This is a genomic window from Nocardia lijiangensis NBRC 108240 (assembly GCF_001613045.1).
Lineage (GTDB): Bacteria > Actinomycetota > Actinomycetes > Mycobacteriales > Mycobacteriaceae > Nocardia > Nocardia lijiangensis.
The window spans coordinates 1-57,401 of record NZ_BDBP01000050.1 but is presented as its reverse complement, the minus strand read 5'-3'; the positions used below and the strand labels follow the sequence as shown (position 1 = coordinate 57,401).

54 protein-coding genes (1 of these 54 running past the window's edge) are annotated in these 57,401 nt (G+C 69.2%); 18 read left to right on the top strand and 36 right to left on the bottom strand.

The window, feature by feature from the left end; translation table 11 throughout:
* The 5 genes from NL1_RS39605 to NL1_RS19665 all read right to left on the bottom strand — a co-directional run.
* A protein-coding gene (locus NL1_RS39605) for a non-ribosomal peptide synthetase (RefSeq protein WP_245673398.1) crosses the window boundary here: on the bottom strand, positions 1-9,896 show its 5' portion. Its footprint begins 3,949 nt before the window's first position; the window shows 9,896 of its 13,845 coding nt (coding positions 1-9,896); its start codon is at positions 9,894-9,896; the stop codon falls past the left edge of the window.
* Positions 9,897-10,143: 247 nt separating this feature from the next.
* Positions 10,144-10,611: an AMP-binding protein gene (locus tag NL1_RS19680; protein ID WP_067841406.1), complete on the bottom strand. Its 468-nt coding sequence runs from the start codon at positions 10,609-10,611 to the stop codon at positions 10,144-10,146.
* A 193-nt stretch (positions 10,612-10,804) separates the two neighbouring features.
* A complete protein-coding gene (locus NL1_RS19675; RefSeq protein WP_067841404.1) occupies positions 10,805-12,010 on the bottom strand; it encodes an FAD-dependent oxidoreductase in 1,206 nt (401 codons plus the stop codon).
* A 211-nt stretch (positions 12,011-12,221) separates the two neighbouring features.
* A complete protein-coding gene (locus NL1_RS19670; RefSeq protein WP_067841402.1) occupies positions 12,222-12,872 on the bottom strand; it encodes a PadR family transcriptional regulator in 651 nt (216 codons plus the stop codon).
* A 127-nt stretch (positions 12,873-12,999) separates the two neighbouring features.
* Positions 13,000-13,635 carry a TetR/AcrR family transcriptional regulator gene (locus NL1_RS19665; RefSeq protein WP_067841439.1) on the bottom strand — a complete coding sequence of 212 codons (636 nt, stop codon included), beginning with the start codon at positions 13,633-13,635 and terminating at the stop codon, positions 13,000-13,002.
* 144 nt (positions 13,636-13,779) lie between these two features.
* Between NL1_RS19665 and NL1_RS19660 the strand changes: the two genes are divergently transcribed.
* A complete protein-coding gene (locus tag NL1_RS19660; RefSeq protein ID WP_245673396.1) occupies positions 13,780-14,730 on the top strand; it encodes a sigma-70 family RNA polymerase sigma factor in 951 nt (316 codons plus the stop codon).
* A gap of 43 nt (positions 14,731-14,773) precedes the next feature.
* Here the strand turns inward: NL1_RS19660 and NL1_RS19655 are convergent, their stop codons facing one another.
* Positions 14,774-15,406: a TetR/AcrR family transcriptional regulator gene (locus NL1_RS19655; protein ID WP_067841400.1), complete on the bottom strand. Its 633-nt coding sequence runs from the start codon at positions 15,404-15,406 to the stop codon at positions 14,774-14,776.
* A 143-nt stretch (positions 15,407-15,549) separates the two neighbouring features.
* Between NL1_RS19655 and NL1_RS19650 the strand changes: the two genes are divergently transcribed.
* The 3 genes from NL1_RS19650 (at position 15,550) to NL1_RS19640 (ending at position 17,339) form a co-directional block, all read left to right on the top strand.
* Positions 15,550-16,425, top strand: a complete 876-nt coding sequence (locus tag NL1_RS19650; RefSeq protein ID WP_067841398.1) for an oxidoreductase — start codon at positions 15,550-15,552, stop codon at positions 16,423-16,425.
* Between the two features lie 75 nt (positions 16,426-16,500).
* Positions 16,501-16,959 (top strand): transcriptional regulator, encoded by a 459-nt coding sequence (locus NL1_RS19645; RefSeq protein WP_067841396.1) that lies wholly within the window; start codon positions 16,501-16,503, stop codon positions 16,957-16,959.
* Positions 16,956-17,339: a DUF3817 domain-containing protein gene (locus tag NL1_RS19640; RefSeq protein ID WP_067841395.1), complete on the top strand. Its 384-nt coding sequence runs from the start codon at positions 16,956-16,958 to the stop codon at positions 17,337-17,339. Before NL1_RS19645 ends, NL1_RS19640 begins: the two co-directional genes overlap by 4 nt.
* Positions 17,340-17,351: 12 nt before the next feature.
* On the opposite strand, the gene rdgB is transcribed toward NL1_RS19640, so the two are convergent.
* From rdgB to clpS, 10 genes are all read right to left on the bottom strand, one after another.
* The gene (rdgB, locus tag NL1_RS19635) at positions 17,352-17,960 is read right to left on the bottom strand and encodes an RdgB/HAM1 family non-canonical purine NTP pyrophosphatase (RefSeq protein ID WP_067841393.1); all 609 of its coding nucleotides are present in this window, start codon (positions 17,958-17,960) and stop codon (positions 17,352-17,354) included.
* Positions 17,960-18,733: a ribonuclease PH gene (gene rph, locus NL1_RS19630; RefSeq protein ID WP_067841392.1), complete on the bottom strand. Its 774-nt coding sequence runs from the start codon at positions 18,731-18,733 to the stop codon at positions 17,960-17,962. The genes rdgB and rph overlap by 1 nt, the downstream gene beginning before the upstream one ends.
* Before the next feature lie 55 nt (positions 18,734-18,788).
* Positions 18,789-19,553 (bottom strand): cyclic nucleotide-degrading phosphodiesterase, encoded by a 765-nt coding sequence (locus NL1_RS19625; protein ID WP_084510771.1) that lies wholly within the window; start codon positions 19,551-19,553, stop codon positions 18,789-18,791.
* A gap of 204 nt (positions 19,554-19,757) precedes the next feature.
* Positions 19,758-20,477: a rhomboid family intramembrane serine protease gene (locus NL1_RS19620; RefSeq protein WP_084510764.1), complete on the bottom strand. Its 720-nt coding sequence runs from the start codon at positions 20,475-20,477 to the stop codon at positions 19,758-19,760.
* 102 nt (positions 20,478-20,579) lie between these two features.
* Positions 20,580-21,542: a PLP-dependent cysteine synthase family protein gene (locus NL1_RS19615; protein ID WP_067841390.1), complete on the bottom strand. Its 963-nt coding sequence runs from the start codon at positions 21,540-21,542 to the stop codon at positions 20,580-20,582.
* A gap of 4 nt (positions 21,543-21,546) precedes the next feature.
* The gene (locus NL1_RS19610) at positions 21,547-21,846 is read right to left on the bottom strand and encodes a MoaD/ThiS family protein (protein ID WP_067841388.1); all 300 of its coding nucleotides are present in this window, start codon (positions 21,844-21,846) and stop codon (positions 21,547-21,549) included.
* Between the two features lie 37 nt (positions 21,847-21,883).
* Positions 21,884-22,306: a M67 family metallopeptidase gene (locus NL1_RS19605; RefSeq protein WP_067841386.1), complete on the bottom strand. Its 423-nt coding sequence runs from the start codon at positions 22,304-22,306 to the stop codon at positions 21,884-21,886.
* A gap of 185 nt (positions 22,307-22,491) precedes the next feature.
* Positions 22,492-23,550: a P1 family peptidase gene (locus NL1_RS19600; protein WP_067841384.1), complete on the bottom strand. Its 1,059-nt coding sequence runs from the start codon at positions 23,548-23,550 to the stop codon at positions 22,492-22,494.
* A 151-nt stretch (positions 23,551-23,701) separates the two neighbouring features.
* Positions 23,702-24,271: an oxidative stress transcriptional regulator AosR gene (aosR, locus tag NL1_RS19595; RefSeq protein WP_067841431.1), complete on the bottom strand. Its 570-nt coding sequence runs from the start codon at positions 24,269-24,271 to the stop codon at positions 23,702-23,704.
* 45 nt (positions 24,272-24,316) lie between these two features.
* A complete protein-coding gene (clpS, locus tag NL1_RS19590) occupies positions 24,317-24,637 on the bottom strand; it encodes an ATP-dependent Clp protease adapter ClpS (protein WP_067841382.1) in 321 nt (106 codons plus the stop codon).
* A gap of 84 nt (positions 24,638-24,721) precedes the next feature.
* Here clpS and NL1_RS19585 point away from each other — a divergent pair, with 84 nt between their 5' ends.
* Positions 24,722-26,035 carry a nicotinate phosphoribosyltransferase gene (locus NL1_RS19585; protein WP_067841429.1) on the top strand — a complete coding sequence of 438 codons (1,314 nt, stop codon included), beginning with the start codon at positions 24,722-24,724 and terminating at the stop codon, positions 26,033-26,035.
* Between the two features lie 6 nt (positions 26,036-26,041).
* Here NL1_RS19585 and NL1_RS19580 read toward each other — a convergent pair whose 3' ends face one another.
* Positions 26,042-26,275: a hypothetical protein gene (locus NL1_RS19580; RefSeq protein ID WP_156094953.1), complete on the bottom strand. Its 234-nt coding sequence runs from the start codon at positions 26,273-26,275 to the stop codon at positions 26,042-26,044.
* Positions 26,276-26,377: 102 nt separating this feature from the next.
* Between NL1_RS19580 and NL1_RS19575 the strand changes: the two genes are divergently transcribed.
* The 4 genes from NL1_RS19575 (at position 26,378) to NL1_RS19560 (ending at position 30,704) form a co-directional block, all read left to right on the top strand.
* Entirely contained in the window at positions 26,378-26,947 is a 570-nt protein-coding gene (locus NL1_RS19575) for a nicotinamidase (RefSeq protein ID WP_067841379.1), read from the top strand.
* Positions 26,948-27,102: 155 nt separating this feature from the next.
* Positions 27,103-27,648, top strand: a complete 546-nt coding sequence (locus NL1_RS19570; protein ID WP_067841377.1) for a DMP19 family protein — start codon at positions 27,103-27,105, stop codon at positions 27,646-27,648.
* 32 nt (positions 27,649-27,680) lie between these two features.
* The gene (locus NL1_RS19565) at positions 27,681-29,729 is read left to right on the top strand and encodes an ATP-dependent DNA helicase (RefSeq protein WP_067841376.1); all 2,049 of its coding nucleotides are present in this window, start codon (positions 27,681-27,683) and stop codon (positions 29,727-29,729) included.
* Positions 29,730-29,981: 252 nt separating this feature from the next.
* Positions 29,982-30,704 (top strand): methyltransferase domain-containing protein, encoded by a 723-nt coding sequence (locus tag NL1_RS19560; RefSeq protein WP_067841374.1) that lies wholly within the window; start codon positions 29,982-29,984, stop codon positions 30,702-30,704.
* 21 nt (positions 30,705-30,725) lie between these two features.
* On the opposite strand, the gene NL1_RS19555 is transcribed toward NL1_RS19560, so the two are convergent.
* The 5 genes from NL1_RS19555 to NL1_RS37735 all read right to left on the bottom strand — a co-directional run bounded on the left by NL1_RS19555 (position 30,726) and on the right by NL1_RS37735 (position 34,197).
* Positions 30,726-31,490, bottom strand: a complete 765-nt coding sequence (locus tag NL1_RS19555; RefSeq protein WP_067841373.1) for an ESX secretion-associated protein EspG — start codon at positions 31,488-31,490, stop codon at positions 30,726-30,728.
* Entirely contained in the window at positions 31,487-32,767 is a 1,281-nt protein-coding gene (locus NL1_RS19550) for a PPE domain-containing protein (RefSeq protein ID WP_067841427.1), read from the bottom strand. Before NL1_RS19550 ends, NL1_RS19555 begins: the two co-directional genes overlap by 4 nt.
* Positions 32,768-32,770: 3 nt before the next feature.
* The gene (locus NL1_RS19545) at positions 32,771-33,169 is read right to left on the bottom strand and encodes a hypothetical protein (protein WP_067841371.1); all 399 of its coding nucleotides are present in this window, start codon (positions 33,167-33,169) and stop codon (positions 32,771-32,773) included.
* A gap of 36 nt (positions 33,170-33,205) precedes the next feature.
* Positions 33,206-33,784: a DUF3558 domain-containing protein gene (locus NL1_RS36710; protein WP_084510762.1), complete on the bottom strand. Its 579-nt coding sequence runs from the start codon at positions 33,782-33,784 to the stop codon at positions 33,206-33,208.
* A 143-nt stretch (positions 33,785-33,927) separates the two neighbouring features.
* The gene (locus NL1_RS37735; protein WP_156094952.1) at positions 33,928-34,197 is read right to left on the bottom strand and encodes a hypothetical protein; all 270 of its coding nucleotides are present in this window, start codon (positions 34,195-34,197) and stop codon (positions 33,928-33,930) included.
* 945 nt (positions 34,198-35,142) lie between these two features.
* On the opposite strand from NL1_RS37735, the gene NL1_RS19535 reads away from it, so the two are divergent.
* Both NL1_RS19535 and NL1_RS19530 read left to right on the top strand, forming a co-directional pair.
* Positions 35,143-35,322 carry a hypothetical protein gene (locus NL1_RS19535; protein WP_067841367.1) on the top strand — a complete coding sequence of 60 codons (180 nt, stop codon included), beginning with the start codon at positions 35,143-35,145 and terminating at the stop codon, positions 35,320-35,322.
* Positions 35,323-35,445: 123 nt separating this feature from the next.
* Positions 35,446-35,934, top strand: coding sequence for a hypothetical protein (locus tag NL1_RS19530; protein WP_067841365.1), 489 nt, complete (start codon positions 35,446-35,448; stop codon positions 35,932-35,934).
* Between the two features lie 45 nt (positions 35,935-35,979).
* On the opposite strand, the gene NL1_RS19525 is transcribed toward NL1_RS19530, so the two are convergent.
* The 6 genes from NL1_RS19525 to glgP all read right to left on the bottom strand — a co-directional run bounded on the left by NL1_RS19525 (position 35,980) and on the right by glgP (position 43,801).
* Positions 35,980-37,614 (bottom strand): serine/threonine-protein kinase, encoded by a 1,635-nt coding sequence (locus NL1_RS19525; protein WP_067841363.1) that lies wholly within the window; start codon positions 37,612-37,614, stop codon positions 35,980-35,982.
* 66 nt (positions 37,615-37,680) lie between these two features.
* Complete coding sequence (locus NL1_RS19520; protein ID WP_218024456.1) at positions 37,681-38,319, bottom strand: formylglycine-generating enzyme family protein; 639 nt, start codon at positions 38,317-38,319, stop codon at positions 37,681-37,683.
* A 181-nt stretch (positions 38,320-38,500) separates the two neighbouring features.
* Positions 38,501-38,896: a RidA family protein gene (locus NL1_RS19515; RefSeq protein ID WP_067841360.1), complete on the bottom strand. Its 396-nt coding sequence runs from the start codon at positions 38,894-38,896 to the stop codon at positions 38,501-38,503.
* Positions 38,897-39,017: 121 nt separating this feature from the next.
* Entirely contained in the window at positions 39,018-39,560 is a 543-nt protein-coding gene (locus NL1_RS19510; protein WP_067841358.1) for a DoxX family protein, read from the bottom strand.
* A gap of 121 nt (positions 39,561-39,681) precedes the next feature.
* Positions 39,682-41,043, bottom strand: a complete 1,362-nt coding sequence (locus NL1_RS19505) for an NCS2 family permease (protein ID WP_067841356.1) — start codon at positions 41,041-41,043, stop codon at positions 39,682-39,684.
* Between the two features lie 142 nt (positions 41,044-41,185).
* Entirely contained in the window at positions 41,186-43,801 is a 2,616-nt protein-coding gene (gene glgP, locus NL1_RS19500) for an alpha-glucan family phosphorylase (protein ID WP_067841354.1), read from the bottom strand.
* Between glgP and NL1_RS37730 the strand changes: the two genes are divergently transcribed.
* Positions 43,792-44,025, top strand: a complete 234-nt coding sequence (locus NL1_RS37730; RefSeq protein WP_156094951.1) for a hypothetical protein — start codon at positions 43,792-43,794, stop codon at positions 44,023-44,025. The two genes, glgP and NL1_RS37730, sit on opposite strands and share 10 nt — an antisense overlap.
* Positions 44,026-44,092: 67 nt before the next feature.
* Here the strand turns inward: NL1_RS37730 and NL1_RS19490 are convergent, their stop codons facing one another.
* On the bottom strand, positions 44,093-44,560 hold the full coding sequence (locus tag NL1_RS19490; protein WP_307623222.1) for a VOC family protein: 468 nt from the start codon (positions 44,558-44,560) through the stop codon (positions 44,093-44,095).
* A 64-nt stretch (positions 44,561-44,624) separates the two neighbouring features.
* Between NL1_RS19490 and NL1_RS19485 the strand changes: the two genes are divergently transcribed.
* Genes NL1_RS19485 through glgB form a run of 4 tightly spaced genes read left to right on the top strand, consistent with a single transcriptional unit; the run spans position 44,625 to position 50,137 of the window.
* Positions 44,625-45,224: a TetR/AcrR family transcriptional regulator gene (locus tag NL1_RS19485; protein WP_067841349.1), complete on the top strand. Its 600-nt coding sequence runs from the start codon at positions 44,625-44,627 to the stop codon at positions 45,222-45,224.
* 54 nt (positions 45,225-45,278) lie between these two features.
* Entirely contained in the window at positions 45,279-45,920 is a 642-nt protein-coding gene (locus NL1_RS19480) for a LysE family translocator (RefSeq protein WP_067841348.1), read from the top strand.
* Positions 45,921-45,959: 39 nt separating this feature from the next.
* Positions 45,960-47,963 carry an alpha-1,4-glucan--maltose-1-phosphate maltosyltransferase gene (locus NL1_RS19475; protein ID WP_067841426.1) on the top strand — a complete coding sequence of 668 codons (2,004 nt, stop codon included), beginning with the start codon at positions 45,960-45,962 and terminating at the stop codon, positions 47,961-47,963.
* Complete coding sequence (glgB, locus tag NL1_RS19470; protein WP_067841346.1) at positions 47,960-50,137, top strand: 1,4-alpha-glucan branching protein GlgB; 2,178 nt, start codon at positions 47,960-47,962, stop codon at positions 50,135-50,137. Before NL1_RS19475 ends, glgB begins: the two co-directional genes overlap by 4 nt.
* Positions 50,138-50,363: 226 nt before the next feature.
* Here glgB and NL1_RS19465 read toward each other — a convergent pair whose 3' ends face one another.
* The 3 genes from NL1_RS19465 to NL1_RS19455 form a co-directional block, all read right to left on the bottom strand.
* Entirely contained in the window at positions 50,364-51,206 is an 843-nt protein-coding gene (locus NL1_RS19465) for a tetratricopeptide repeat protein (protein ID WP_067841345.1), read from the bottom strand.
* A 61-nt stretch (positions 51,207-51,267) separates the two neighbouring features.
* Positions 51,268-51,636, bottom strand: coding sequence for a DUF3817 domain-containing protein (locus NL1_RS19460; RefSeq protein WP_373862575.1), 369 nt, complete (start codon positions 51,634-51,636; stop codon positions 51,268-51,270).
* A 115-nt stretch (positions 51,637-51,751) separates the two neighbouring features.
* Positions 51,752-52,930 carry an acetyl-CoA C-acetyltransferase gene (locus tag NL1_RS19455; protein ID WP_067841341.1) on the bottom strand — a complete coding sequence of 393 codons (1,179 nt, stop codon included), beginning with the start codon at positions 52,928-52,930 and terminating at the stop codon, positions 51,752-51,754.
* A 131-nt stretch (positions 52,931-53,061) separates the two neighbouring features.
* On the opposite strand from NL1_RS19455, the gene mce reads away from it, so the two are divergent.
* A complete protein-coding gene (gene mce / locus NL1_RS19450) occupies positions 53,062-53,535 on the top strand; it encodes a methylmalonyl-CoA epimerase (protein WP_174553436.1) in 474 nt (157 codons plus the stop codon).
* Positions 53,536-53,621: 86 nt separating this feature from the next.
* The gene (locus NL1_RS19445) at positions 53,622-54,623 is read left to right on the top strand and encodes a coiled-coil domain-containing protein (protein ID WP_067841339.1); all 1,002 of its coding nucleotides are present in this window, start codon (positions 53,622-53,624) and stop codon (positions 54,621-54,623) included.
* Positions 54,624-54,726: 103 nt separating this feature from the next.
* Here NL1_RS19445 and NL1_RS19440 read toward each other — a convergent pair whose 3' ends face one another.
* The 4 genes from NL1_RS19440 to NL1_RS19425 form a co-directional block, all read right to left on the bottom strand.
* Positions 54,727-55,026, bottom strand: coding sequence for an Rv1322 family protein (locus tag NL1_RS19440; RefSeq protein WP_067841337.1), 300 nt, complete (start codon positions 55,024-55,026; stop codon positions 54,727-54,729).
* A gap of 89 nt (positions 55,027-55,115) precedes the next feature.
* Positions 55,116-55,829, bottom strand: a complete 714-nt coding sequence (locus NL1_RS19435) for an endonuclease/exonuclease/phosphatase family protein (RefSeq protein WP_067841335.1) — start codon at positions 55,827-55,829, stop codon at positions 55,116-55,118.
* A 16-nt stretch (positions 55,830-55,845) separates the two neighbouring features.
* On the bottom strand, positions 55,846-56,538 hold the full coding sequence (gene nucS / locus NL1_RS19430) for an endonuclease NucS (RefSeq protein ID WP_067841333.1): 693 nt from the start codon (positions 56,536-56,538) through the stop codon (positions 55,846-55,848).
* Positions 56,539-56,592: 54 nt separating this feature from the next.
* Positions 56,593-57,165, bottom strand: a complete 573-nt coding sequence (locus tag NL1_RS19425; protein ID WP_156094950.1) for a hypothetical protein — start codon at positions 57,163-57,165, stop codon at positions 56,593-56,595.
* Between the last annotated feature and the right edge of the window lie 236 nt (positions 57,166-57,401).

The window sequence follows — 57,401 nt, the reverse complement described above, 5'->3', positions numbered from 1 at the left end:
CGGTAGGTCATCGTCGCTCCGGCGGCGACCACCGCGGCGCGCTCCGGATGCGCGGCCGCCGTCGCCGCGAACAACTCTGGCAGGGTGCGCACTCCGGCAGATTCCGGGCCGCTCGCGGGCACCAGGTCGGCGCGTTCCTGCGGTACCAGCAGGTCGATGTCGCCGAGGCGCTGTCCCGGATCGGCGACGACCGCGCCGAGCACCGCGAGCCAGCGGCGGGCGAGGGTATCGGCCGTCGGCTTGTCGAACAGGTCGGTGGCGTAGGTCAGGGTGGCGTCGATGCCTGCGCGCTCGCCGCCGTCGTAGCGCTCGCGCAGGTCGAGGGTCAGGTCGAACTGCGCCGCGTCGCGATCCAGATCCTCCACCTCGATCCGCAGGCCGGGCAGTTCGAGCGCCGGTTCGACGAAGTTCTGCAAGGACAGCGAGACCTGGAAGATCGGGTGGTGCGCGGTCGACCTGGCCGGGTTCAGCACCTGCACGAGGCGTTCGAACGGCACGTCGGCGCTGGCGAAGGAATCCAGATCCGACGTGCGCACGGCGGCGAGGAATTCGCGGAAGGACAGGTTCGGGTCGACGGGCGTGCGCAGCGCGAGGGTGTTCACGAACATGCCGACCATCTCGTCCAGCGCCGCCTCCCCGCGCCCGGCGACCGCGGTGCCGATCACCACGTCGTCGGTGCCGCCGAGCCGCGCGAGCAGCACCGCGAGGGCGGCGTGCACCACCATGAACATGCTGACGTCGGTGTCGGCGGCCAGCCCTGCCATGGCCCGGTGCAGCTCGTGCTCGACCGCGAAATTCAGGTCCGCGCTGCGCATCGACTGCACCGCGGGGCGCGGCCGGTCGGCGGGCAGTTCGAGCAGATCCGGTGCGCCCGAGAGGGATTCGGTCCAGTAGCGGATCTGCCGTGCGGCGAGCGATTCCGGGTCGGACTCGTCGCCGAGCAGTTCCCGGTGCCACAGCGCGAAATCGGTGTACTGCACCGGCAGCGCGGCCAGCGCCGCTTCCTGGCCCATCGTGGCCGCGGCGTAGGCGGTCATCAGGTCGGTGGCCAGCGGCGCCATCGATGCGCCGTCGGCGCTGATGTGGTGCACCACGAGGACGACGACGTGCACGGGCGTCGCGCGGCCGTTCCCCTCTGCCGTGTGCAATCGGAACAGTCCGACCCGCAGCGGCGGCTCGGTCACCAGATCGAACCCGACGCCCGCCAGTTCGACGATCCGATCCCGCAGCGGCGCACCGGGTTCGGTGACGACCGAGGCGAGTTCGGGCGCCACGGCGTCCGCGCCGAGGACCACCTGCCGCGGGCCCTCGGCGTCGGCCGGATACATGGTGCGCAGGCTTTCGTGCCGGTCGATCACCGCACGCAGCGCGCGCCGCATGGCGGCCACGTCCAGCTCGCCGGTGAGCCGCAGCGCGACGGCGATGTTGTAGGCGGGCGAGGTGGGGTCGAGCCGGTTGAGCACCCACATCCGCTGCTGGGCGGGCGAGAGCGGGATCCGGTCCGGCCGGATGCGCGGCGCCAGCGCGAAGCGAGCGCGCTCCCCCGCCGCGGCGGGGACCACGCGCGCGGACAGCTGCGCGACCGTGGGGGCGTCGAAGAGGTCACGCAGCGCGATCGTGGCGCCGAGCGCCGCATTGACCCTGGCCACCACCTTGGTCGCGCTCAGCGAGTTGCCGCCCAGTTCGAAGAACGAGTGGTCGATGCTGACCCGCTCGGCGCCGAGCACCTCCGCGAACACCTCGGCGACCGCCTGCTCGATCGGCGTGCGCGGCGCCAGGTATCGGCGCAGGAACGCCGCGAAATCGGGCACGGGCAGCGCCTTGCGATCCAGCTTGCCGACCGGTGTCAGAGGCACCTCGTCCAGCACGATGAGGTAGCCGGGCACCATGTAGCCGGGCAGCGCGCCCGCGATGCGCGAGCGCAGCCGTTCGGTGTCGTATTCCGCAGCCTCACCGAGGGATTCGCGTCCCGCGTCGCTGAGCACCACGTAGGAGACCAGCACGGTCTCCCCGGCCGGGCCCGGCATGCCCACGGTCGCGGCGTATTCCACGTGATCGTCGGCCGCGAGCACCGCGTCGATCTCGCCCAGCTCGATGCGCAGGCCGCGGATCTTGACCTGGAAATCGCTGCGGCCCAGGTACTCCAGCTCCAGCACCGGTCCGCCGGGGCGGCCGGACTCGACCCAGCGCACCATGTCGCCGGTGCGGTACATCCGCTCGCCGCGCGCACCGTACGGGTTGGCCACGAAGCGGCCCGCGGTCATCGCGAATCGGTTGAAGTAGCCGCGCGCGATGGCGGGCCCTGCGAGGTACAGCTCACCCTCCACGCCGACCGGAACCGGCCGCAACCAGGTGTCGAGCACCATGACCGCCGCGCCGCGGATCGGGCCGCCCATGGTGACCGGCTTGCCCGCCTCCAATTCCCCGGGCCCGGTGGCCCAGATGCTGAATTCCGTGGGGCCGTAGAGGTTCAGCATGCGCCTGCCGACGGACCACTGCGCGGTCAGCTCCGCCCCGGCCGCTTCGCCCGCGACCGAGAGGACCCGCAGGTCGGTGAGACCGCCGGGGTCCATCGTGGCCAGCACCGACGGTGTGATCACCGCGTGGGTGACCCGCTCGGCGCGCAGCAGGTGTTCGAGTTCCGCGCCGCCGTACACCTCGGGCGGCGAGAGCACCAGCTGCCCGCCCACCGCATGCGCGGTGAGCAGCTCGAAGACCGAGGCGTCGAAGCTCGGCGAAGCGACCTGCAACGCCTTGGCCGTGGGGTCCAGGTCCAGCGATTCGCGTTGCGCCGTGGTGAGATTCGCGACGCCGCGATGGCTCAGCAGTACCGCCTTCGGTTTGCCGGTGGAGCCGGAGGTGTAGATCAGGTAGGCGGTCTGGTCCATCCGGATGGCGCCGCCGCGCTCCTCGTCGGTGATGGGTCCGGCCGGGACCGTCATCGCCCTGCGGATGGTGTTCAGGTCGTCGAGCAGCAGCCAGTCGATCGTGCTCGGCAGGGTCTCACCGGTGGCGCGGACGGTCACCCCGATGGGCGCTTTGGAATCGGTGAGGATGTGCTCGATCCGTTCCACCGGGTAGTTCGGGTCCAGTGGCAGGAACGCCGCGCCCGTCTTGACCAGCGCCCACACCGCGACCACCGACTCCACCGAACGGGTGAGAGCGAGCACCACGAAGATCTCGGCGCCGATGCCGCGGCGCAGCAGCACCCTGGCGTACCGGTTCGACCAGGCGTCGAGCTCGCCGTAGGTCATGGTGTCGCCGTTCCCGCTGACCGCGATGGCATCGGGGTTCACCGCGGCGCCCGCGGCGAGGATCTCGGGCAGCGTGCGCTGGGGCACCGAGTCGACGCCGTGCACCGGCAGCAGGGCGGCGCGCTCGACGGCGTCGCAGTGCTGCACTCGCGCGACGCCGAATTCCGGATGCTCGGCGATCTGCTCGAGCAGCAGGACGAAACGGTCGAGCAGCATGCGCGCGTCCTGTTCGGCCAGCTGGTCGGCCATGAACTTCACCGTGACCCGCAGCTTGTCGCCCGCCTCACCGGGCATCCCGTGCAGCGGAATCACCATGAGGTTCAACGGGTACGGCGTCGCGTCGGTCCCGGCGATGTCGAGTATCCGCATGCCGGCGATGTCCAGCGACTGCGACAGCGCCTCGCGGTCGATCGGGTACGACTCGAAAACGGTGAGGGTGTCGAACAATTCGGCAAGACCGACGGCCTGGTGGATGGCGGCCAGCCCGACGTGCTGGTGGTCGAGCAGACGTGCCTGCTCGGACTGGATGCGGGCCAGCAGATCGGCCACCTTCTCCGCCGGATCGAGCCGGACCCGCACCGGAAGGGTGTTGATGAACAGGCCGACCATGTCCTCGACGCCCGCCAGCTGCGGCGGCCTGCCGGAGACGGTACCGCCGAACACCACGTCGGTGCGTCCGGTCAGCATGGCGAGCAGCAGCGCCCACGCGGCTTGCACGGCCGTGTTCACGGTCGCGCCCGCGGCGCGGGTCGTCGCCTCCAGTCGCGCGATCGTCTCTGCGGACAGATCGACCGAGACCATGCCGGATTCGGTGGACTGGATACCCGCCAGGGTCGGGACCGCGCGAGTAGGTGCGTCGATACCGGCCAGTGCCTCGCGCCAAGCCGCGATGGACGCGGAACCGGCTGTGCCGGTGAGCAGCCCGGCGGCGCGCTCGAGGTGGGTGGCTTCCGGTCCGGCAGGAGCTGCGGTCTCGCTCTCGGCCGCGATCGGCTCGGTGACACCCGAAGGTTCGGTGCGGGTGGTGTCGACGGCGAGTTCGCCTGCGGCAGGGGCGGGCTCGGCTCCGGCGGGGGCAGGCTCGGCGACGTGCTCGAGATCAGTCGCCTGTGGTTCGGCAGTAGCCGCGGCCTCGCTGACGGCCGCAGCCTCGCTGACAGCCGCGGTCGGTTCTGTGACGCCCGCGGGTTCGGCGGGGGCAGGAGCGGAGACTTCCTCGGCAGCCGCGGAAGCGGCGAGTTCCTCGGCGGAAGGTCTGATTTCGTCGCCGGAGGGGACGAGCTCGGCCGGAGCGGGGACGTTTTCGGCGGCTTCCTGTTCGGCGAGCCACGCGAGGAACCCGCGATAGGACGGGGCAGGGGGCAGCACGTCCGCGGCGCTCACGCCCGCGCCCGAAGCGATGTAGACGGTCAGCAGCTCGCGCACCAGCAGCGGCGTGGACCAGCCGTCCAGCACCAGGTGGTGGTTGGTCATCAGCAGGGTGTAGGTGTCGTCGGCGGTGCGGACGAGCTGGAAGCGCAGCAGCGGCGGACGGGTGAGGTCGAAGCGGGTGTTCGCGTCCAGGGCGAGGATCCGGTCGAGTTCCCTTGTCCGCTCGGCCTCTTCGGCGAGGTCGGTGAGATCCGATTCGTGCCAGCGCACTTCGGCGTCGGCGAGCACCAGCTGGCGCGGACCGTCCGGTGTCTCGACGAACGCGACCCGCAGGTTCTCGTGCCGGTCGACCAGTACCTGCGCCGCGGCGCGCAACCGGGCGGCGTCCACCCGGCCCGCCAGGGTGAGCCGGGTCTGCACGGTGTAGCCGTCGGCGGTGTCGGTGTCGTACCAGGCGTGGAAGAGCAGCCCGTATTGCAGCGGTGACAACGGCCAGACGTCGGCCAGGTTCGGGTAGGTGCGCTCCCAGCCTGCGATCTGCGGCTGGGTCACCGTGGTGAGCGGGAAGTCCGACGGGGTGTGCCCACCAGCGCCGGTCGTCCGCGCGTGGTCGGCGAGGGCGGCCAGCGCGGTGGCCCAGTGCTCGGCGAACGCGCGGACATCGTCCTCGGCCAGCAGCTCCGTGGCGTACGCCCAGGTGACCTCCAGACCCGCGGCGCCCATGATGGCGTTGACGTCCACGACGGCGGGCAGTGGCGCGCGATCGTCCTGCGTCGCGGCGAATCGCCGTGGCAGCCAAGGCCCTTCGGGGCCTCCGGCGGCGCGGCCCAGGTAGTTGAAGCTGATCTGCGGTGTCGGTCCGGTGGCGAGTTCGGTGGAGGTCTGCCGATTCAGATACCGCAGCATCCCGTATCCGACGCCGCGGTCGGGAATCGCGCGCAGCTGCTCCTTGGCCGCCTTGATCGCCAGACCGGCCGCGGGCCCGCCCGCGAAGGCCTCGTCCAGATCGATGCCCGCGAGATCGATCGCCACCGGGTACACGCTGGTGAACCAGCCCACCGTGCGGGCGAGATCGGCGCCGGGCAGCACCGACTCCTCGCGCCCGTGGCCCTCGAGGGTGAACAGCGCACCGGTCCTGTCCCGCCACCGCGCGACCGCCATGGTGAGCGCGGCCAGCAGCACATCGTCGGCGCCGCAGTGGAACAGCGCGGGCACCGTGTCCAGCACCGCGGTCGCGACGTCCACGGGCACGGTGGTCCGCACCTCGGCCGCGGTGGCCACGGTGTCCACCGCCGGATCCGCAGGCCGCGCGCCGAGCGGGGTGTCGGGTGTCGCCAGCACGCGCCGCCACCCGGGGAGTTCCGTGGCGCGCGCCGCCGCCTGCTCGACGTTGGCGTGTGCCCAGCGGCGGTACGAGGTACCGACGGGCTCGAGCTCGCCACCGGAGAAGGCAGTGGCCAAGTCGGGCAACAGGATTCGCCACGAGACACCGTCGGTGACCAGGTGGTGCAGAACCAGCCAGAGCCGGGTGCCCTCGGCGATGCCACGGCCGTCATCGGCAACGCCGACACCATCGTCGGCATGGGCGATACCGACCCCGTCTGTGGCACTCATGTCGATTCCACTGCTACTGGCAGCGCCGATGTCGGCGGTCGCTGTTCCACCGGCAGCGCCGGGGGCGGCAACGCTGGTCCCGCCGGTGCCGGTGACGTCGTCGGCGGATGCGCCCGCAGCCGAATTCTGCTCCACGAGAACGAACCGGGCGACGACCCCCGCGGCCGGATCCAGCCGATCGGCAGCACGCTGCAAGGCGTACTCACAGCTCGCCTCGGGGTCTTCGCCGACGGTCACCGAGTCGATGCAATCGGCCGCACGGACCGAACCTGGTTCCGCAACAACCCAATCCCAGCCGTCCTCGGCCTTCCGCAGGCTGCTGCGCAGCACGTCGTGGTGGTCGAGCAGCGCCTGCACCGCGGTGGTCAAGCGCGCACGATCGCCGTCCGGCGGCAGCGCGATCAGGACGGCCTGGCTGTACCGGTTCCAGGTCTCACCCTGGTCGAGCATCGCGTGCACGATCGGGGTGATCTCCACCGGACCGACTCCGCCGCCGGGCAATTCGAGCACGGCGGTGTCGGCCGCGTCGGTGGCGACGGCGGCCAGCGCGGCCACCGTCTTGCGTTCGAAGACGTCGCGCGCGCTGAACCGCAAGCCCGCGGCACGGGCGCGGGAGACCAGCTGGATGGAGATGATGCTGTCGCCGCCGAGGGCGAAGAAGTTCTCGTCGACGCCCACCGCGTCCAGGCCGAGCACCTCCGCGAAGAGTCCCGCGAGAGTTTCCTCGCGCGGCGTGGAGGGCGGGCGGCGCACGGTGGTGCGCATGCCGAAATCGGGTGCGGGCAGTGCCCTGCGATCGACCTTGCCGACCGGCGTCAGCGGGACGCTGTCCAGCACCATGATCACGGTCGGCACCATGTACGCCGGAAGAAGCTCGCCGACAGCGGCTTTCAGCGCTTCCGGCTGCACCTCGACGCCCGGCGCGCCGAGCACGTAGGACACCAGCGCGGTGGCCCCGCTCGGGGTGGTGGCCCCGATGGTGAGGGCGAACTCGACCTCGGGCTGCCGCTCCAGTGCGGCGTCCACCTCGCCGAGCTCGATGCGGTAGCCGCGCACCTTCACCTGGAAGTCGCCGCGGCCCACGTAGTCCAGCTCCAGCCTGCCCTCGCGGCGCCGCCACCGGACGAGGTCGCCGGTGCGGTACATGCGCGCGCCGGGCTCGTACGGGTTCGCGACGAACCGGCTGGCGGTGAGCCCGGTGCGCTGGTGGTAGCCACGCGCGACCGCGGGCCCGCCCAGGTACAGCTCGCCGACGACACCGGGCGCGACCGGCCGCAGCCACGGGTCGAGCACCAGCCCCACGACCCCGCGGGCGAGGCTGCCGATGCTCACCGGCCCCTCCGGCGTCAGCGGCGCGCTCACGGTGACGGTGACCGTGGTCTCGGTGGGGCCGTACCCGTTGAGCAGCGTGCGGCCCGCCCATTTCGCCACCAGCTCCGGCGGGCACGCGTCACCGCCGACCACCACGGTGCGCAGGTCGGGCAGCGCCGCGGGGTCCAGCGAACCGACCACGACGGGTGTCACGTTCAGATGGGTGACGCGGTGCTCGCGCAACACCTGGGCCAGGTCCTCGCCCGCGTACGCCGCGGGCGGCACGACGGCGATCGACGCGCCCACCGCGAACGCGACGAGCAACTCCTCGACCGAGATGTCGAAACTCGGCGAGACCGCGTGCGCCACTATGGCCTTCGCGTCCACGCCGAACGACGCGCCGGAGCCCGCGACCAGGTTCGCCAGCCCGCGGTGGGTCACGGTGACGCCCTTCGGCATGCCCGTCGACCCGGAGGTGTAGATGAGGTAGGCGGGCTGGTCGAGATGCATCGCCGCCGACCGGTCCGCGTCGGTGACGGGCGCCGAATCCTGGTGCGCCACCGTCTCGTCCGTCTCCGGATCGTCGAGCGTCAGCCAGGTGATGCGGTCGGGCAGCGCCTGCCGCGCGCCGGTCACGGTGAGCCCCGCCACGACGCCGCTGTCCGCGACCATGTGCTCGATGCGATCGGCGGGATAGCCGGGATCGATCGGCACGAAGGCGGCGCCGGTCCGCGCCACCGCCCAGACCGCGAGCACCGAGTGCACTGAGCGCGGAATGGCCACGGCCACCGCGGTTTCCGGGCCAGCGCCCGCCGCGATGAGCAGCCGCGCGAGGCGGTTGGCGTAGGCGTCGACCGCCCGATACGTCAGCGACGTCCCGTCGGCGCGGATGGCGACCGCGTCCGGATCGATGGCCGCGCCGTTTGCCAGGATCTCGGTCAGCGTGCGCGGCGGCACCGAGCCGGGTCCGCGGGCGGGCTCCAGCTCGGCCAGCTCCTCGGGCGAGAGCACCGACACCGCGGACAGCGCCGCGTCCGGCCCCGCGGCCAGGAAGCGGTGCAGGAAGTCGAGAAATCTCCGGTGCTGCGCGGCGAGTTCTTCGTCGTCGTACAGATTGGGGTTGGCCTGGAAATCGATGTGGGTGTTCTCCGCGCCCATGCCCGGATACAGGTTCAGGAACAGGTCTTCGATCAACCCCGAGGTCAGCACGTGCATCCGGCCGGTGACCTCGCCGAGCCGAATCCTGGTGTCCACCATCATGAGATTGACCGTCGGGCCGAACGAGGCCGCCTCGTCCACCGACCAGCCCAGATCACGGACGATGTCCTCTTGGCGGTACCGCTGCCTGCGCAGCGCCGAGGTCAGTTCGCGCTGCGCGGCCCTGATCAGTTCGCCGACGGTGGCCCGGGCGCCGAGTGTCAGCCGCAGCGGCACCACATTGGCGATCATGCCGCCGGAACGCCGCAGCGCCGCGGTGGTGCGGCCGGAGACCGGCATGCTCAGCGTCACCTCGGGCGCGCCGGTCATCGCGCCGAGGTAGGCGCCGAAAGCGGCCACCACGACGGGCGCCACGCTGGTCGACTCCGCCTTCGCCACCGCGTCCATCAATTCGGCAGTGGCGCTGGGCAATTCGCCCGCAACGAGGCTGGGATGCGCGTCCACGCCTGCCGCGCGTCCGGCCAGGCCGACCGGTTCGGCCATGCCCGCGAGGTGCTCGCGCCAGTACTGCGCGTCGGCGGCGAAGCGTTCGGAATCCCGGTAGGCCACGTCCGCGTCGACGATGGTGCGCAGATCGACGGCCTTGTTCGGGGGGAACTCCCGGCCCGCCCACTCGGCGTTGTACAGCTCGGCGGTGCGCTGCAGCATGGTCATGGCGCCGAAGCCGTCCAGCAGGATGTGGTGAATGCGCTGGTACCAGTACCAGTGCTCGTCGCCGAGGCGCAGCATGACGTACTTGCCGAGCCGGTCGCGCAGCAGATTCAGCGGGGCGGTGTACTCCGCGCGCATCCACGCCTGCGCGGCGGCCACCGGATCGGCCTCGCCGCGCAGGTCGACCAGGGTCGTCTCGTCCTCGAGCGAGGTGTCGATCACCTGGTACGGGAACCCGTCCACCTCGATCAGCCGCACGTACCCGCTGCCGAACTCGTGCACGGCCCGGCGCGCCACGCTGGACAGCAGATCCAGGTCGAGCGTGCCGTGGAACTCCACGTACTGGGCGATCGAGATCGGGGTGTCACCCGCGAAGTGCTGGGCGAACCAGATGCCACGCTGCGCCGCGGAGAGCGGAAAGGCGCCTGCGGGCAAGCGGTCGGCCGCGGCCACTGGGGTGAGAGACGGCTGAGGCATACAAGGTCCCTGCTGGCTCAGGAAAAAAGACGGAGAAACAAGTCAGGACGCGCGCGGTGCCCGTGAAGGGTGAGCGCGCTGTCGGCCGCGACGGGTCTCGACTCGTGTGGGAACGAGCCTTCCCGCGGATGAGTCGACCAGCGTGCGCATAGGAGTACTTCCCCTGGAGAGTTTAGCTCCGCACACTGGTCGACAACTCGAAATCCGCATGTCAGGAAGGATTTCCCGGGCGGAAGGCGGCGTGTCGTCAGGACGCCTGCCGCAGCGGCTCCCGCTCGGCGTCGGTGATCGGGGCGTCCGAGCCGGTGAGGTAACGGACCAGCATCGATCGATCGTCCAGCACCAGCCAGCCGATGGCCTCGGTCAGCTCGCCGCGCAGCGCGGTGGTGGTGACGCCGATCGCGGCCGCGTCGACCTCGCTCGAAGCAGGCCCGCGAGACGAAACGAGCACCGGGGTCGCGCCGGACTTGGCGACGGCCCGGCGGGTGACGGCCGCCTCGATGGTCGGCTCCACCGCCATCGCGACCGTGGCGCCCGGTCCGGCGCCCATGCCGAGCAGCACCCGGGCGAGCCGATTCGACCAGGAGTCCAGTTCGCCGTACGTGAGATCGAAGTCGGCGGTGGACACCGCGATCGCGGCCGGGTCGAAGCGGTCGACCGACGCGAGCGCGCCCGTCCTGGTCGGAACGGAAGGTGCGATGGTTTCGGTCGGCATTGCGGTGCTCCTCGGGATTCGGGCGGCGTCTCGTTGTGACTTCCAATGTCGTCGTCCGAGGCCGTCGCCGACAGGAACCCCAGTGCTGCCTCCCCACCTCCGAGGGTGAACGATTCCCCACCCAAGGGGGATACGCGAACCGCCGGTCGCGAGCGGATTTCGCGACCGGCGGTGACGAGGAACTGGCCAAGGATCAGGCGCTGACCAGCTCCGATTGCACCGGGGCGTCCCAGTCGATGCGGTAGCGCTGTTCGGAGCCCATCGTCTTCTCGGGGTTCATGACCGTCTTCACCATCAACGGCATGAGCAGATTCATCATCTTGCGCCCCACCGGACCGGGCGTCTTGCTGTGGTTGATCTTCGCGGCGCGCGCCGCGATGCCCTCCACGCGTTCCCGGCGCAGCCGCTCGTAGGCCGCGAACGCCGCGGCGGGCTCCGGCAGGTCCCGCAGGCACCTGGCCAGCTGCACCGCGCTCTCGATCGCCAGCGACGCGCCCTGCCCGGAACTGTTGGACGGCGAATGCACCGCGTCGCCGACCAGCACCATCCGTCCGCGGTACCAGTGCTGCACCGGCGGCATGATGTGCAGGCCGCCGGTGACCTCCAGCTGCTCCGCGGTGGTGGAGCGAGCCAGTGCGCCGCCCGGCGTGTCCTCGGCGTAGGTGTCGCGCAGGATCGACAGCCAGTGCTCGGCCGGGATCGCACGGGCCTCGGTGAGCGTCAGGTACTGCTTGTGCGGCAGGTTCGCGCCCCAGAAGACGCGCCCGTCGGCGGCCGCACCGTACAGGTAGTAAGCCCGCTTGCCGAACGCGAAAACCATGGTGTCGGAGGGTATTCCGGCATCGCATTCGACCGTGGCGCCGAAGCCGAGCATGCCGGTGAACTGCGGTCCGGGCGCGTTCGGGTCGATCAGGCCGCGCACGGTCGACCGGATGCCGTCGGCGCCGATCAGCACGTCCGCCGTGGCGGTGCTGCCGTCGGCGAACCGCGCGGTGACGCCGTCGGTGTGCTCGTCGACGCCGACCAGCCGCTTCTCGAACTCGACAGGCACGCCGGCGGCCACCGCGTGATCGTGCAAGGTCTGGTGCAGTGCGGCGCGGTCCACCATTTGCAGCGGCGGTTCGCCGCGCAGGGCGGGCAGGTGGTGATGGTGGCCACCCACCGAGAGGATCATCTTCGACACCGGCTGCGCGATGCGGCGCACCGGATCGCCCGCGCCGATGAGGTCGAGGGCGGCGACGCCGTTGGGTGCAAGCGCGAGCCCGCTGCCGATCCCGTAGGAGGGGCCGGGGTAGGCCTCGTAGACGCGGGCGTCGATGCCCGCCTTCAGCAGGGCGGTGGCCGCGACGGGGCCTGCGATGCCGCCGCCGATGACGAGCGCGGAACGGATTTCGGACATGGGGTATCTCCGTCTGTGAGTCGGGTTGGTTTGCCCGAACCGATCCGCGTACCGCACACCCAGTTATCCTGTGGTTGCCAGCCTCGTGGCCGGGTGCGCTCGTGCGGGCACGGTTCGAGACTGTTTCATCGGGCTCGGCGGCGGTGTTGCCGCACCTCCGCCGGGCTCGGTCTCGAGTACGTCCCTCCCGGCTACGGCCGGGCGAGGGTGACTACTTCGGTTCCTGCATCCCCCTCTCCACCATCTCGACGTAGTCGGACGGCGCCATGCTCCCGGCATGGATCTGCCGCCACATGGGCAGGTCGGGGAAGGTGCCGTCGACGAGTTCCGCGCGCCAAGAGCGGGCCCACACGGCCTCGGCCTCCAGCATCGCCAGCCCGTATTCGGTCTCGATCACGAACAGCCGGGGCAACGTGCCCGCGAGCGATTCCAGCTCCCGGCGGATACCGGCGATGATCGCGTCGAGCGCGCCGATTCTGGTGGCGAGCAGCTCGATCACCTCGTCCGGGGAGAGCGCGCCGATCACCGAGAGCCCCGCCGTGAAGGCGTCGTGCTCGTGCACCGGGGTGGCGATCAATTCTCTTGTCCAGTCGGACATTTCGGCGCGACCCGCGTCGGTGATGCGGTAGATGACCCGCTCCGGGCGGGCGCCGTCGCGTTCGCTGCCGACGGGTTCGAGGAAACCGGCCTTGGCCATGTTCTGGACCACCGTGTAGAGCGAGCCCCACTTGATGTCCATGTCCTGGTCCTTGCCGCGCTCGCGCAGCTTCGAGGCGATCTCGTAGCGGTGCATCGGCCGTTCGATGATCACCGACAGGATCGCTAGCGCCAGCAGATTGTTCACCTTGCGCTTCGTGGCCATGACACCTCCTTACTCGTCTACGAATATACGTCGGCGAGTATTCGTGCGCAAGTATCTTTCGCGCGGGTAATCATCGGAAGGCGCTGTCGCCGGCGCAGCGACACGGCAGCGAACGCCGCAGCGCGCCTCATTCCGCGCGGATCGCGTACTCCCGCAAGCCCGGTGCCAGCGCGTCGAAGGCCACCCGGATGTACTCGGTCAGCGCACCGGCGATCTCGTCGTTCGACTCGCCCGCGAGGGTGCGGCGCATGGTCTCCTCGAACAGCACCCGGTGCACGCCGCCGAACTGGGCCGCGGCCACCCGCGGCGCGATGTCGTCGGGCGCGGCGCCGGTTTCCGCGGCCAGTGTGCGGGCCAGCGCCGCCTCCCTGTCCTCGTGGAATTCGCGCAGGCGCGCCATCAACGCCGGGCTCTCGGCGATCATCCTGGCGAACTCGAGGCCGGAGAAGCCGATCACCGGGTCCCGATCGGCGGCTGCGGCGAGGTAGGCGCGCCGCAGCGCGGTCAGCGCCGACTCTCCCGGCTCGCGCTCGCGCACGATGCGGGCGAGCTGATCGACGAAGACCTCGCCCAGGTCGAGGGCGAGGTCTTCCTTGCGGGGGAAGTAGTTGGTCACCGTCATCTTGGCGACATCGGCCGCTGCCGCCACGTCGGCGATCGTCACCTTGTCGAATCCGCGCTCCAGGAACAGCAGCGTCGCCTGATGCGAGATGTTCTCGCGCGTCTGCTGCTTCTTGCGCGCACGAAGTCCCTGTTCGGTCATGTCGGCGAGCGTATCCGATCCCGACATAAATTTGTACTTGACATATTTTTATGACCGATCTAAGTTTGTCGCGGCGCCGCAGTCCGGTGGCCGACGCCCACGCAGACCACCGGACCGGCCCCTCGATCGACGGAAGGACCACCTGTGCCCCAGTTCGACTCCGCCCGCACCGCTCCCCTCTCCGAAGACCCGATGCAGGACTACCTGCGCCGCATCGGCCGCACCCCGCTGCTCACCCCCGCCGAGGAGGTGGCGCTGGCCGTCCGCATCGAGGCGGGCACGCTCGCGCAGCAGCGCCTCGACGAAAGTGCCGAAGCCGGAATCGAACTCACCCCCGCCGAGCGGCACGCGCTGCGCAGGGCCGCCGCCGACGGGCTGTGCGCCAAGGACCACATGATCCGCGCCAATCTGCGGTTGGTGGTCTCCATCGCCAAGCGCTACCCGACGCCCACCGGGGTGTCGCTGCTCGATCTGGTGCAGGAGGGCACCTTCGGCCTGATCCGCGCGGTGGAGAAGTTCGACCACCGGCTCGGGCTGAAGCTGTCCACCTACGCCACCTGGTGGATTCGCCAGGCCGTCGGCCGCGCCCTCGCCGACCAGGGCCGCACCATCCGCATCCCGGTGCACGTCGTCGAGGTGCTCAACCGGATCACCCGCACCGGGCGCACGCTCGCTCAGCACCTCGGCCGCGAAGCCACCGCGGCCGAGGTGGCCGCCGAGCTGGAAATGCCGGTGGCACAGGTCGAGGAGGTGCTACGGCACGGACGCGAGCCGATTTCGTTGCACACCCCGGTCGGCGACGGCGAGACCGAATTCGGCGGGCTGATCCCGGACGACGCGCCCGACCCTGCCGACGTGGTCGCGGCGGACATGATCCGCGGCAGGCTCGACGCCGTCCTCGCCACGCTCACCGACCGGGAACGCGAGGTGATCCTGTTGCGCTTCGGCCTGGACCGGGGCGAAGCCCGCACGCTGGAGCAGGTCGGCACCGCGCTCGGTGTCTCCCGCGAGCGGGTCCGTCAGCTCGAGGCGAAGGCGCTGGGCAAGCTGCGCCTGCCCCAGCGCGCGCGGCGCCTCGAAGGCATGCTCGCCTGACACGGCGACGGCGCGGCCGCCGGACGCCGGATTCCGTTGCCGATCAGGGGGTTTCGATCAGCGCGATCGCCACCGGAACCAGCAGATCGACCAGCGCCTCCACCGGCGGCCGCGGATCGCAGAGCAGCCATTCGTGGGTGAGTCCGTTGATCGCGCCGATGAGAGCGCTCGCCGCGAGTCCGGGTCCGCCGCGAATCCGGCCGCCGGGCACGACCCTGGGCACCACAGCCGATTCGAGTACGGCCGCCCAGGCGTGCCTGCGTTCGCGCCGGTGCCGCTCCATCCGCTCGCTGACCCCGACCACCTCGATGAAGGCCACCTTGGCGCGGTACGGATCGGCGCCGAGCGAGCCGAGGTAGGCGCCGAGCACCGCGGTCATCGCGGCGCTCGGGTCGAGCCGGGGGTCGAGGGTCGCGAGGGCGCCGCCCACCGCGGCGACCGCGTCGGCCTGGATGCGGTCGTAGGCCGCGACGAGCACGTCCTCCCTGGCCTCGAACTCCTCGTAGAACTGGCGCTTGGACAGTCCGGCGGCCGCGCACACGTCGGCCAGCGAACATTCCGTGTATCCCCGTTCGGCGAAGATGCGCGTGGCCGCCTCCAGGAACCGCAGCCGCCGTTCCGCCTTGCGTTCGGCGACGGCACGCCCGCCGTATTGCCTCCCCACCGTCGTTGTCACTTCTTCACCGTAGCGAACGCCACGGCGGGGTAAGGTCACCGAATCCCGATCCAGCCCGCGACGAAAGTGTCTGAGTCGATATTCGGCGCGGCGGCGCGGCGAGGCTCCTTCCCCCTGAACTTACTCCAGAGTAAGGTTGCCTCATGGCGTGGAAACCTACCGAAATCCCGGACCAGACCGGGCGCACTTTTGTCATCACCGGCGCCAACGGCGGCCTCGGCGCGGAGACCACCAAGGTGCTGGCCGCCAAGGGCGCGACCGTCGTCATGGCCTGCCGCAATGCCGCGAAAGCCGAGGAGGTGGCCGCCGCGATCCCCGGTGACGTGCGGGTCGCCGCGCTCGACCTCGCCGACCTGAGCTCGGTGCGCGCGTTCGCCGAGCAGTCCGGCGAGATCGATGTGCTCGTCAACAACGCGGGCCTGATGAACATCCCGTTCTCCCGGACCGCGGACGGCTTCGAGACCCAGTTCGGCGTCAACCATCTCGGTCACTTCGCGCTGACCGGGCTGCTGCTCGACCGCATCCGCGACCGGGTGGTCACGCTCGCCAGCATCGCGCACAAGCAGACCCCGAAGCTGTGGATCGACGACCTCAACTACGAGAACCGCCGCTACCAGCGCAATCTCGCCTACGCGCAGGCCAAGCTGGCGAACCTGATGTTCGCGCGGGAACTGCAACGCCGCCTGGCCGAGTCCGGCTCGAAGAAGCGCTCCTACGCCGTACACCCGGGTGTCTCGGCCACCGATCTGTTCGCCAGGACGGAGACGCCGCTCGACCGGGTCAGCAAGCCGTTCATCCGGCTGATCGGGCACGCGCCCGCGAAGGCCGCGCACTCGACGCTGTTCGCCGCCGCGATGCCCGACCCCGATCCCGATATCTACTGGGGTCCGACGCGGTTGTTCGGCAGCCAGGGACCGGTCAAGCCCTCGTCCTCCACCAAGCTGTCGAAGAACCCCGGGTTGCAGCGACGGCTGTGGGAGGAATCCGAGCGAATGACCGGGGTCACGTACAAGTTCTGAGCGCGCTCGACGGCGGGGAGAGCCGAGGCCGACCTGCTCCTACGCACCCTGTAGTAGACAGGTACCGTAGTAGGCGTGTCCGCTTCTCCCCGCCGCTCGGCACACAATCGCCCGGCCCTGATCGTGCTGGTTATCGTGGCCGCCCTGGCCTGCCTGGCGCTGGGCTGGTGGCAGTGGGAGCGGTTCGAGTCGTCCAGCGGAACCGGCCAGAATCTCGGGTACGCGTTGCAGTGGCCGTTGTTCGCCGGGTTCGCGGTCTTCGCCTATTTCCGGTTCGTGCGACTGGAGACCGAGGCCGACGAGCAGCACACGCCGGCCGCCGCACCGCGGCGGACGGACTCCCCCACCAAGAAGCCCGCGCCGCGTGAGATTCCGGCGGGCATTCTGCCCGAGCGCCCCAAGGCCGCGCGCGACGACGACCCGGCGCTCGCCGAATACAACAAGTACCTGGCCGCGCTGAACGCCGAGGAACTCGACGACCGGGTTCGCCGGGCGGGCCTTGACACCCGCAATACCGAGAGGAGCGCCGGTTGAGCGCCAGCGAGAACGAGACCACTGTCGCCACCGAGCCCCAGGCCGCTCCCGCGCCTGCCGCGGCGGCGAACACCGCCAAGATCGCCTCGGCCCTGCTGCGCTACCGCGTGCTCGCCTGGACCACCGGCCTGTGGCTGCTGCTGCTCACCGGCGAGATGATCGCCAAGTACGGCTTCGGCGCCGAGACGCCGAGCTGGATCGCCGTCGTGCACGGCTGGGTGTACTTCATCTACCTGATCGCCACCGCCGACCTCGCGGTCAAGGTGCGCTGGCCGATCGGCCGCACCGTCGGCACCCTCATCGCGGGCACCGTCCCGCTGCTGTCGTTCTTCGTCGAGCACACCAACGCCAAGCAGGTCAAGAACGACTTCGGCGTCTGAGCCGCGTGGGCGTCAGCCCTCGGCGAGCGCGGCCAGCGCGGGCAGCAACTGCCGCAGCGCCCGGCCGCGATGCGAGGCCGCGTCCTTCTCGGCGGGCGTGAGCTGGGCGGCCGAGACCTCGCCGCCCTCCGGGACGAACAGCGGGTCGTAACCGAAACCGCCCTCCCCCACCGGTTTCCGTGCGATGACGCCCGGCCATTCACCGCGCACCACGAGTTCCGCGCCGCCGGGCGTCACCAGCGCGCAGGTCGAGACGAAGCGCGCGCCGCGCCGCTCGTCGGGGACGTCGGTGAGCTGGCCGAGCAGCAGCGTGTTGTTGGCGGCGGCGTCGCCGTGCCGCCCCGCCCAGCGAGCCGAGAGCACGCCGGGCATGCCGTTCAGCGCGTCCACTTCGATACCGGAATCGTCGGCGACACAGGGCAATCCGGTCGCTGCGGCGCCGTCACGGGCCTTGGCGAGCGCGTTCTCCTCGAAGGTCGCGCCGGTCTCGGGCGCCTCGTCGTAGGGCGGCACGTCGTCCAGGCCGACGATCTCCACCCCGGCGACGCCCGCCTCGTCCAGAATGCGGCGCAGTTCCTTCAGCTTCTTGGCATTGCGGCTGGCGACCAGGACCCGGCTCATCACTTCTTCTTCGACGTTTCGACGGGCTCCGGCAGCACGCCGGGATACGGCAGCGCCAGCGCCTCTTTCTGCACCGTGAACAGCTGCTCGCACCCGGCGAGTGCGGAGTCGAGGAGCTTGTCCAGGGTGGAGCGCGGGAAGGTGGCGCCTTCGCCGGTGCCCTGGATCTCCACCAGGGTTCCGGTGTCGGTGGCGACGACGTTCATGTCGACCTCGGCGCGCGAATCCTCCTCGTAGGGTAGGTCGAGCCGCACCCGGCCGTCGACGACGCCGACGCTCACCGCGGCGATCGCGCACGAGATGGGCTGCGGGTCGGCCAGTCCGCCGGAGGCGCCGAGCCAGGTCACCGCGTCGGCGAGCGCCACGTACGCGCCGGTGATGGCCGCGGTGCGGGTGCCACCGTCGGCCTGGAGCACGTCGCAGTCGATGGCGATGGTGTTCTCCCCGATGGCCGCGAGATCGATGCAGGCGCGCAGCGAACGGCCGATCAGCCTGCTGATCTCCTGGGTGCGCCCACCGACCTTGCCCTTCACCGACTCCCGGCCGGAACGGGTGTGGGTGGCCGCGGGCAGCATCGCGTATTCGGCGGTGAGCCAGCCGAGTCCGGAGTCGCGCCGCCACGGCGGCACGCTCTCGGTCACGCTCGCCGTGCACATCACCCGGGTCTGACCGAACTCCACCAGCACCGAACCGGCTGGATGCGTGGTGAATCCACGGGTGATCCTTACCTCGCGGAGCTCATCGTCCGCCCTGCCATCGGCTCGTCTCGACACGTGGCCAGCCTAGTGGACGCGCACGACGCCGTCCGACCGCAACCCCGGCGACCCGTCAGATGTCGAAGGTCTCCCCCGGCGCGACCGCGTGCACCGGCCCGGTGAACTCGGCCTTGGCCTCCGCGATGACGTCCTCGCGCGAGGTCCACGGCGGAATGTGGGTCAGCAGCAGTTCCTTCACGCCCGCGCGGGCCGCGATCTGGCCCGCCTCGGTGCCCGAAAGGTGGATGCCCGGCGGACGATTCGCCGGATCGTGGGTCCAGGAGGCCTCCGACATCAAGATGTCGGCGCCTTGGGCCAGTTCCTGCACGGCGTCACACATCGCGGTGTCGCCGGTGTAGACGAAGGTGCGCCCAGCCTTGGTGGTGATGCGCAGGCCGTAGGACTCCGGCGGGTGGTACATCCGCCGCGCCACGACCGTGTGGCCGGGCCCGAACTCGATCTGCTCGCCCTCGGCCCACTGCCGCATGTCGATCACGTCGGACCAGTCGTCGCATTCGCCGCCGATCTCGGCCGAAGCGTTGCCGATGCGCAGCGCGGCGTCCGAGGGACCGCGCACGATGGCCCGGCCGACCGGCGGGGTCGGGTGGTAGCGCCGCCACACCAGCAGACCGGGGAGGTCGAGGCAGTGGTCCGCGTGCAGGTGGGTCAGGAAGATGTCGACCTCGCCGGGGTCGGCGTAGCGCTGCAGCGCACCGAGCACACCCGGGCCGAAATCGATGACGGTCGGATTCATATCCGGGCCGCTCAGCAGGTATCCCGACGCAGGGGAGTCCGGGCCGGACACACTGCCCGAGCACCCGAGGACGGTAAGGCGCATGCCCTCATGCTGCCACGACGAATTCTCGGTCACGAAACGATCCCCCAATATCTCCGACGGGCTGCGCTCGCACCGCAGTGCGCCAAGGATCCCCGCTCGATCCTTCCTACGGCGTCGACGTCCATTATCAGAGCGTACCCAGCGGCTGGGCGGCTCATGCGCCCCCCGCGAAATCATCCCCCCACCAAGAGATTCCGGGCGCCCTCAGACGGCCGCCCGCTCGGGCGAACGCCGTTGCCTCGGGGCGAGCAGCCACGCCGCGACGATACCGCCGATCGCACCGAAAAGGTGCCCCTGCCAAGAGATTCCGTCCTGTCCGGGCAGCACGCCCCACAGCAGCGAGCCGTACAACACCAAGACGGCGAGACCGAGCACTATCTGCCCGACCTGCTTGGTGAACCAGCCGCGCAGGATGAGGAAGGTGAGCCACCCGAAGACCAGCGAGGAGGCTCCGACGTGCACGGAGCCGTCGGCCCCGGTGAGCCAGGTGCCCAGCCCCGCGAGCACCCAGATGACGGCGGTGGCCGCCAGCCCGCGCCCGATCCCCGCCGCCAGGACGAGGAAGCCGAGGACGAGCACCGGCAGCGTGTTGCCGATCAGATGGTCCCAGCCGCTGTGCAGCAGCGGAGCCCAGAGCACGCCCCACAGACCGTCCGCCTCGCGAGGTTCGATTCCCCCGCGATCGAGCTGGCGGCTGTCGATGGCGTCGACGCCCTCGATGGCGTAGAGCAGCAGCACGAATCCGGTGATCAGCACACCGGCGCGCAGCCACAACTGCTTGACCGCCGCGAGGTTGCCCGCGCGCGGCACGGGCTTCGATCCCGGTGGCACCGCGCCCGGCGTTCCCGGATACGGAGTCCCCGAGCGCGCCCGCATGGCCGCGATCCGATCCGGGTCGAACGAGGGGCCGAGTCCGCCGGTCATGGCAACCTCCTGATCGATGCCACAGCTCGTTCTTCGAGCGTACCGACCCCGAGCCGCCGCCCGGCCCGCACAGCGGCCGCTATGTGCTCGGCGCCGCCGCGCTCACGCCCAGAGCTGACCTTCCAGCCGCTCCTCCGCTTCTTCCAGCGTTCCGTCGTAGGCGCCGGTCGACAGGTACTTCCAGCCGCCGTCGGCCACCACGAACGCGATGTCGGCCCGGGTGCCCGCCTTGACCGCCTTGCGCGCGACGCCGAGCGCCGCGTGCAGGATGGCGCCGGTGGAGATGCCCGCGAAGATGCCTTCCTCGAGCACCAGTTCGCGGGTGCGCTTGACCGCGTCGAACGGACCGACGGAGAAGCGGGAGGTCAGCACCGACTCGTCGTACAGTTCGGGAATGAAACCCTCATCGATGTTGCGCAAGCCGTAGACGAGTTCGCCGTATCGCGGTTCGGCCGCGACGATTTCGATGTTCGGGACCTTCTCGCGCAGGAAGCGTCCGGTGCCCATCAGGGTGCCCGTGGTGCCGAGACCCGCGACGAAGTGCGTGATCTCGGGCAGGTCGGCGAGCAGCTCCGGGCCGGTTCCCTCGTAGTGAGCGAGCGCGTTGGCGGGATTGCCGTACTGGTAAAGCATCACCCAGTCGGGGTTGGCCGCGGCGATCTCCTTGGCCTTGGCGACCGCCTGGTTGGACCCGCCCGCCGCGGGCGAATCGATGATCTCCGCGCCGAACATGGTGAGCAGCTGCCGCCGCTCCACCGAGGTGTTCTCCGGCATCACGCACACCAGCCGGTAGCCCTTGAGCTTGGCGGCCATGGCCAGCGAGATGCCGGTGTTGCCGCTGGTGGGCTCCAGAATGGTGCAGCCGGGACGCAGCAGACCGTCGGCCTCGGCCTGTTCGATCATGCGCAGCGCAGGCCGGTCCTTGATCGACCCGGTGGGGTTGCGGTCCTCGAGCTTGGCCCACAGCCGCACGTGGTTCTCGCCGTCCCACTGCGGGGACAGCGTGCGCAGGCCGACCAGCGGGGTGTTACCGAGGGTCGCGATCAGCGATTCGTAGCGCGCCACGGACTCAGCTGATCGCGTCGACGTGCGTCCGCGCGCCACCGGCGACCGCGGGCAGGATGGTGACGCTCGAGCCCGCGGGCACCTCGGCGGCCAGGCCGCCCGAGAAGCGCACGTCCTCGTCGTCGACATAGATGTTGACGAAGCGGTTCAGCTTGCCGTCCTTGAGCAGCCGCTCGGCCAGACCGGGGTGGTTGGCGTCGAGGTTCTGGATCAGCGCGGACAGCGTCTCGCCCTCGGCCTGCACCCGCTTCTCGCCTCCGGTGAGGCCGCGCATGATGGTCGGGATGGACACGGTTACCGACATGGGTTCTTTACTCCTCGGTTTTCGTCAGGGCTCGGGGTCAGGCGGTCTCGTAGGAGGCGACGATCCGCACCGGCTCCTCGGTGACCTCGCCGTCGAGGATCCGGTAGCTGCGCAGCTCGTGCTCTTCGGGGTCGCGGGTCGAGACCAGCACGTAGTGCGCGTTGGGCTCGGACGCGTAGGAGATGTCCGTGCGGCTGGGGTAGGCCTCGGTGGCGGTGTGCGAGTGGTAGATCACCACCGGCTCCTCGTCGGCCGCGTCCATCTCGCGCCACACCTTCAGCTGTTCGCCGGAATCGAAGCGGTAGAAGGTCGGCGAGCGTTCGGCATTCATCATCGCGACGAACCGCTCCGGCCGATCGGAGCCCTCCGGCCCCGCGATGACGCCGCAGGCCTCGTCCGGGTGGTCGGCGCGGGCATGCGCCACCATCGCCTCCACGAGGTCGGCTCTGATCACCAACACGAGTCAAACCCTTCCGCATAACTTCGCCGGCCGAACACAGCCGACAACGAGCCAGCCTATTCACCTATTCCCCCCGACTCACTCCCTGGTCCCGGTTTCCCCGGCTTGTTCGCACACAGTTTCTGGTCACCGATTCGGCGTGCCGAGCGGCGAGTCGGTGTGTCGAGCGCGAAAGGTGTGTGAGGTCAGTCCAGGAAGAGGTCGCTGTAGGTGGGGATGGCGGCGACGGGGGTGGCGGTGAGGATGGCGTCGAGGATGGCGCGTTCGACGCAGAGGGCGGCCGCGGTGCAGAGGGCGTCGAGGAGGAGTAGGTCGGCCGGGAAGGCGGGCGGAAGCGGGACGGCCGCGGGGCGGGCGGTGCCGGTGGACACGGCGAAGAGGGTGTCGCCGTCGAGTGGGGAGTGCGCGGGGCGGACCGCGCGGGCGAGACCGTCGTGCGCGGTGGCCGCCATCCGGCGGCATCCGGACGGCTCGAGCGGCGCGTCGGTGGCGACCACGCCGATCGTGGTGTTGAGAACGGTGCCTTTGACCGGCAACGCGTTCGCGCGGGCCAGACGCTCCGGCGCGGCCGGACGCAAGCCGGCGCGCTCGGGTCCGTCGGTGCCGGCTCCCCACGGCAACCCGGTGCGCGGATCGAACACCGACCCGACCGGGTTGGCCACCACCAGCGCGGCCACGGTGACACCCGCCGCAGGGCCGTCGCCCAGCACGAGGCTCGCGCTGCCGATGCCGCCTTTGATCGATCCGGCGCGCGCTCCGACGCCTGCGCCGACCGAGCCGCGCTCGAAATCGGCGGCCGCCGCTGCTGCGGCCCGGTAGCCGAACTCGGCGGTCGGCCGCACGTACCAGTCGCCGACCGGCAGGTCGAAGATCACCGCGCCCGGCACGATCGGCACCACCCGGTCGGCGTCGCCGGGGTCCATCGGAATGCCTTCGCCCTGTTCCTCCAGCCACCGCATGACACCGTCGGCGGCGGCGAGGCCGTACGCGCTGCCGCCGGTGAGCAGGATCGAATGGACCTGGCGAACGGTGTTGGCCGGGTCGAGCAGGTCGGTCTCGCGGGTGCCTGGCCCGCCGCCGCGCACGTCGACCGAAGCGACAGCGCCGCCGGGCGCGCGCACCACGGTGCAGCCGGTCGCCGCGCCCGAACCGAGGGTGGCGTCGGGATCGAGGGCGTGATGGTGCCCGACGAGCAGACCGGCGACGTCGGTGAGCGAATCGCGCGGACCCGGCACTGCGTTCATGCGCTGCCCTTCGGAGTTGCGGGACGATCCGCTCCATTCTGCGCGCGGGATCGTCGGGCCTACACGTTCAGGCTGTCCATACGACGTTCGACCAAGGCAGCCGTCAGGAGGCGCGGGCCGTCGGTGGCGATCAGCGTCCGAGCGGCGCCGATCAGGGCGCGAGCGCCTGCAACAGCGTGTCCTGCATCCAGGTCAGCCAGTGGTAGACGTCCAGGTGCGGACCGCGCGGATCGTCGGGATCGAGGTGGTCGGGCGTGTCGGCGTCGATCCCGAGCACCGTACCCAGCGCGAGCCGCACATCGGTGAGCGCGGTGAGCCACGCATCGGCCTGCTCCGGCGTGAGCACGACCTTGCCGCCGTCCGGCGGGACGGTGTCCAGTACCACCGAGCCCGCGGCGAGTTTGCTGTCGATGATTTCCGGCTCGTGCAGACCGCGCAGTGCGCTGTTCAGGCCGGCGCGCTCGGCATCGGGAGAACCGGGCTCGGCGCGATGGAAGTCCGGCAGCAACCGCAGCAGCCGCGGGTCGTCGGGCGGGCTGGTGTTGCCGGTACGCAGGCCGGTGAGCGCGGCGAGTTCGTCCTCGGGCGCGGACTGCGATCGCTCGGTGAGCAGGCCGGATACCGCTCCGACCAGGGAACGCAGGACTCCGGCCTCTCTCGCGTCCATCTCGGTCCGCAATTTGAGGCCGCTGAGTGAGTTCTTCCGGCTCCACTTACGCACGGCGCCTGCTCCATTCACGCACGAGCGCCAGGGTAGTCGTAGCGATCAGTCGTCCCGTTGCATGGTTGCCCACAGACCTGCCGCGTGGAGTCGGCGCACGTCGTGCTCCATCTTGTCGCGCGACCCGGACGACACCACGGCCTTCCCTTCGTTGTGCACCTGAAGCATCAATTCGGTCGCCTTGGCCTTGGTGTAGCCGAAAAGCTTCTGAAAGATGTAGGTGACGTAGTGCATGAGGTTGACCGGGTCGTCCCACACGACAGTCACCCACGGACGGTCCTCCGCCTCCAGGATCTCGGTGTACTCGACCGCTTCCGGAGTCGCCTGTGCCGCCGACAGCGTTGTGTTCGTTTCGCACAAGCTCATAACGTCCAGGGTACGACTCGACTCCGGAGATACAACACCCGCGCACCGCCCGTCGCGCGCGTCCCGCTGGTTACAGTGGCCGGTGTGGACCACCGCGACGACGTCGCCAGCACCGCGCTGCTGACCGATCAGTACGAACTGACCATGCTGGCGGCCGCGCTCGCCGACGGCTCCGCACACCGCACATGCACTTTCGAGGTGTTTGCCAGGCGCTTGCCGCACGGCCGCCGGTACGGTGTAGTCGCTGGAACAGGGCGGCTGATCGACGCGCTGACCACTTTCCGTTTCGGTGCATCGGAACTGGCGATCGCCGCCGCATTCCTGGACGACCGCACCCTGGACTGGCTGCGTGAATACCGCTTCACCGGCGATATCGACGGCTATGCCGAGGGAGAGCTGTACTTCCCCGGCTCCCCGATCCTGTCGGTGCGCGGCAGCTTCGCCGAGTGCGTCCTGCTGGAGACGCTGAGCCTGTCGATCCTCAATCACGACAGCGCGATCGCCTCGGCCGCGGCCCGCATGGTGAGCGCCGCGGCGGGCCGCCGGATGATCGAGATGGGCTCGCGGCGCGCCCACGAACTGGCCGCGCCTTCGGCATCCAGGGCCGCCTACCTCGCGGGCTTCGACGCCACCTCGAACCTCGAGGCGGTGCGCCGTTACGGCGTGCCCGGCGCGGGCACCAGCGCGCACGCCTTCACGCTGCTGCACAGCGCCGCCGACGGCGCGCACGAGGGCGCGGCCTTCCGCGGCCAGGTCGAGACGCTCGGCGTCGGCACCACCCTGCTGGTCGACACCTTCGACATCACCCGCGGCGTGGCCACCGCGATCGAGGTCGCGGGCACGGAACTCGGCGGGGTGCGCATCGATTCCGGCGATCTCGGCGTGCTGGCCAGGCAGGTGCGCGACCAGCTCGACGGACTCGGCGCGACGAAGACCCGCATCGTGGTCTCGGGCGACCTGGACGAGTACGCGATCGCCGCGCTGCGCGCCGAACCCGTCGACGTGTACGGCGTCGGCACCGCCGTGGTCACCGGATCGGGCGCGCCGACGGCGGGCATGGTCTACAAGCTGGTGGAGGTGGACGGACTGCCGGTCGCCAAGCGCAGCAGCCACAAGGAATCGCGCGGCGGCACCAAGAAGGCGGTGCGGCTGGCGCGCGGCACGGGCACCGTCGTCGAGGAGATCGTCTACCGGGCGAGCGGCCCCGAGCCCGCGACCGACGGCTTCGAGGCCCGTCAGCTGCTGGTCCCGCTGGTGCGCGAGGGCAAGCCGGTGGACGGGCTCGCGACATTGGCCGAGAGCCGCGCGCTGGTGTCGAGCGGGTTGGTCAGTCTGCCGTGGGAGGGCCTCAAGCTCTCCGACGGCGAGCCCGCGATCCCGACGACATTCATGAGCTGACCGGGTTCATTCTCCGGACAGTCCGCCGCCGGAGCGCCGCCCGATACCCGTGAAGGCGACGAGCGCCAGCACGACAAGTAGTGCGATCACCCCGACCGCCACCCCGCTGATCACCACCGAGAACCACTCGGCGCCCACCGGCCACTCACCGTCGGACGCGCCCAGCGCCAGCGAGAACCCGGTGTAGCCCACCGCCGTACCGAGAGACACCCCGGTTGCCAACTTGGCCGCAGGACTCATATCCACCTCCATGTCGAACCGATCCGCCCGGACAGCAGGGCGGCATGGAGTAATCACCGGCGGGGGTAGTCTTCGTTTACATCTCCCGAAAGGTGTCAGGGAATGAATCGGGCGTTGATCATCGTCGACGTGCAGAACGATTTCTGCGAAGGCGGTTCGCTCGCGGTCGGCGGGGGCGCCTCCGTCGCACGCCGCATCAGCGATCACGTGACCGCCAGTGACTACGCCGCCGTCGTGGCGACCCGCGACTACCACATCGATCCCGGCCCGCACTTCTCCGACGAACCGGACTACCTGGACAGCTGGCCGCCGCACTGCCGCGTCGGCACCCCCGGCGCCGACTTCCATCCGAACCTGGACACCGCGCCGATCCACGAGGTCTTCTCGAAGGGCGAATACACCGCCGCCTATTCGGGTTTCGAGGGCGCGGCCGCCGACGGCGCCCGCCTCGCCGAGTGGCTGCGCGCACACGACATCGACACCGTCGACATCGTCGGCATCGCCACCGATCACTGCGTGCGGGCCACCGCGCTGGATGCCAGGGCCGCCGGATTCGAGACGCGGGTCCTGCTCGGCCTGACCGCGGGCGTGGCCCCGGCGACCACGGAGAAGGCGCTCGGCGAGCTCCGCGCCGCGGGCGTCGAACTCGCGGGCGAGCTGCCCAGCCGATAGGCGTGCCGCGAGGGGCGTGGACCTGCTCCACCGCGCAAGCCCCGAGCCCCTGCTTCGCCTTCGCTCCGCCGACGCTGTGGACGGACATCCTGCCGGGTCGGCCAAGCGCCCTGCGGCGCGGCCGTGGACGGCCCCGCCCGTTAAGGTCCACCCCCGTGGACTACCGATTTCAGGCGAGCGCCCGCGCCGCCGTCGCCCGGGCACTGGCCGACGCCGAGGACATCGACCGCGCGGCGGACATCGCCTTCTGGTCCAACCCGGCGACCGAGGACCTGCGCGACGACCCGGTCCGGCGTCGCACCGCGCTGCCGCCCGCCTTCGCCAACCTCATGGTGCTCGCCTCGCTGAACGACCACGTCGACGCAGGCGGCTTCGGCCGCTTCCTCGCGCGGCGGGTCGACGACCTCCCCTGGGTACCCGGTGCACTGCGGGCCGCGGGGATGCCCCGGCTCGCGGCCGCGGTGGTCGTCGCCGGATACGAAGCGCTGGCGGAAACGCACGACGACGCCGACTTGGATCGGCTCTGGGACGACGAGTACGCCGTGCTCGACAACCCCGACCAGATCAGGCAGCCGCGGGACAACACGAGAAAGAACCGGGCGGACGCACTCTACGACGCCAACGAGCCCGCTGATTTCCAGCAACGCGTGCTGGAGTATGCGCGCGCCAACCTCGACGACTTCGTCCGGCCCGACCGGTGAACGGTGTCGGTGCCGCGCAGTAGGCTGCACGCGTGCCCGAACTGCCCCCAGTCTCCGACCTTTTGGCCTCCGCCGTGCACGCGCTGGGCGGCAAGGAGCGCACGGGGCAGGTGACGATGGCGACGGCCGTCGACCACGCGATCGACACCAAGGAGCATCTGGCCGTGCAGGCCGGGACAGGCACCGGCAAGTCGCTGGCCTACCTGGTGCCGAGTTTGCGGCACGCGGTGCGCACCGGGCGGACGGTGGTGGTCTCGACCGCGACGATCGCGTTGCAGCGTCAGCTGGTCGATCGCGACCTGCCCCGCCTGGCCGACGCGCTGGCCAAGCCGCTCGGCAGGCCCGCCCGCTTCGCGATCCTCAAGGGCCGCAACAACTATCTGTGCCTCAACAAGATCAACAGCGCCATTCCCGACGAGCCCGCCGAGGCCGAGCTGTTCGACGCGTTCGCCATCTCCCGCCTCGGTCGCGAGGTACAGCGCCTCAACGATTGGGCCTCCAACACCGAGACCGGCGACCGCGACGAGCTCGCGCCCGGCGTCACCGACCGCGCCTGGCGTCAGGTCAGCGTGTCCTCCCGGGAGTGCCTCGGCAAATCGCGCTGCCCGTTCGGCCAGGACTGCTACGCCGAACGCGCCCGCGCCGAGTCGGCCCAGGCCGACGTGGTGGTGACCAACCACGCACTGCTGGCCATCGATGCCATCAGCGGCATCCAGGTGCTGCCCGAGCACGACGTCGTGGTCATCGACGAAGCGCACGAACTGGTCGACCGGGTCACCGGCGTGGCGACCGCCGAGCTGGCACCGGCCGCGATCAGCGCCGCCGCCCGCCGCTGCGCCAAACTCGTCGACGAGCGCGAGGTGGACCGGCTGGAGGGCGCGGCCGAAGCCTGGCATCAGATCCTCGACGAGCTGCCTGCCGCCCGCTGGGACGTCATGCCCGACGGCGTCGCCCAGGCGCTGGCCCTGGTGCGCGATGCCGCGTGGAACGCCCGCACCGAACTCGCGCCGCCCGGCAGCGGCACCCCGCAGGGTGATCCGGACACCGTGGCCGCCCGAACCATGGCGCTTGCCGCGATCGACGAGGTGCACGACAGCGCCGTCCGCGCGCTCAGCGCGTTCGACGAGCCCGACCCGGCATCCCGGCGCGACGTCATCTGGCTGGCGGCCGAGGACGCGCGCGGCGGCGTGCCGCGCAAGACGCTGCGCATGGCGCCGCTCTCGGTGGGCGGACTGCTGCGCTCGCGGCTGTTCGGCACCGCCACCGTGGTACTCACCTCGGCCACGCTGCAGATCGGCGGATCCTTCGACGGGCTCGCGGTCACCTGGGGCCTGCCCGCCCAGTCCGCGAACCGCCCCGACACCGCAACGGCCAACGGCGCGCAGGCGCCTTCGGACGCCGAGACCGTGCGCTGGAGTTCCCTCGACGTCGGCTCGCCCTTCGACCACGCCAAGTCGGGCATCCTCTACGTCGCCAAGCATCTGCCGCCGCCGGGCCGCGACGGCCTGCCGCCCGCCTACCTCGACGAGATCGAGCGCCTGATCGATGCGGCGGGCGGGCGAACCCTCGGCTTGTTCTCGTCGATGCGCGCCGCCCGCGCCGCCACCGACGCGCTGCGCGACCGCTTGAACACCCCGGTGCTGTGCCAGGGCGAGGACTCGACGGGCGCGCTGGTGCGCAAGTTCGCCGACGACCCGGAGACGTCGTTGTTCGGCACCCTGTCGCTGTGGCAGGGCGTCGACGTGCCGGGCCCGTCGCTGAGTCTGGTGATCCTGGACCGCATTCCGTTCCCCCGCCCGGACGACCCGCTGCTCGCGGCGCGGCAGCGGGCGGTCGAATCCCGCGGCGGCAACGGCTTTCTCACCGTCGCGGCCAATCACGCGGCGCTGCTGCTCGCCCAGGGCACCGGCAGGCTGCTGCGCAGCGTCGACGACCGCGGCGTCGTCGCCATCCTCGACTCCCGGCTGGCCACCGCCCGCTACGGCGGCTACCTGCGCGCCACCCTCCCGCCGTACTGGGAGACCGCCGACCCAGAGGTGGTCGTGAAGGCGCTGAAACGGTTGACCGCGAACGCGGGCTGATCGCGAATCACGGTCGCCGACCTGTGATTGTGCACCTTGTTCACAGCCTGTGATACCGCCCACATTGGCCGCAATTGGTTCCGTGCGGAAGTAAATTGGGCCTTGGTACTTCGGTGGACCCCAATTCCCACACCGGATGTATCGGCGATCCCCGCGCCACGCCCCTGCACGCGGCGCGGGGATATCGCAAAAGCCCTTCCTCGGCGCAAAATTCGGTGTCGCTGTCCAGCCGGCGCATGAGACGGTTTCCCGATGAAGCACCCCACCGAAACCGACGCTCTCGGTGAATTCCTGGTCAGCGCAAGATCTTTGGCCGAATATCGCGCCATCTTCGAGCTCACCCCCACCGACCTGCGCGGCCGCATACTCGACTGCCCCGGCGGCGCAGCGAGTTTCGCCGCCGAAGCCGCCGAACTCGGCGCCCAGGTCACCGCCACCGACCCGGTCCACGCCAAGCCTGCCGCCGAACTACGCGAACTCGCCCGCACCGAGACCGAACGCGCAAGCGCCTATGCCGGAGCCCATCGAGACCGCTACCGCTGGGACTTCTACGGCAGCCCGGACCGCCACCAGAGCATCCGGCTCGCCGCCGCCACCCGCTTCGGCGACGACCTGCTCGCCAACCCCGACCGCTACGTCGCCGCCCAGCTCCCCGCACTCCCCTTCCCCGACAACAGCTTCGACCTCGCGCTCAGCTCACACCTGCTGTTCAGCTACACCGACCGCCTGGACGCCGACTTCCACCTCGCCGCCCTCCTCGAACTCTCCCGCGTCACCACCGGCGAAACCCGCCTCTACCCTCTCGTCGACCACACCGGCCATCCCCAGGACGACCTCGTCGCCCACCTCCGAAAGAAACTCCACGACAAGGGCATTCCCACCGCACTCCGCCCCACGCGTTACGAATTCCACCGCGGGGCGACCACGATGCTGGTCCTGCAACCGAACCAGGCGCGAGTTCGGACCCACCCCTGAGATCGGCGCAGGCTCGGTCGCTCACCAGCTCCGGGAAACCGGGCGATGCGCTTGAATCAAATGCTGGAGCTGCCGCTGGATCTCCTCGGCCGTACCGGGACTCAGCGTGAATTCGTCGTTGTCGTGGCTGTGCAACAGATATCGACCGTCGGCGGGCAAGTAGTCCATCCAGTGGAAACCACGGCCGTCCGTGGTCGGCCTCGCATCAATGGCGCCACCGCGGAAGACGTTGATCTCGCCGAGCCCCGAACGCGGCCGGTGCACGATCCGGCGAGCTTCCTCGGTGTAGGAAGCCGGACGCTGCCCGTGCGATGAGCGATTCACCTCCGACCGCCGCGCCGTGACCGGACGCAACTGTCCCGCGGCACATTTCGGTAGCGCCGTAACGACATGCGCGGCTACGCCCCGCGATGGGCACACCGTCACTGTGATGTCTCGCCCATAGTTCTGGCTCGGCCCTGGCTGTTGCACCGCCACGGTCGCGGTGTCGCCGACGATCCCGGCGTGCACCCGGATCACCTGCTCGAAGTCACGCCCGTAGAAACCGTGTACCTCGACCCGAATCTGCGGCTCCAGCAACACATTCAACGCGTCGAACAATTCACGTCCCGCAAAGCCCGAGATCTCGCGCGCCGTCTGCATGCGGAGCCGCTGGTAATCCTCCGCACCTTCGATGCTCGGGTCGTCCACGAGAACACGCAGCGGATAAGGCAACCGGTCCCGGCCGAAAGCCTCGACCGCCAGCTCGAACATCAAACCGCTCAAACGCCAACGCTGTTCGTTCATGCACCGATCACCCCACCCGGCGGCAGCGCGGGCGGCTGCGTGCCGAGCAATTCGTCACCATGGTCATAGATCAAATAGTCGGGCGTCTTGTGCTCATCGTCGTCGTCGCCCTTTCCCCGAGCGGCAGGCGCACCCATGCCGGGCATGCCTGCCCTTCCGGTGCCCGTCGGGCGACTGTTGGCCAACCCACCCGTCGGCCCCGACTGCCCTGGGACATTCCCGCCCGGCACCGACCGCCCCGGCGACGGGATCGTAGGCACGCCAGGAGAGCCGGGCCCCGGGCCCGGCGACGAGGGCGTTGGCAGACCCGTATTCGGCAGCTTGGTATCGGGAACCGTCGCGGCAGGCGTGGTCGAGGCCGGTGTGGTCGACGTCGGATCGGTCGGAGTCGTGCTCTGCGGAGTCGTGCTCTGCGGGTCGTCCGTCGTCGGGTCCTCGGGCGTATCCGTGGGCTTCGGCTCGTCGGTCCCCGGATCACCAGGGCCGGGACCAGGGCCCGGCCCTGGACCGGGGCCGGGACCAGGGCCTGGACCGGGCACGTCCTTCTTGTTGTCTGTCGTGCTGGAGGGTTCGGGGAGGATGGGCGTGTTCTTGTCCACGTCCTTCGCGCCGGGCATGTAGTACGTCTTCATGACATACCGCGCCTGGTTCTCCGCTTCCTCGGCGCGATACGAGGGGCCCTTCACGACATTCTGGAACGGGATGGCGTCGATGATCTTGTCGCCGACGGTGAGGTTGTCCGGCTTGCCAACCGAAGCCTTCGCCTGTTCGAGGTGGCCCTCGATGAGATCCAATCCGTGGCCGACCATTTGGAAAGATGCGGCGAGCTGAGTGAATGTCGTGGCGAACTGGCGGGTGGCCTCGACGGCCTTGGTTCCCGATTTGCCGTTCCACTTCTCCTCGATGGACTTCTCGACTGCGGTCTTGAACTCGTCGACCGCAGCGCGAGAGTCGCGGCTCAAGTCACGCCAACCGTTCGCCTTGCTGTTTATCTCACTGTGGTTGACACCCTCGAGTGCGTTGTAGATGTCCTCGTGTGACATGGTGTCGAAAGGGTCATCGACCTTGATGACCGTGTCCGCGAACCGCGAGTTGTTGTACTCGGCCAGCAATCCCGCCCATTCACTGTTGACGATCTGCCGATCCTGACCCCACTTGGTGTCTTCTTGCTTTTCGCGATTCTTGTCGTCACGTTCGTTTCTGCCCGCATCCAGGATCGAATCGCCGACGATGCCGGTCACGCCGAAGGCGTACTTCCAGTCTTCGAAAGCAACCATCACTCACCACTCCTGGCCCTGCTGCGAGAGCTGCTGCGCATTCGCTTGGTCGGTCTCGGACAGTGTCTTTGCCGCCAGCTCGTAGGTCTCTTTCATCAGCGTCAGTACTTCGATGCTTTGCCCGAGCCGCGTGACCGCTGCGTCATCACCGCCCAGCGCCTTGGTAGAAAACTTGTCTTGCAATGCCTTTGCCGAACTCAAAGTGCCGAATCCACCCAAGTAGGAGAGCAATCGCGCCTGGACTACGAGCACATCGAGCGCCTTGATCATCTTCTCAGCGTGGCCGGCCAGTTCTCGACCGATCTCGGCATCCATCCGCAACTCACCGGATTCAGCCTGTTGCTTCAAAGTCTTCCACTGCGCCGACTGCAGTTGCATCTGAGCCCCAGGTTCGTCACTCACCTGATTGGTCCTCTCTACTGAACACTTCCACCAAATTCAGTTCGGCAGAAAGGGCTCGATCGCCTTCGCATGACGTATAGCGAGATCGCATGGGGGTGCCTGAGATATCGACTTTCGCTCGCTGTAGTGCCACGCGACAACAACGTTGAACATGCCGTCCTGGGATGGCATGCTGACGTAACAGATCAGCTGGTCGGGGTCCGTCTTGTCTCGATACGTAAGGCCCGACCGAGCGCCGATCGTGACCGGCTGGAAGTCGGTGACCGTTTCATTTCTACGAACATCCTCTTGCGGGCGGGTTGACGATGCTACCGAAACCTGATAAGGCCCCTCGGTCGATCTCCACTGGCAGATCCGCCATGCAGCGGGACCCGTCGGAGGGTCTGTGACAGTGTCCTTGGAACCCGGATCAACCTTGATAGCCCGCAACGCATCGGCCGACAACTCGGTGCACGGATTGAACTTCACCGACCGCTCACCATTGGTCGGACTCCCCGCCCCCTCGGTACGCGCATTCCCATCCACCACCGACGAGCACCCAACCACAGCCCCCACCAACGCAACCCCGGCGAACAACGCCACCAAACCCCTCGAACTCACAGCGCTCGCTCGCATGATTCTCCTGATGCTCGATGCGGAGCACCCAGCCAGCAGTTCGACGCGCCGGATCCCCCTCGGTTGCCGCTCAGCTTATCCGACCGCAACCAAGCGACCAACAGCTCACGAGAGCGGCGCTTCCCCGCCACCACTGCCGCTGATCATGGTGTGTCGGGCTCTTTGTCGAGCGGAGGACGATAGCGCGGGTCTTGTTCGATCGCCGCCCGGAATCGGGCGTGAGCTTGGACGAAGGCGAACCTCTCGTCATAGATGGGGCGGTAGGTCACCCGCTGGGCACTCTTGTTGGCCAGGTGAAAGAACAACACCAGACCCAGAAGCGAACCCGGGAACAGTGCGAGGACCAGCGGGATGAGCAGAGGATCGATGTTCGCCACGCTGACCACCACCACAGCGACGAGATTGGCGGCCATCAGCAACAGCAGTGAGCGGGCGAGCCAGCGGTATCGCCGGGCGGTGCGGACGCATCGGTCACAGACGGGCCACTCGCCGACGAGAATCGTCGAAACAGGCGCGATTTCGCTGCTTCCCGTCCGCAAGGCCTTGCCGATACCTCGTTCGGCCGCTGTGCGATGAAACCGGGGATGCAGGTCGGTGTCGTAGAAACAGGCTCGCACGTGGCTTCGCGACACCGCCGGACGGCCATGCCCGGGACACACGTCGGGCAGCGGTTGCGCGACTTCCAGTTCGAGTGGTTCGACGCGTAGCGGAGGGTCCTTCTTCATCCAGAGGGCACGGGTATTCGGCAACGGGTCCCGGCACCGGCGCAGCCGGATCGTCACATCGTTCTCGTGTGTCCACGGCCGCTGGTACACCATCGGAGCAGGCGGTAGCGGGTCCGCTTCGAAGTCACCACTATTGGGGCGGTACTGGTCACCGATCAAGCGGTCACCGATCATTCTCAGTCGTCTCACTGGAGCCGGCCCCGTTGGTTACGTTCCTGGTCCGCCGCCTTGTCGATGCCATCCGGGGTGACCTTGAATTCGTAGGACATTCTCTGACTTCCTGTGAGGTCGGGCGAGAACCGGCCTGTTCCGGCGAAGGCCCGTACATTGCGGCCGGAACGCTGGCGAGTCGGACGCTGCGGCTGAGCGGCCGATCGCTGCGACACCTCGAATCGGCGCCAGCAGGGAGAGACGTGAGTCCGCAAACCGGATTTCGGTGCCAGGGTGGACTTCTCGGACTAGTGGGGCAGCGACAGCTCAATGGCAGTAGAGCGGACCAGCCACGGATTTGGACGCGGAGCCGGACTACCTCGGGCGCCTATCTGCCCCACCGTCGAGTTGACAGTCCACCCCGCCACTGCAGTCACCCCCTAGTGATCCGCCGAAAGCGTACTCCACGTCCAGAATTCGGCCGTGGGAACGGCGTCGAATGATCAGCGGATCGCCCGCGACTCGGTGAAGGTTTCCATGCTGATCGTTAAAATGCTTGCGGCACTGAAGGATATGGGTCCCTTCAAAGACGCCCTCACGGCCGTCATCACCGGGATCGCGGAAGACTCGGCGAAGGGACAGCCGCAACCGCAACCTGCCTAGCCGGAGTCGAACCGCTGGTCGGTGCATGAGAGGAAGATCGCTGTGCGTAAACAGCATTCGGATGAGGCGCGGCTGGATCGCGCGGCAGACGGTCTACCGGGTGGTCCGCGGAACAGGTGGAGGATGTTGCCTACCGCACCGCCGGACCCGCTCGCGGCCTATCGTCCGGAGCCGGGCCCGACGGGCATCCGGGTCGATGCCCAGTACTATCGGCCGTGGCCGCTGGCTTTCGCCTACGGCTCGACCGGTCCTCGAATCCTGGTGAACGGCAACGAAATACCGGATACCAGCTGGGGTGAGACGCACATCCCCGCCCAGCCCGGTCGCTATACGGTGGAGGTCCGTACTCGGCGGCCAGCGGCATGGGTGCGGTGGACCATCAACCGGGTGTGGTGGGAGGACATGGGGCAGGCGGTGGTCGAGGTGCCGGTGCATCCCGGCGCGCAGACGCCGGTTTACTACCGGTCGCCTGGTCTCCAGTACTACCAGGGTGTGATCGGCGCGGAGCCGAAACGCTGGCCCGCGCTCAACTGGATGCGTTTCAGCTGGGTGATCGTGGCGTTGTTCGCGGCAATGATCGTCGCGGGTGTCGTGGTGTATCTCGGAAGGTGATCCCGGGCGGCCAGGAGGTATGAACCACATCCCGAGGGTGCCTGGTTACGGCGCCGAGAGCGGCGCTTCCCGCCACCATTTCCGCACACCGTCCAGGTCGAGGTGGAGGGAACCTTCCATGCTGTGGGTGTACATGAGAAGGGTTTCGCGGTCGGCGTCGCCGGTGAAGACAGTGACGATGCGGGTGTAGGTGAAGCCGCTGTCCTGGCGGTCGAGGGTGTAGTTGGTGTAGGTCTTCGAGCCGTGTGCGTCCTCGGAGCGCTTGTTGGCGGGGAGACTCGCGACAACCGCGCGAGCGTCGGCGGCGGAGGGGTACCGGTAGAACTCGTAGTAGGGCGGGTTGAGGCTCTTGGGGCCGACGCCGTCGCCGCTGTAGCAGAGCCAGACTTCGGCCCAATTGCCGAAGTTCGGGCGCTGTTGCAGGTTGGAGGTTTCCACGATCTGGGTGGTTCGTTTGTCGCACCGTGCGTTGCGGAAGCCGGCGCCGAAGCGCTCGGCGGGCACCATGCCGGGAAATTCCTGGTGGATGAGGTCGACGTCGGCGGAGCTCTTCGAGCTGGTGAGCACCACCGCGACGACGACACCGCCGATGGCGAGAACCGCGACGGCGCATAGGACGGCGAGAAGCACGAGTGGCGAGCGCCGTTGCCGCGGTGCGCCCATGGGCATCATGCCGCCGTGCGAAGCTCCGACCGGCCGGTGTGCCATCGGCGCCGGAGGGGCATGTCCGTACCCCATCGGCGCTGGAATGCTCTGTGGCAGAACGGGTGTTGACGCAACCCGCCCGTGCGGCACGGGCGCGGCCGCGAAGTACGGCCGGGGCGGTGTCATCGCCGCACCTCCGGTCCACACTCCGGCCAGCGCCTGCCGCGCCGCTTCGGCGAATTCCAGACAATTGCCGAATCTTTCGTCGGCGCGCTTCGACAACGCCTTCGCCAGGACACCGTCCAGCGCAGGAGGCAGCCCGTGGCGAATGCTGCTCAGCGGGGGCGGCGGCTGTTGTAGGTGGCCTTGGATGACGACCGCCGGATTGGCGGATTCGAACGGCACCACGCCCGCCAGCAGCCAGTACAGCGTGCAGGCCAGCGAGTACTGGTCGGTGCGGCCGTCGAGCGGCGCGCCGGTGAGCTGTTCCGGGGAGGCGTAGGTGAGCGTGGCGGTGAAGGTGCCGGTCTGGGTGAGGTGGCCCGCGTCGTCACGCAAACGCGCGATGCCGAAGTCGGTGAGTAAAACCCGCTCCTGGTCCATGCCCGCGCGAGCCAGCAGAATGTTGGCGGGTTTGACGTCGCGGTGCAGGATGCCCATGCCGTGCGCATAGTCCAGCGCCTTGGCGGTTTCGGCGACGATCCGGACGGCGCGGTCGGGCGCGAGCGAGTTCGGTTCGACCTCGGCGGCATCGGAACCGTCGACATATTGCATCGAGATCCACAGCTGCGAATCCTCGACCCCACGGTCGTAGACGGTGACGATGTTCGGGTGGTCCAATTGCGCGACGAGATCGGCTTCGCGCTCGAATCTGGCCCGAATCTCGTTGTCGGCGAACATCTCCCGGTTCAGCAGCTTCAGCGCGGTACGCCGCGGCAGCCGAGGATGCTTGGCGAGATACACCGAGCCCATCCCGCCGCGACCGAGCTGCCGTTCGATGACGTAGCCCGCGAAGACCTCCCCCTCGTGCAGCATGCCGCCCCCTCCTTCGTCCGTCGACCGGCAAGCGAGCCGATGCTAGTGCACCCGGCACGGACGCGACTACCTGGACCGGGCGACCCGGAACCCCACATCATCGATCCGAAACGTCGGGTGACTCCGCCGCCGCACCGACGCACGGCAACTCCAGTGCTGATCGGACCACCCGCCCCCGCGCAACACCCGGTACTCCCCGTACACCTCGGCGTCGTAGACGTCCCAGCACCAATCCCAGGTGTTGCCGAGCATGTCGTACAGCCCCCAGGCATTGGGCGATTTCCCGCCGACCTCGTGCACGTGCCCGCCGGAATTGTCGCGATACCAGGCGATCTCGTCGAGGTCGCCGTAGCGAGGACCGGAAGTTCCGGCGCGGCAGGCGAATTCCCATTCGGCCTCAGTGGGCAACCGATACCCCGCTGCGGAGACATCCCATTCCACGGCGGGCCCGTCCACGCGATAGACGGGCGCGAGCCCCTCCCGTTCCGAGAGCGCGTTGCAGAAGCCGATCGCGTCGGCCCACGAAACGCCTTCCACCGGAAGCCGATCCCCCGCAACAGAGCTCGGCCGCAGACCGGTGACCGACGCGTACTGCGCTTGCGTGACGGCGACCGAGCCGATCCGGTACGGCGCGAGCTCGACCGACCAGCTCTTCTCGGTGCGCCGGTCCGACAACGTCACCCGGCCTGCCGCGACGGCCACCAGCTCGATACCCACGCTCACGAACATTCGATCCTAGTGGGCTCAGCCGGACGGAGTCCGTCGGCCGCAGCGCAGTCGAAGCCTATGGGCGCAGCCGGACATACTCCGTCGATACGCTCGCGGCATGGCCGCAGCGAGAGCCCAGGCCGGGCGGACACGCACGGCACCCGCCCGGCCCCGCGACTCAGCCCCGCACCGCCAGCGCGTCCACCTCGAAGAGCATGCCGGGCAGCGCCAGCGCCGCGACCCCGAGCAGCGTCTGCGTCGGCGGCCGCTCGCCCCAGATCTCGGCGATCTTCTTGCCCAGCACCGTGAGCTTGTCCAGGTCGTGCTCGACGATGAAGGTGCGCAGCTGGGCCACGTCCGCGTAGTCCAGCCCCGCCGAGCGCAGGGCGATGCCGAGGTTGGCGAAGGCCCGGTCCACCTGGCCCGCGAAGTCCGCGGTGGTGGTGTGCCCTTCGGCGTCGGAGTCGTACTGGCCTGCAATGAGGACCAGCTCGCCGGACACCCGCGCGACGTGGCTGTAGCCGAATCCGGTCGGGTCGTGCAGTTCGGCGGGGTTGCTGATCTCGATGGTCATCTGTCTCTCTCCTGAATCTCTACTCGGGCCGCACCTAGAAGACGACGCGGCACCCCGAGGTGTGACAAACGAAAAGCGGCGCGGCGATCGAAATCACCGCGCCGCCTTGTCAGCGCTGCACTCAGAGCACCCATTTGAGGATCAGCGTGAGAACACCGGTGGCAACGGCGAGCACCACCGCGCCCGCACCCCACACGAAACCCTTGCGCTCCCACGGACGTCCGGCGTCCAGCGAGAACTTGCCCGGCCCGGTAAAGCCCAGCGTGGCGGCCACGGTGCCGAAGAGCAACGCCATCTCCCAGCCGCCCTGCCCGAACAGGCCGGGGCCCCAGGTGGCGTTGATCGCGTTGAGCATGGTGCCGAGCACGATGGCCGCCGCCAGCGGGGTGAGCACACCGGCAACCAACATCAGACCGCCGACGATCTCGGTCAGACCGGCCAGGGTGCCGAACAGTTCGCCCGGGTTGTAGCCCATCTTCTCGAAACTCGCCTGAGTGGCCTCGAGCCCGTAGCCGGAGAACCATCCGAACAGCTTCTGTGCGCCGTGCGCCGAGAGCAGGCCGCCGAAGACGACCCGCAGGATCAGCAGCCCGATATCGCTCGAGACGCCGTCGAGCGGGCTGGTGGTCTTGATACTCGGCACAGCCGTGGAGTTCGTGGTCATGCTGGTTCCTCATCCCTGCAAGCTGGTACTGGACACGATCGTCAGTTTCGGCAACTAATCGGACCGCGGTCCGATTATCGCACAGTTCGTCCCAACCCTGCGTTCACGGGATCCATTCCGGCTACTCCGCCAAGAAGAAGAAATAGCCGAGGAAGATCACCAGCAGCGCCCACATGGCGGGATGGATTTCCTTGATCCGGCCGCGCGCGACCATCACCACGGGGTAGAAGATCATGCCCATGGCCAGCCCGTTGGCGATCGAATAGGTCAGCGGCATCATCACGATGGTGATGAACGCGGGCACCGAGTACTCGAGCCTGTTCCAGTCGATCTCGCCGAGCGAGCGCGCCATCAGGATGCCGACCACGATCAGCGCGGGCGAGGTCACCTCGGGAGAGCCCGCGACGACCGCGAAGATCGGATAACAGAACATCGCGAGGAGGAACCAGCCCGCCGTTGTCACCGCGGTCAACCCGGTCCGGCCGCCCGCCGAGACGCCCGCCGTGGATTCCACGTAGGCGGTGGTGGTGGAGGTGCCGATGACGGCGCCCGCCATGGTGCCGACCGAGTCCGCGGCGAACGCGCTCGCGGCGCGCGGCAGCTTGCCGTCCATGTCCAGCAGCCTGGCCTGGTTGGCCACGCCGATCAGCGTGCCCGAGGCGTCGAAGAAGTCGACGAACAACATGGTCAGCACGACGACAGCCATCTGCGCGGTGAACGCGTCGGGCAGGTGGATGATGGCCTGCCCGAAGGTCTCGTCGAGACCGCGCGGCAGCGCCGCGACGCCGCTCGGCAGCTCCACCAGCCCGGTGACGATGCCGAGCCCCGCGGTGAGCACGATGCCGTAGAGCACCGCGCCGTGCCAGCCCTTGACCAGGAACACCACGGTCACCAGCAGGCCGAACAGAGCGAGCAGGGTGGTGCCCGCGGTGAAATCGCCCAGCTTGACGAAGGTCGCCTCGCTGGAAGTGACGATGCCCGCGTTCTTCAGGCCGAGAAACGCGACGAACATGCCGATACCCGCGCCCACCGCCAGCTTCAGTTGCAGCGGAATGGCATTGAGGATCTTCTCGCGGACCTTGGTGACGGCCAGCACGAAAAAGATGACGCCGGACAGAAAGGTCCCTGACAGCGCGACCTGCCACGGGATGCCCATGCCGAGCACCACCGAGAACGCGAAGAACGCATTGAGCCCCATACCGGGCGCGAGGGCGATCGGATACCGCGCCCACAGTCCCATCACCAGGGTGCCGAACAGCGCGGCCACGGCGGTGGCGGTGAACACCGCCTGCATCGGGATTCCCTTGTCGCCCAGCGCGCCTTCGTCACCGAGGATCGCGGGATTGACCGCGAGGATGTAGGACATGGCCAGGAACGTCACCGTGCCGGCCATCACCTCGCGGCGCATCGTCGAGCCGTTCTGGCTGACGCCGAAGTACTTGTCGAGGCGTCCCCGGGTACGGGTCAGCACGTCGGTGGCCATGGGTTCTCCAGTCCTGGCGGTCGAACAAGGGGATGCCCAGGCACGTTAGCCGACGATTCACTGAACGACGGAGCCGGAACGTGCTCCACCGCTCGAGGACACACGTGACGATGGTCACCCACGCTTTCCCGCCGTCACGGGATCAGGCGCGGGGTGCGACCACCAGACCGAGTTCGGCGTCGGAGGCGAGCAGGTCGTTGTGCGGCAGCACGCGGACGGTGTAGCCGACGGCGCCCGAGACCGGGAGCGGCGTCTCCACCCCGAAGTACTCCACGCCGGAATCGGTTCCGCGGTGCGTCATCGGAATGGTGGCGACATCGGACAGCTCGTCGGTGGACGAGACGCGGCCGAGCACCGCCTGCACCACCACGTCCGACAGGCTCAACCCGCCCAGGTCGATGCGCGCGGTGAGCGACAGCGGCGCACCGATGACCGGGGTGTCCGGCAGTCCGGCGCTGTCCACCTGGATCACCTTCACCGACGGCCACGCCGCCGCGACGCGCGCCCGGTACTCCGCGGCCGCCCGCGCGCCCGCGAAGTCGTCGGCCGCCGCACGCTGGAAGGCGCGCGCGGCCGGTCGGTAATACTCCACCGCGTAGTCCCGCACCATGCGGGAGGCCAGCACCTTCGGGCCGAGGGTCTGGAGGGTGTGCCGCACCATCTCGACCCAGCGCACCGGCATGCCCGCGCCGTCGCGGTCGTAGAACCGCGGCGCGACGGTGCGTTCGAACAGGTCGTAGAGCGCGGCGGCCTCCAGATCGTCGCGGCGGTGTTCGTCGGAGACACCGTCCGCGGTGGGAATCGCCCAGCCGTTCTCGCCGTCGTACATCTCGTCCCACCAGCCGTCTCGGATGGAGAGATTGAGCCCGCCGTTGAGCGCGGACTTCATGCCCGAGGTGCCGCAGGCCTCCAGCGGGCGCAGCGGATTGTTCAGCCACACATCGCAACCCCAGTACAGATACCGGGCCATCGACATGTCGTAGTCGGGCAGGAAGACGATGCGGTGGCGCACCTCGGGGTCGTCGGCGAACCGGACGACCTGCTGGATGAGCGATTTGCCGCCGTCGTCGGCGGGGTGGCTCTTGCCAGCGACGACCAGCTGCACCGGCCGCTCGGGATGCAGCAGCAGGGCGCGCAGCCGATCCGGGTCGCGCAGCATCAGGGTGAGGCGCTTGTAGGTCGGGACGCGGCGCGCGAAACCGACGGTCAGCACGTCGGGATCGAAGACCTGGTCGATCCAGCCCAGTTCGGCCGAGGCGGCGCCGCGCTCCAGCCAGGACGCGCGCATCCGGCGGCGCACCTCGGCGACCAGCGTGGCGCGCAGGGTGTTGCGCGTGGACCACAGTTCGCCGAGATCCACATCGCGCAGCCGTTCCCAGCCGCGCGCCTCCTCGACCAGCTCCGCGCCGATGAGCTCGCGCGCCTTGTCGAGCCATTCGCGCGCCGCCCAGGTCGGGGCGTGCACGCCGTTGGTGACCGAGCCGATCGGCACCTCCTCCGGATCGAAGCCCGGCCACAGCGGCGCGAACATCCCCCGGCTCACCTCGCCGTGCAGCCGGGACACGCCGTTGGCGCGCTGGGCCAGCCGCAGACCCATGTGCGCCATGTTGAACACCGAAGGATCGGCCTCGCGGCCCAGCGCCAGGATGCGGTCCACGGAAAGCTTCGGCAGCATGGCCGATTCGGTTTCCCCGTGCCCGCCGCCGAAGTAGCGGCGCACCAGCGGCATCGGGAACCGGTCGATGCCCGCGGGCACCGGGGTGTGCGTGGTGAACACCGTCCCGGCTCGCACGGCCGCCAGCGCGGTATCGAAATCCATTCCGCCCGCGACGTATTCGCGGATCCGCTCGACGCCGAGGAAGCCCGCGTGACCTTCGTTCATGTGGAACACGTCGGGATCGGGCAGGCCGGCGGCGCGGGTGTAGGCGCGCACCGCGCGCACGCCGCCGATGCCCGCCAGGATCTCCTGCTTGATCCGGTGGTCCTGATCGCCGCCGTAGAGCCGGTCGGTGACGGCGCGCAGCTCCGGATCGTTCTCGGCGATATCGGAATCCAGCAGCAGCAGCGGCACCCGGCCGACCTGCGCGATCCACACCCGCGCCCGCAGCACCCTGCCGTCCGGCATCGCCACGTGGACGAGCACCGGCGAGCTGGATCCATGGCGGCGCTCCCGAGGCCCGTCGCTCGCGCCGTAGTCGCTGGTGAGCAGGCGCAGCGGCAGGCCCTGCGGGTCGAGTGCGGGATAGTGCTCGATCTGCCAGCCGTCCGAGGACAGCGACTGCCGGAAGTATCCGGAGCGGTAGAGCAGGCCGACGCCGATCAACGGCAACCCCAGATCCGACGCGGCCTTGAGGTGATCGCCCGCAAGGATGCCGAGTCCGCCGGAATAGTTGGGCAGCACCTCGCTGACGCCGAACTCCATCGAGAAGTAGGCGATGCCGCGCACGCCGTCCTCGTCGCTCTGGCGCTGGAACCAGCCGGGACGGCCGAGGTACTCGCGCAGATCCGCCACGGCAGCGTCGACCCGTCCGGTGTAGTCCGCGTCGGCGGCCAGCTCGTCGAGCCGGGCGGCGGGCACCTCGCCGAGCATCCGCACGGGATCGTGCCCGACCTCGCGCCACAGCTCGGGATCGAGTTCCCGGAAGAGATCCTGCGTGGGCCAATGCCACGACCAGCGCAGATTCGTGGAGAGCTCGCCCAGGGCCGCGAGACGCTCGGGCAGATGGGCACGGACGGTGAATCGACGCAATGCCTTCACTCCGCGAACCCTACCGAACGCCGCGCACCTCGGTCGCCCCGACGCTGGGACCCTCGATCGTCCCGGCACTGGACCCGTCGGCAGCCTTGGCACTGGACCTCTCGATCGCCCGGGCGCTGGGCCTTTGGGACGCACGGGTGCTGGGACCCTCGATCACCCCGGCGCTGAGCCCCTCGGCAGCCCCTGCGCTGGACCTGTTGGCCGCCCCAGCGCTGAGCCCCTGAATCACCCCGGCGCTGGGCTCCCGAACCGGCCCCGGCGCTGAGCCCCCAAACCGCCCGGCGGTGTGGCTCACCGTTCGGCGAACTTCTCGGCGACGTACTCGGCGCTGAACTGATCGGCGTACTCCGCGCTCGGCGGGATCTCCATGATCACGTCGATCAGCACGCCGCTCGGATCGGTGACGATGAAGTGACGCTGGCCGAAGTCCTCGGACCTGATCTCCAGTTCGGCGGGCAGCCCGCCCCGCACGACCAAGCGCTCCCATTCCGCGTCGACGTCGTCGACCTCGAAGTTCAGCAGCAGCCCCTGCACCGGCTTGCGGTGGGCCTCGGGCACCGTCGGGTGCGTGTAGTCCAGCAGCGCCAGCTCGTACTCGGGCTCGTCGGCGCCACCGCGGCGACGCAGGCTGATGTACCAGTCCGCCTCGAAGGTGATCTCGAAACCCAGCCACTCGGTGTAGAAGTCGCGCGATTCCGCGAGAGGGGTGGTGCCGATGACGGGGTAGAAGCTGCCGAGTTTCATGACCGGACCTTTCACGTACCGATGGTATGTGAAGTAAGGTAGTTCGCATACCGATGGAATGTCAACGGGAAGGTTTCCGATGCCGAGCACCCTGCGCGCGCAGCAGCGCGAAGAGACCCGGCGCGCCATGCTGCGCGAGAGCAGACGGCTGTTCGCCACGAAAGGCTATGGGGCCGTTGGCCTCTCGGAGATCGTCGCGGCGACCGGGGTGACCAAGGGCGCGCTCTACCACAACTTCGCTGGCAAGACGGAGCTGTTCCGCGCCGTGCTGGAACAGGTGCAGCAGGAGGTCGGCGAACGGGTCGCCGCGGCTGCCGATCCCGCGGCCGACGCCTGGGACCAGCTGGTCTCCGGGTGCGAGGCCTTCCTCGTCACCTGCACCGATCCCGAGATCCAGCGCATCATGCTGATCGACGGCCCCGCGGTGCTCGGCTGGCACGAGTGGCGGGCCATGGACGAGGCCAACTCCGCCCGCCATCTCGGCGAGGCGCTGCACTTGTTGATCGAGACCGGCGTGCTGGCGCCGCAGCCGATCGCCCCGCTGACGCACTTGCTCTCCGGCGCGATGAACGAGGCCGCGCTGTGGCTGACCACGGCATCCGAACCCGACGCGCTCGACCAGACCACGGCCGCCCTGCGCAGGCTGCTCGAGGCCCTGCGCGACCACCCCGCCCGCTGAACCGCCGCCGCGAATCCGCTGGCCCGACCGCGACCGGCATGACAGCATCGGCTGATGCCGCACTGGGTCGACGTGCTTCCCGAATTCCTGCTGGCCTGCCTGGCGCTCGCCGCGCTACCCGGCCCGGCGACGGCCCTGTTCCTGCAGCGGTCGGTGCGCGACGGCCGCCGAGCCGGGCTCGCCGCGGTGGCGGGCAACGAGATCGGCGTGTTCGGCTGGACCCTGGCGGGCGGGGCCGGACTTTCCGTCCTGCTGGTCGCGAACGCCGTGCTGAACACCACCGTGCACGTCCTCGGCGCGGTGGTGCTGATCTGGCTCGGCGTGCAGGCGTGGCGCGGCGCCCGCCGCGACGACGAGTTCGGCTCGGCCATGACGACGCTGCTGCCCTCCGGACGCACCCCCGCCTCGGCCTTTCGCGCGGCGTTGCTCTCGATCGCCGCGAACCCCAAGGCCGCGGTGTTCGGCCTGACGATCCTGCCGCAGTTCCTGCCGAGCAGCGGGCCGGTGCTGCCGACAGTCCTGATCCTCGCCTCGATCCAGCTGGTGATCGACACCGCGTGGTGCGTCGGCGTGGTCTTCGCCGCCGACCGGGCGGGCGGCTGGCTGCGCCGCGCGCGTATCCGGCAGCGAGTGGAGCGGGCGCTGGGCGCCCTGCTGGTGGCGCTCGGCCTCGGCCTGGCCGCCGACGCCCGCTGAATCCGCGCCATCACCATGGCACCGGGTAGGTTGGTCCACGTGACCGGCCGCATCGCCATCGATGACACCGCCCCGTCCATCCCCGGCGGCCGCCCGGCCAAGGCGGTGGTGGGCGAGGTGTTCCCGGTGCGCGCCGTGGTGTGGCGCGAGGGACACGACGCGGTCGCCGCCACCCTCACGGTGCGCGCTCCCGGAGCATCACGGGCCACCCGAATCCGGATGACGCCGGAATACGAACCCGACGTCTTCAACGCCACCTTCGTCCCGAACCTGCCCGGCGCGTGGACCTTCCGTGTGGAGGGCTGGAGCGATCCCATCGCGACCTGGCGGCACGCGGTGGAGGCCAAGCTCTCGGTCGGGCAGAGCGCCGCCGACCTGGCCAACGATCTCGAGTTCGGCGCCCGGCTGTTCGAGCGGGCCGCGCAGGCCCTGCCCAAGGCGACGTTCCAGAAGCTGCGCGCGGTGGCCGCGGCGTTGCGCAGCGACGAACAGCTGCCCGCCCGCGTCGCCCCGGCGTTCGGCGAAGAGGTCGCGGAGATCCTGCGCGCCACGCCGCTGCGCGAACTGGTGACCCGGGGCCCGCAGCACACCGTGCAGGTCGAACGACACCGCGCGCTGTACGGCTCGTGGTACGAGTTCTTTCCGCGCTCCACCGGCGGCTGGGACGCCGAAGGCCGGCCCGCGCACGGCACCTTCGCCACCGCGACCAAGGAACTCTCCCGTATCGCGTCCATGGGTTTCGACGTGGTGTACCTGCCACCCATCCACCCGATCGGCGAGGTGAACCGCAAGGGCCGCAACAACTCACTGACCGCCGAACCCGGCGACGTCGGCTCCCCCTGGGCGATCGGCTCGAAGGACGGCGGGCACGACGCCGTGCACCCGGCGCTCGGCACCGAGGCCGATTTCGTCGAATTCGTCGCCGCCGCCGGGCAACTCGGCATGGAGGTCGCCCTCGACCTGGCGCTGCAATGCGCGCCGGACCACCCCTGGGTCGCCGCGCACCCGGAGTGGTTCACCACGTTGCCCGACGGCACCATCGCCTTCGCCGAGAACCCCCCGAAGAAGTACCAGGACATCTACCCGGTCAACTTCGACAACGACGCCGACGGGCTCTACGCGGAAGTGCTGCGCGTCGTTCGGCACTGGATCGGCTTGGGCGTCAAGATCTTCCGTGTCGACAACCCGCACACCAAGCCCGCCGACTTCTGGGAATGGCTGATCGGCACCGTGCGGCGCACCGATCCGGACGTGATCTTCCTGTCCGAGGCGTTCACCCGCCCGGCCCGCCTCTACGGCCTGGCCCGGCGCGGATTCAGCCAGTCCTACACCTATTTCACGTGGCGGGTGGCGAAGTGGGAGCTCACCGAGTTCGGCAACGAGCTGGCCGCCAAGGCCGACGAGGCCCGCCCCAACCTGTTCGTCAACACCCCCGACATCCTGCACGAGAGCCTCCAGCACGGCGGGCCCGGCATGTTCGCCATCCGCGCCGTGCTCGCCGCCACCCTGGCTCCGACCTGGGGCGTGTACTCCGGTTTCGAACTGTACGAGCACCAGGCGCTGCGGCCGGGCAGCGAGGAATACCTGGACTCGGAGAAGTACGAGCTGCGCCCGCGCCCGTTCGCCGAGGCGCTGGCACGCGGCGAATCGCTGGAACCGTGGCTGACCAGGCTCAACGAGATCCGCCGCGCCCATCCGGCCCTGCAACAACTGCGCTGCCTGCACTTCCACCACGTCGACAACGACGCCCTCATCGCGTATTCCAAGTTCGATCCGAGCAGCGGCGACGCGGTGCTCACCGTGGTGAACCTGAACCCCTACGGCGCGGAGCAGGGCTTCATCTCTCTCGATCTCCCCGCCCTCGGCCGTGAATGGCACGACCATCCCGTGGTCGTCGACGAGGTGAGTGGCGAGGAATACCACTGGGCGCAGACGAATTACGTGCGCCTCGATCCGGCCAAGGCGGTCGCGCACATCATCGCGCTGCCGCCGGTCCCCGCCCCCGCGCGACTGGAGCTGGCCTACCGGCGGTCGTTCCGATGACCCGCGTGGCCACCATCAACCGCCGCGATCTGATGCTGCTCGCGGCGGGCACCCATCACGACCCGCACACCGTCCTCGGCGCCCATCCGCACCCGGACGGGACGGTCGTGCGGGTGCTGCGCCCGCACGCGGACACGGTCGCGGTGCGCGTCGGCGGCGTCGACCATTCGCTGAAACCGTTGGGGTACGGGGTCTTCGCTGCGGTGCTGCCCTACCCGGATCTGATGGACTACCGCGTCGTCGCGACCTACCCCGGCGGACCGATCGTCGTCGCCGCCGACGGCTATCGCTTCCTGCCCACCGTCGGCGAACTCGACCTGCATCTGATCGGCGAGGGCCGCCACGAGCGGCTGTGGGATGTGCTCGGCGCCCACCCCCGCCGCTACACCACCCTGGACGGCGCGGTCGAGGGCACCTCGTTCGCGGTCTGGGCGCCGAATGCCCGCGGTGTCACCGTGATCGGTGATTTCGACGGCTGGAGCGGCAACACCGCGCCGATGCGTGCGCTCGGCACGTCGGGGATCTGGGAGGTCTTCGTCCCGGACGTCGGCGTCGGCACGAAGTACAAGTACCGGGTGCACGGCGCCGACGGACGCACCGTGGACCACGCCGACCCGCTCGCCTTCGCCACCGAGCATCCGCCCGCGACGGCCTCGGTCGTCACCGAGAGCCGCTACACCTGGCGCGACGCGGACTGGCTCGAACGCCGCGCCGCGACCGACCCCAACCGCGCGCCGATGAGCGTCTACGAGGTGCACCTCGGGTCGTGGCGGCCCGGGCTCGGCTATCGCGAAATGGCCGAGCAGCTGGCCGATTACGTGCGGGCGGCGGGCTTCACCCACGTCGAACTGCTGCCCATCGCCGAGCACCCGTTCGGTGGCTCCTGGGGCTATCAGGTCACCTCCTACTACGCACCGACGGCGCGCTTCGGCTCCCCCGACGACTTCCGCGCCTTCGTCGACCACCTGCACGGCGCGGGCATCGGCGTGCTGCTCGACTGGGTGCCCGCCCACTTCCCGCGCGACGAATGGGCGCTGGCCCGCTTCGACGGCACCCCGCTCTACGAGCACGCCGACCCGCGCCGCGGCGAGCAACTCGACTGGGGCACCTACATTTTCGACTTCGGCAGGCACGAGGTGCGCAACTTCCTCGTCGGCAACGCGCGCTACTGGATCGAGGAGTTCCACATCGACGGCCTGCGCGTCGACGCGGTCGCCTCCATGCTCTACCTGGATTACTCACGCCGGGAAGGCGATTGGGAGCCGAACGTGCACGGCGGCAGGGAGAACCTGGAGGCCGTCGACTTCCTGCAGGACCTCAACGACACCGTGCACCGCCACCACCCCGGCGTGATCACCGTCGCCGAGGAATCGACCACCTGGCCCGGCGTCACGCGCGGCACCGACGTGGGCGGCCTCGGTTTCACCATGAAGTGGAACATGGGCTGGATGCACGACACCCTCGGCTTCCTGCGCCGGGACCCGATCCACCGCTCCTGGCACCACAACGAGATCACCTTCTCGTTGATGTACGCCTGGAGCGAGAACTACGTGCTGCCGGTCAGCCACGACGAGGTCGTGCACGGCAAGGGCACGCTGTGGACGCGGATGCCCGGCGACGATTTCGCCAAGGCCGCGGGCGTGCGGGCGCTGCTGGCCTACATGTGGGCCCACCCCGGCAAGCAACTGCTGTTCATGGGCCAGGACTTCGGTCAGTTCCGCGAGTGGTCGCACGATCGCGGCCTGGACTGGGCGGAACTGGACAATCCCCTGCATTCCGGCATCGCCGCGGCGGTCCGCGACCTCAACTCGGCCTACCGTGCCCACCCGGCGTTCTGGAGTCAGGACACCACACCCGGCGGCTACTCCTGGCTGGAAGCCGACGACCGCGACCACAACGTGCTGGCGTTCCTGCGCTACGGCGCGGACGGGTCGGTAGTCGCCTGCGTGTACAACTTCTCCGGCTCGGTGCACGGCGAATACCGGGTCGGCCTTCCGGTCGCCGGCGAATGGACCGAGATCCTCAACACCGACGCGGCCGAGTACGGCGGTTCCGGCATCGGCAACTACGGCGCGGTGAAGACCGAGGAGATCCCCTGGCACGGCCGCCCGTTCTCGACGAGCGTCGCGCTCGCCCCGAACAGCGCCGTGTGGTTGGCGGGTCCGCTCGCCTGATCGCTCGCCCGCTGAACGACCGCCTTGATCGGCCTGTCCGAGTGACGGCCGCACTGATCGGCCGACCGGATCAGCCTGCCTGTTCGATCAGCGGGGCTCAACGCGAAGACGCCCGGGGCGCAGTCGCTCCGGGCGTCTGGGGATGTCGCTGAACTGGGTGCTTGGGCTTTGACGGATTCAGTAGCGCGCGGGTATTCGTCGCGACAGCGCGTGAATCGGTCGCCGATCAGTACAGCGCGGCGGCGAGCTTCCGCCGGGCCGCGACCACGAAGGGCTCGGCCTGATCGAACAACTCGAAGAGTTCGAGCAGCCGGGTCCGCGCCTTGGTGCGGTCGTCGCCCGCGCTGCGCTTGACGACATTGATCAGCCGGTCGAACGCCGCTTCCGGCTGCTGGTTGAGCAGTTCCAGGTCGGCGGCGTCGATGGCGGCATCGACATTCGCCGGGTCCTGGTCGGCGGTCGCGAGCGCCGAATCGGGCACCTGCTGGGCCCTGGTCAGGAAACGCAGCTGGCGCAGCGCGCCCTTGGCTTCCTCGTTGTTCGGCTCGGCGGCCAGGATCGCCTCGTAGGCGGCCTCGGCGCCCGCCATGTCACCGCGCTCGAGCGCGTCCTCGGCGGCGGTGAAGCGCGGGTCCTCCGCGGGTTGCGGCTCGCCTGCGCCACCCTCGAGCTTGCCGGCGACCGCGTCGACCACCGCGTCGAGCCACTGCCGGACTTGCGGCTCGGGCTGTGCGCCTTCGAAATCGGCCAGCGGCTGCCCGGCGGCAATGGCAATCACCGTCGGAATGCCCTGGACCCGCAGCGCCTGCGCGATGCGCATGTTGGCCTCGGCCTCGACAGTGGCCAGCTCCCACGCGCCGCCGTCGGCCACGACCAGCCGCTCCAGCGTCCTGACCAGCTCGACGCTGCCCGGGCTGCGCTGCGAGTACAGCGCGACGACCACAGGAACCTGCATCGACCTGCGCAGCACCTTGGCCTCGAAGTCCGTCTCGCCGACCGCGTAGTCGCCACCACCGGTCGCACCGGCGGGCGGCTGCTTCAGGCTGGACAGATCCACCGCTCCGGACATGGCGGCGGCGACGGCGGGCGAGGGACGGCGGGCGGCAGGTCGAGTCACGGTTTCCAGTCTGTCACGACGCGGCGCGAACGGCTTCCGCGGCGGGGGTCGCGTCGGCGTTGCTCAGCTCGCCCAGCTGGCCGGTGCGCACGGCCCAGATCTCGAAGACCACCGTGCAGAACGGCGGAATGCTGGACAGCAGCGCAAGGACGGTGGTCTTCCAGCTCCAGCTCAGCTCGCGCGCGGCGAGCAGCGAGGTCAGCACGAACAGGATGAAGATGGCGCCGTGCACCGGGCCGAAGATCTTCACGCCGATTTCATTGCCGGAGTCGGGGATGTACTTGAAGGCCATTCCCACCAGCAGACCCAGCCACGACAGCGCCTCGAGCACTGCAAAGAATCGGAATCTACCGGCGACGCTGCGCAGATCGAAGAAACCCATGCGCACCATTGTGCCGTATGCACTACGACGGGTCGTAGTTGAACCCGTCACACAACCGGCCCATCGAGCGTCGCGTCCGGCGCCGAAGCCACCGGACGCGACGCCCGTGCTGGAACTAGACCTTGATGATCAGCGCGTCACCCTGGCCGCCGCCACCGCACAGCGCGGCCGCGCCGACACCGCCGCCGCGGCGCTTCAGCTCCAGGGCCAGGTGCAGCACGATCCGGGCGCCGGACATGCCGAGCGGGTGGCCGATGGCGATGGCACCGCCGTTGACGTTCACCTTCTCGGTGTCGATGCCCAGCTTGCGGGCCGACGCGATGCCGACCGCCGCGAACGCCTCGTTGATCTCGATCAGGTCCAGATCGGCGGCCGAGATGCCCTCGCGCGCACAGGCCTTGGCGATCGCGTTGGCGGGCTGGTCCTGCAGGGTCGAGTCCGGACCGGCGACCACGCCCGCGGCGCCGATCTCGGCGATCCAGCTCAGGCCGAGCTGCTGCGCCTTCTCCTTGCTCATCACCACGACCGCGGCCGCGCCGTCGGAGATCTGCGAGGCGGTGCCCGCGGTGATCGTGCCGTCCTTGCGGAAGGCAGGGCGCAGCTTGCCGAGCGACTCCGCGGTGGTGTCGGCGCGGATGCCCTCGTCGGAGCTCACCAGGACCGGATCGCCCTTGCGCTGCGGCACCGCGACCGGGACGACCTCATCGTCGAACAGGCCGTTCTTCCACGCCGCCGCCGCGCGCTGGTGCGAGGCCGCCGCGAAAGCGTCCTGGTCCTCGCGGCTGACGCGGTCCGCGTCGTTGCGCTGCTCGGTGAGCGCGCCCATGGCCTGGTCGGTGAAGATGTCGTGCAGGCCGTCGTAGGCCATGTGGTCGCGCAGCGTCACATCGCCGTACTTGAAGCCCTCCCTGCTCTTTTCGAGCAGGTGCGGCGCCTGGCTCATGGACTCCTGGCCGCCGGCGACGACGATCTCGTACTCGCCCGCGCGGATCAGCTGGTCGGCGAGCGCGATGGCGTTGATGCCGGACAGGCACACCTTGTTCAGGGTCAGCGCGGGCACGTCCATCGGAATGCCCGCGGCCACCGCCGCCTGCCTGGCCGGGATCTGGCCCGCGCCCGCGGTGAGCACCTGGCCCATGATCACGTAGTCGACCTGCTCGGGCGCGACGCCGCCCTTCTCCAGCGCGGCCTTGATCGCGAAACCGCCGAGATCGGACCCGGTGAAGTCCTTCAGACCGCCGAGCAGCCTGCCGACCGGGGTGCGTGCACCGGAGACGATGACGGTTGTGGTCACGACGAGCCTCGCATTCGTTGGTGGAACCCCCGCGTCATCGCACGGGCGACGGCGCGGCGTCAAGAGTTGTACTCAACGGTAGCGTGTCCGTCCTCTGCGGCTTCCCTCAGGTTGGCGCTACCGTCGGAGTTGTGAGCAACGCAAATCAGACCTCCGAACTCATTCCTGGCGACTACGTGGTCGCGGTCGACCACGTCGGCGTCGCGGTCCCGGACCTGGACACCGCAATCGCCTGGTACTCCGAGAATCTCGGCATGATCGAGACCCACCGCGAGGTCAACGAGAGCCAGGGCGTGCACGAGGCCATGCTGTCGCTGCCCGGCGCACCGGACGGCGCGACTGCTCTGCAGTTGCTGGCGCCCCTCAACGCGGAGTCGACAATCGCCAAGTTCATCGATCGCAGCGGACCGGGCCTTCAGCAGCTGGCCTACCGCGTCACCGATATCGCGGCCGTCTCCGCTTATCTGCGCGATCGCGGTCTGCGTTTGCTGTACGACGCCCCGCGGCACGGAACCGCCGATTCCCGCATCAATTTCATCCACCCGAAGGATGCTGGTGGTGTGCTGATCGAGTTGGTCGAGCCGAGCCCGAATGTTACGCACTAGTATCAAGATCGGGGCCGAAAAACTCGTCCAGATCACATTCGCGGTCGAGTCACCATCGGCCCTCCATAGGCTGTAGTTTGTGTGCCATGTCGTCACCCGAGTCCGATCGCAATCGCTTCGTTGCACTGCCCTTCACCGTTGTGCGCAAGGGTTATGCGCAAGACGAGGTGCGTAATTACTTCGACCGCTTCGATGCCGAGCTGAGGGTCACCGCCACCGATCGCGATGCCGCTGCGGCGCAAGCCCGTAACCTCGCGAGCCAGTTGGAGGACGCGCGGGACGAGATCGACGAGCTCCGCAAGGAGGTCGACCGACTCTCGGTGCCGCCGACCACCGCCGAAGGCATGTCCGACCGCATCTCCCGCATGCTGCGGCTGGCCTCCGACGAGGCCTCCGAGGTCCGGGCCCTGGCCCAGGCCGAGGCCGCGGAAATGGTGTCGATCGCGGAGCAGCAGGCGACCGAGATGCGCGGCAAATACGAGTCGCTGCTCGCGGAGACCAAGGAGAAGCGCGAGGCGCTCGACATCGAGTTCGAGCAGACCCTGGCGAACGCACGCACCGAATCCGCGAAGATCATCGAAGCCGCTCAAGCCGAGGTCGAGCGCCTCGGTAAGGAAGCCGAAGCCAAGCGCAAGGCGACCCAGCAGGACTTCGAGGTCACCATGGCCGAGCGTCGCACCAAGCTCACCCGCGCCATGGAGGAGCTGGAAGCCACCAGCCGCGCCGAGGCCGCCCAGCGGATCAAGGATGCGACCGACGAGGCCAACCGCCTCATCACCTCCGCCACCCAGACCTCCGAGCGCAAGATCGCGCACGCCAAGGAACTGGCCGAGGAGATGCGCGTGCTGCGCGGCCGGGTGCTCGCCCAGCTGCTCGGCATTCGCGGTCAGCTCGACTCGGTGCCCGCGATGCTCGCGGCGGTCAACCGGGAAAGCGAACTGCTGGACGGTGTTCCGGAGCAGCGCAAGTCGATCGGCGGCAGCACCAAGTCGGTCGGGGCTCGCACTACCAAGGCGATCCCCGAGGTCGCCCACGACGACGAGGACTACGACGCAGAAGAGCGCGAGAACGCCGACATCGCCAACTGACGTCGGCTCAGGCGACGACGCAGTACCCGAACAATATTCACCCGAAGGCCGCTCCCGTCAGGGGGCGGCCTTCTTAGTTCGGCACGCTCGGTTGGCGGGCCGCTCAGGACCAGCGGCGGGTGATGCGGCGGGTCTGTCGGCCGTTCCAGCAGCCGCGATGCCAGTGCCTGCGGTCGTCCTCGCCGCCGTCAGCGGCCCAGGCGACGATGTGGGCGACGCCTGGCGGAATCTCGTGGTCGCATCCCGGGCAGCGGTAGGTCTTCGTGGCGCGCATGCCGGGGATCGTGCGGACGACATAGACCTCGTCGTCGTCCGGACCACGCTCGGTGCGACCGAACACGTCGCCCAGCGGGGCACTGTCGGACCCGGCCTGCTTGCGGGCATGCGGTTTCCGACGAGGCATGCGAACAAGCCTAATAGGCGGCGTGGGGCCGGACCCCAGTACGTCCCGCCGGGCACTACGCAGCCGCCTACCGCGTGTAACCCGCCGCCCTACGCGGTGATGACCGCGCGAACCGGATTGTGGTCCGACAGACCGTCGGCGCTGTCCACCGCAGCCTCGCGCACGCCGGCGCCGCAAGTGACCACGTGGTCGATGAACTGGGACTTGCTTCCGGTGGTTCGCGGGCGAGTCGGCAGCGCGTCCGCGGGCAGCTCCGCCACGGTGAAACCGGGGCCGAGCTCATCGCCAACGACCACCCGGTCGGCGTTGAAGTCGCCGAGCAACACAGCGGGACGCTCCGGATCGGACAGCGCCACCCCCGCCAGCGTCGACAGCTGCCGCCCACGCCGATCGTCCCCGGTGACGTGTGTGGCGACAACAGTCAGCCCGGACGTCACCACCGCCAGCGCGCCCTTGCCCGGATCATCGCCGAACGCCGCGGCGAACACCTTGCGCCCGGGATCGTCGACCACGAGCACCAGATACTCCTCCCGGTGCCGCAGCGTCGTCGGTACGCGCTTCGGCCGCGGCACCCGGGGGTAGCGCAGTGTGTGGATCGTGCGATCGGGCAGCCTGTCGCGCAGCGCCGCCAGCAGATCGCCGCTGACCTCTTGCAGCGCAATGATCTGTTCCTGGCGCTTCGCCACCCGGGCGACGATGGCGTCGATCCGCTCATCTTCGACGGGCCATCTGGTCGCGACGTCTTCGTACCAGTTCTCGGCGTGCACGCGGTGCAGCACGTTCCAGGTCGCAACGGTGATCATGTGGCGGTAACTCGGGTCAGAAGAGACGGAATTCGTTGCTCTCCGTGCCGCGCAGGGCATCGTAATCGAGTGTGAGGCAACGAATGCCACGGTCCTCGGCGAGCGTACGCGCCTGCGGCTTGATCTGCTGGGCGGCGAACACACCGGCCACCGGAGCGAGCAGCGGATCACGGTTCAGCAGTTCGAGGTAGCGGGTCAGCTGTTCCACGCCGTCGATCTCACCGCGTCGCTTGATCTCCACCGCGACGGTGGCGCCGTCGGCATCACGGCAGAGCAGATCCACCGGGCCGATAGCGGTCATGTACTCACGACGGACGAGGGTGTAGCCGGGCCCCAGGGTCTGCACGTGTTCGGCGAGCAGCTCCTGAAGATGGGCTTCCACACCGTCTTTCACCAACCCGGGATCGACGCCGAGCTCGTGCGACGAGTCGTGCTCCACGTCTTCGATGGTGATGCGTAGCTCCTCGCCCGCCTTGTTGGTCACCACCCACAGCGCCTTCGCGCCCTCGGGCAGTTCCGCGGCGGCCGCATCGCGCTCCTCCAGCCAGCACGGCGGGCTCATCCAGTTCAGCGGCTTGTACGAGCCACCATCGGAGTGAACCAGCACCGAGCCGTCTGCCTTGATCAACAGCAGCCTGCGGGCCATCGGAAGGTGAGCGGTCAGACGACCGACGTAATCGACCTGGCAACGAGCAATCACGAGGCGCACCCAAGCACTGTAGGCGACCGCCCCGCCGCACCCGCGCCCAACCCCCGACCCTGTTCAGCCAACCGCCAGAAAGCAGTTCACGAGACCGTTGGCTTTGTCGGCAAAGTTGTAGGCAGATCCCTGCCGGAATCGGGCGGCGTAATCATCGGGTGTCGCTGTCTTGCACTTCTCGACATCATCGGTGCCGGGCACCTGCCGAGCCAAGCGGACGGAGCTGGACATACAGTGCGAGTCGTAAACGAACGTCGCCCCCGTCTTCGTGTAGCAATTGCCGACGGTCAAGTTCGGCGCACCACACGAACGCGCGGTCACGAAATCACCGTCGTGATACCCGTGGGTGAGGATCGTTACCTGCGAGGGCTCGCAATCGACCTCTTTGCCGGTACCGGTCACGATCTCGGAGACCACGACCTTCGTGGTCGCCGTCGGTCGCGCGCAGTCCGCGACCTCGATCGGTCCCTGGAGCACGAGACCGGTTGCCTCCGTACACCGACCGACCTCGGGAAGCACGAGGGGCTCGCCGCTACGCGTGATCGAGCCAAGGCCGAATATCAGCGCCACTCCTGCGAAACCGCCCACCAATACCACTGCCCCTACGATGACCACGGCCATCAATGCGGGCGGCATTCGCTTGCTCGGCCGACGTCCGGGCGGATACGACGCCGGAGCGCCCGGACCGTATGCCGGGTTGTTCGGTGGATAGCCCCCGTAGTTGCTCATGATCCCCCCACTGTCGAGTTCAGGTCTCCCAGCGAGAGTGTAACGTCCCGAAACCGCCTGTGCTGAAAGGAATCTCGCCCGAAAGCGGAGGAAGGCAGTGAAATCCCGTGCGATTCATAGGAGTACGAAGAGCTTCTGCTCCG

What these genes read in the sequence shown, in the direction of transcription:
- NL1_RS19650 (WP_067841398.1), top strand. Translation starts at nt 15,550, where the DNA reads ATGGCGTGGAAACCTACCGAAATCCCGGACCAGACCGGGCGCACTTTT.
- NL1_RS19445 (WP_067841339.1), top strand. Translation starts at nt 53,622, where the DNA reads ATGTCGTCACCCGAGTCCGATCGCAATCGCTTCGTTGCACTGCCCTTC.
- NL1_RS19485 (WP_067841349.1), top strand. Translation starts at nt 44,625, where the DNA reads ATGCCGAGCACCCTGCGCGCGCAGCAGCGCGAAGAGACCCGGCGCGCC.
- NL1_RS19620 (WP_084510764.1), bottom strand. Translation starts at nt 20,477, where the DNA reads ATGACCGGCGGACTCGGCCCCTCGTTCGACCCGGATCGGATCGCGGCC.
- NL1_RS19600 (WP_067841384.1), bottom strand. Translation starts at nt 23,550, where the DNA reads ATGAACGCAGTGCCGGGTCCGCGCGATTCGCTCACCGACGTCGCCGGT.
- NL1_RS19425 (WP_156094950.1), bottom strand. Translation starts at nt 57,165, where the DNA reads ATGCCGCCCGCATTGATGGCCGTGGTCATCGTAGGGGCAGTGGTATTG.
- NL1_RS19675 (WP_067841404.1), bottom strand. Translation starts at nt 12,010, where the DNA reads ATGTCCGAAATCCGTTCCGCGCTCGTCATCGGCGGCGGCATCGCAGGC.
- NL1_RS19575 (WP_067841379.1), top strand. Translation starts at nt 26,378, where the DNA reads ATGAATCGGGCGTTGATCATCGTCGACGTGCAGAACGATTTCTGCGAA.
- NL1_RS36710 (WP_084510762.1), bottom strand. Translation starts at nt 33,784, where the DNA reads ATGCGAGCGAGCGCTGTGAGTTCGAGGGGTTTGGTGGCGTTGTTCGCC.
- NL1_RS19625 (WP_084510771.1), bottom strand. Translation starts at nt 19,553, where the DNA reads ATGCGCCTTACCGTCCTCGGGTGCTCGGGCAGTGTGTCCGGCCCGGAC.
- NL1_RS19560 (WP_067841374.1), top strand. Translation starts at nt 29,982, where the DNA reads ATGAAGCACCCCACCGAAACCGACGCTCTCGGTGAATTCCTGGTCAGC.
- NL1_RS19680 (WP_067841406.1), bottom strand. Translation starts at nt 10,611, where the DNA reads ATGCCGACCGAAACCATCGCACCTTCCGTTCCGACCAGGACGGGCGCG.
- NL1_RS19465 (WP_067841345.1), bottom strand. Translation starts at nt 51,206, where the DNA reads ATGTCCGGAGCGGTGGATCTGTCCAGCCTGAAGCAGCCGCCCGCCGGT.
- NL1_RS19550 (WP_067841427.1), bottom strand. Translation starts at nt 32,767, where the DNA reads ATGGTTGCTTTCGAAGACTGGAAGTACGCCTTCGGCGTGACCGGCATC.
- NL1_RS19515 (WP_067841360.1), bottom strand. Translation starts at nt 38,896, where the DNA reads ATGACCATCGAGATCAGCAACCCCGCCGAACTGCACGACCCGACCGGA.
- NL1_RS37730 (WP_156094951.1), top strand. Translation starts at nt 43,792, where the DNA reads ATGCCTTCACTCCGCGAACCCTACCGAACGCCGCGCACCTCGGTCGCC.
- NL1_RS19480 (WP_067841348.1), top strand. Translation starts at nt 45,279, where the DNA reads ATGCCGCACTGGGTCGACGTGCTTCCCGAATTCCTGCTGGCCTGCCTG.
- NL1_RS37735 (WP_156094952.1), bottom strand. Translation starts at nt 34,197, where the DNA reads ATGGCCGCCAATCTCGTCGCTGTGGTGGTGGTCAGCGTGGCGAACATC.
- rdgB (WP_067841393.1), bottom strand. Translation starts at nt 17,960, where the DNA reads ATGAGCCGGGTCCTGGTCGCCAGCCGCAATGCCAAGAAGCTGAAGGAA.
- clpS (WP_067841382.1), bottom strand. Translation starts at nt 24,637, where the DNA reads ATGAGCTTGTGCGAAACGAACACAACGCTGTCGGCGGCACAGGCGACT.
- NL1_RS19510 (WP_067841358.1), bottom strand. Translation starts at nt 39,560, where the DNA reads ATGACCACGAACTCCACGGCTGTGCCGAGTATCAAGACCACCAGCCCG.
- NL1_RS19665 (WP_067841439.1), bottom strand. Translation starts at nt 13,635, where the DNA reads ATGACCGAACAGGGACTTCGTGCGCGCAAGAAGCAGCAGACGCGCGAG.
- NL1_RS19435 (WP_067841335.1), bottom strand. Translation starts at nt 55,829, where the DNA reads ATGATCACCGTTGCGACCTGGAACGTGCTGCACCGCGTGCACGCCGAG.
- NL1_RS19525 (WP_067841363.1), bottom strand. Translation starts at nt 37,614, where the DNA reads ATGCTGCACGAGGGGGAGGTCTTCGCGGGCTACGTCATCGAACGGCAG.
- NL1_RS19530 (WP_067841365.1), top strand. Translation starts at nt 35,446, where the DNA reads ATGTTGCCTACCGCACCGCCGGACCCGCTCGCGGCCTATCGTCCGGAG.
- NL1_RS19555 (WP_067841373.1), bottom strand. Translation starts at nt 31,490, where the DNA reads ATGAACGAACAGCGTTGGCGTTTGAGCGGTTTGATGTTCGAGCTGGCG.
- NL1_RS19580 (WP_156094953.1), bottom strand. Translation starts at nt 26,275, where the DNA reads ATGAGTCCTGCGGCCAAGTTGGCAACCGGGGTGTCTCTCGGTACGGCG.
- NL1_RS19460 (WP_373862575.1), bottom strand. Translation starts at nt 51,636, where the DNA reads ATGGGTTTCTTCGATCTGCGCAGCGTCGCCGGTAGATTCCGATTCTTT.
- NL1_RS19440 (WP_067841337.1), bottom strand. Translation starts at nt 55,026, where the DNA reads ATGCCTCGTCGGAAACCGCATGCCCGCAAGCAGGCCGGGTCCGACAGT.
- glgB (WP_067841346.1), top strand. Translation starts at nt 47,960, where the DNA reads ATGACCCGCGTGGCCACCATCAACCGCCGCGATCTGATGCTGCTCGCG.
- NL1_RS19505 (WP_067841356.1), bottom strand. Translation starts at nt 41,043, where the DNA reads ATGGCCACCGACGTGCTGACCCGTACCCGGGGACGCCTCGACAAGTAC.
- NL1_RS19610 (WP_067841388.1), bottom strand. Translation starts at nt 21,846, where the DNA reads ATGTCGGTAACCGTGTCCATCCCGACCATCATGCGCGGCCTCACCGGA.
- NL1_RS19670 (WP_067841402.1), bottom strand. Translation starts at nt 12,872, where the DNA reads ATGGCCACGAAGCGCAAGGTGAACAATCTGCTGGCGCTAGCGATCCTG.